The following is a 57,122-nucleotide window of genomic DNA, read 5'->3' as shown; positions in this document are numbered from 1 at the left end:
GACCAAAGCACAGCGGGTTCACACCGTTTTCGGTCTTGGTGACAGCCAGCGAGCCGTCCGCGTTCTTGACCAGCCATGCCCAGCCCGAGCCGAACTGACCGGCACCAGCGGCGCTGAATTGCGACTTGAATTCGTCAACCGAGCCGAAGCTTTCGGTCAGAGCCTTCTCCAGCTCGCCGGGCATTGCGTTGCTGCCGGGGCCCATCATCTCCCAGAACTGGTTGTGGTTCCACAATTGGCTGATGTTGTTGAAGATGCCGTTCTGGGCGACAGCGTTCGCGTCATAGGTGCCAACGATGATCTCTTCCAGCGTCTTGCCGTCCCACTCGGTCCCTGCGATCAGCTTGTTGCCGTTGTCGACATAGGCCTTGTGGTGCAGGTCGTGGTGATATTCCAATGTTTCCGCGGACATACCCTTGGCTGCCAGCGCGTCATGTGCATAAGGAAGATCAGGAAGTTCAAAAGCCATGTCGGCCCCCTGTTAAATGTAAGTTGCGGTTCCCAAGGTTAAATGCTTTGGCTACGCCGATAGGTCAAGGGCAGAGACAAGAAAACCCGGAGGTCCGCGATGCTGACGCAGGCGCGCAAGATGTTTTACCGCGCCCGCGGGTACTATGCGGGCAATCTGAACGGCGAGCGGTTCCGTCTGGACCCCTACCATTCGAAATTCTGGCGCAAGGCGTCCCAAGGCAATTGGGAGCCCGAGACCTTTGAGGTACTGGACAAATACCTGTCGCCCAACCGCGACTATCTGGATATCGGCGCATGGATTGGTCCCACTGTCCTCTATGCCGCACGCCGCGCCCGGCATGTCTGGTGTTTTGAACCCGACCCCGTCGCCTACCGTCATCTGGTCTGGAACCTGCATCTGAACGACATCCGAAACGTCTCGGCTTTCAGCATCGCCCTGTCGGATGGGTTCGGCGTGACGCGCATGGCGTCCGCCCATGGCGAGGCTGGCGATTCAACATCGTCCCTACTGCATGACGGCGGCCACGGAACAGATGCAATGACGATCGGCTGGGATCAATTCGCAACCGCCGTCGATCTGTCGGACGTTGCTTTGGTAAAAATGGATATCGAAGGTGCCGAATACCCGGTCCTGCCGTCTTTAACCCCGTGGTTACAGGCCACGAACCCCGCCCTGCTGCTGTCGACCCACGCGCCCTATCTCGACGCGGAAAACCGCGCACCCGCGATGAAACAACTGGCCGACACATTGGCCTTCTATGACCAGTGTCAGGATCCGTTCACCGGCGAAGCCGGGGCGTCGATCCTCACCGGAAACCGCGCCCTGAACCAGTTCCCCACTTTCCTGTTCAGCACAACACCCTGACCAGAGATCCGCTCTTCATCTGGCTAAAAATATCCTGGGGGTGAGGCCGCAAGGCCGAGGGGGCAAAGCCCCCTCACCCAGCTCTCAAGACCGAAACCAGGTTCAGTAAACGCCCACCTCACTGCCCGGTTGGGCGGCAACTTTCAGCAGCTTGAAAACGTAATCTGCGGCCGAGCGAAAACAAACCACGCGGAAGGTTTCGGCGTCGTCCATCCAGAACGCCCCTGCCACCTGCGCAAGACGTGAACGGCGGATCTGACCGGGTTGGAAGGCCTCGGCTGACAACTCAACCGGGGCCAGTTTACCCAACACTTCGCGCGCATTTGCGCCCGAAATGCTGAACACCGCCCGCGCATCCGAGACATTCACCGCCAGCGAATGCTTGCTGCCCAGTGCATTGGTCATCGCAGCCAGTTTTGTGTTCACCTGGGCATAAGGCACCAGCACCAGCAACTCATCCGGCGACATCCAGCAAACGCCAGTGTCCCCGTCGACGAACGCCTCGCGCTGGCCGGGTACTTTCTGTCCAGTGGCGTCCTTGACGGCCTTGACCAGCACCTTATCGGACAGATCGCCGCGCAGCGTTATCATCCCCTGGAGGCCGCATTCCGCGACCTTGGCGATGCCGTCATAGCTGGCGTGGTTCAATGCGCTGATGGGTTCAGACATTCTGCTTCTCCCCGTCTTTGTCGAAGAAGATCGGATCGACGATCTTGGCTTTATAGATTTTGCCGTCGGTTCCCGGAAACTCGACAATCTCGCCCATCCGGTCCGGGCCGAACTTGATCAGTCCCATCGCAATTCCTCGGTCCAGATTGGCCGAGTAATAGGTCGAGGTCACGCGTCCGATCATGTTGCGTTGACCGTTGGCATTGACGCCTTCGCCCACTGCGTAAGCACCGTCGGGAATGACAGAACCATCCACAGTCTCAAGCCCCACCAGTTTCCAACGCTCGGGATCGGCCATATGGGTCCGCGAATGGGCACGTTTTCCCAGATAGTCCTCTTTCTTTTTAGACAGCGCCCAGTGCAGCCCCAAATCTTGTGGAATAACGGTGCCGTCAGTTTCGTCCCCGATCATGATAAAGCCCTTCTCGGCGCGAAGGATGTGCAGACATTCGGTGCCATAAGGCATCACACCGAACTCTTTGCCTGCTTGCATCAACGCATCCCAGAACGCCTGCCCTTGGCTCGCAGGAACTGCGATCTCATAGGACAGCTCGCCCGAGAACGAGATGCGATAGGCACGGCAATCGAATTCGCCGATCTTCCCGTCACGCCACTCCATGAACGGCAGCGCCTCTTTGCTGAGGTCCATGCCGCCCAGCTTTTCCAACACCTTGCGGGCATTGGGGCCAACCACGGCGACCTGAGCGTATTGCTCGGTCACGTTGGCGACATAGACTTTCCAGTCCCACCATTCGGTCTGCAGCCATTCTTCCATGTGGCCATGGATACGCTCGGCCCCGCCGGTGGTGGTGTGGCACAGCCACGTGTCCTCGTCGATACGCGCGACAACACCGTCGTCGATCAAGAAGCCGTTCTCGGAACACATCAGGCCATAGCGGCATTTGCCGACCTTCAGCGTAGACATCATGTTGGTGTACATCATGTCCAGGAACTTGCCCGCGTCAGGACCTTTGACGATCAGCTTGCCCAGAGTCGAAGCATCCAGCAGGCCGAGGTTTTCACGGGTGTTCTTCACCTCGCGGTTCACGGCGTCATGCACAGATTCACCGGGACGGACATAGACATAGGTCCGGCGCCAATGGCCGACCGGCTCCCAATCGGCACCGTTTTTGTCGTGCCAGTTGTGCATCGGGGTTTGGCGGATCGGCTGGAATACCTCACCGCGTGCCTCGCCACCGATCGACGCCAGAGAGATAGGCGTATAGGGTGGGCGGAACGTGGTGGTGCCGACCTTCGGAATTTCCGAATCCAGCGCATCAGCAAGGATCGCCAAGCCGTTGATGTTGCTCAACTTACCTTGGTCGGTCGCCATGCCCAGTGTGGTATAACGCTTGGTGTGTTCAACGCTTTCGTAACCTTCGCGCGCCGCCAGTTGAACGTCGGATACTTTGACGTCGTTCTGGAAATCCAGCCACGACTTCATCCGCAGCCCGATCTCGGCGTTGGCAGGCATCAGCCAGACGGCGGCCATCGGAGCTTCGGCCGTAGTCTCACCCACCGGTGCCTTGGTGCGTTTCGCTGTGAAACCAGCCGCCTTGGCTGCTGCCTTGCCCGCCGCATCTGCGTCGGTCAGAACGTCGCCCAGCGCCAGCGGGCCGTTGGACGACCCCGCCGCCAGCACGAACCCTTCCCCATCGGCCCCTAGCGGGGGGCGCGACGGATCGGGGCGGAAATGCGCGTTAGCATCATCCCAGAACAGCTTGCCGCCGCAATGCGACCACATGTGCACGACCGGAGACCAGCCGCCCGACATGGCGACCGCGTCGCATTCAACCTCTTCGCGCGCGCCGCCGATGCCTTCCTGATTACAGATGGCAACTTTCTTGACACGCTTGCCGCCCTTGACCTTGGCAATCGCTTTGCCGGGGTCGACACGGATACCCAGTTCGCGCGCCTCATCCGCCAGCGGACCAGCCGTGTCGCGCGCATCGACCACGCGCAGCACGTCTACACCGGCCTTCTTCAAGGCGATGGCTGTGCGATAAGCGTCATCATTATTGGTGGCGACAATCACACGCTCACCCGGGGTCACGCCCCAGTTCACAACATAGTCGCGCATGGCCGAGGCCAACATGACACCCGGCACGTCGTTGCCCGCGAAGGACAGCGGACGCTCGATCGCGCCGGTGGCTGTCACGATCTGTTTCGCGCGGACGCGCCACAGGCGGTGGCGCGGACCTTGGGTGCCCGGCTTGTGGTCCGTCAGACGCTCATAGCCCAGCGCATACCCATGGTCGTAGACACCCGCACCCATGCAGCGGTTGCGCAGGATGACGTTGTCCATTGTTTCTAGTTCAGTAACCAATTGTTCCACGAACTTATCCACAGGCGCGCCATCAATGGTGCCGCCATCAACCGGAGCGCGGCCACCCCAATGGGCGGTCTGTTCAATCAGCAAGACCTTGGCTCCGGATTGAGCCGCGGCTTTGGCCGCCTGCAGACCGGCCACACCACCGCCGATCACTAGAACATCGGTGAAGTGATAGAAATGCTCATAGGTGTCCGCATCGCGGCTGTCCTTGTCGGGCGCTTTGCCCAATCCGGCAGACTGACGGATGAACGGCTCGTAGACGTGCTTCCAGAAGGGCTTGGGGTGGATGAACGTCTTGTAATAAAACCCGGCAGGCAAAAAGCGCGAAAGGTAGGTGTTGATCGACCCGATGTCGAACTCGAGGTTCGGCCAGTGGTTCTGCGACACGGATGTCAGACCGTTGAACAGCTCGGTCGTGGTGGCGCGCTGGTTCGGCTCGAACCGATTACCCTGCCCCAAACCGACCAGAGCGTTCGGTTCCTCGGCACCGCTGGCAACAACGCCGCGCGGACGGTGATATTTGAACGACCGGCCCATCATCATCTGATCATTTGCCAGCAGGGCCGAGGCAAGAGTATCGCCTTCATAGCCCTGCATCGAGGTGCCGTTGAAGGTGAATGTAACCTGTTTCGACCGGTCGATCAGCCGGCCTTGATTTGCGAGACGGGTGCTCATGTTGCGGACCTTTCGCAGGCGGAGTTATTGTTGGCTGGGCGGATCATTCGAACTCTCTCCAGGTCCAGCCGGGACGCTTGGCGGTGATGGCATCCTTGATCTCTTGCGGCGGTTCAGACACCTGCGCCGAATATGTGCCGAACACCTCAAGCGTGTTTGTGCAGCGCGCCGCGTGGAACCATTTGCCGCAGCCATTTGCATGGCGCCAGCGTTCCAAATGAACGCCCTTGGGGTTTTCACGCATGAACAGGTAGTCGTGGAAATCATCATCCGACGAGCCGGGGCCAAAGCGCTTTAGGTGCGCTTCGCCACCAGCCGCCAGTTCGGTTTCTTCGGCATCGACGCCGCAATAGGGGCAATTCAGGATCAGCATGTGTTCATCCTTTTGTCGGTCGGTCGGCACATGGGCCGACCTGTATTCTGTGTTGTGGTCACCTCGGACAATGCCCTTAGTGCGCCACCCCTGCGGCAACGCTTTCGTCGATAAAGCGGCCCTCTTTGAAACGATCCAGCGTGAAGGCTTCGGTCAGCGGCGAATGGCCCGTGGCCATCAGCTGAGCCATACCCCAGCCCGAGCCCGGAATGGCCTTGAAGCCGCCGGTGCCCCAGCCCGCGTTGATGAAGCAGCCTTGCAGAGGTGTCTTGGACAGGATTGGCGAGCGGTCGCCGGTCATGTCCACGATCCCGCCCCACTGGCGCAGCATCTTAAGGCGCGAGATCATCGGGAAAGTTTCGACCAACGCCCGCACGGTTTCCTCGATATGGTGGAACGAACCGCGCTGAGTGAAGTTATTATAGGCGTCGGTGCCGCCACCGATCACCATCTCACCCTTGTCGGATTGCGACATATAGCCGTGAACGGTGTTGGCCATCACGACCACATCCATGCAGGGTTTGATCGGCTCGGACACCAGCGCTTGCAGCGCCACGGCCTCAATCGGCAGACGGAAACCGGCCATCTCAGCCAGTTGACCGGAATGTCCCGCGACCACGATGCCCAGCTTTTCACAGTCGATCGCACCCTTGGTGGTGTCGACGCCAATAACGCGACCGTTGTCCTGACGTACGCCAGTGACTTCGCATTGCTGGATGATGTCCATGCCCATGGCCGAACACGCGCGGGCATAGCCCCAGGCCACCGCATCGTGACGCGCGGTGCCACCGCGTTCCTGCCACAGACCGCCCAGAACCGGATAACGCGGGCCGTCCAGATTGATGATCGGGACCAACTGTTTGACGCGCTCAGGCCCAATCCACTCAGTTTTTACGCCTTGCAGAGCATTTGCGTGCGCCGTGCGTTGATAACCGCGAATTTCGTGCTGAGTCTGCGCCAGCATGATCACGCCGCGTGGGCTGAACATAACGTTATAGTTCAGGTCCTGACTCAGGTCCTCATACAAGCCGCGCGCCTTTTCATACAGCGCCGCCGAAGGATCTTGCAGATAGTTCGACCGGATAATGGTTGTGTTCCGGCCTGTATTGCCACCGCCCAGCCAGCCCTTTTCGATCACGGCTACATTCTGGATGCCGTAGTTCTTGCCCAGGTAATACGCGGTAGCCAGACCATGACCACCAGCGCCAACGATAATGACGTCGTATTTCTTCTTGGGCTCGGGCGAACGCCACGCGCGTTCCCATCCGGTGTGATAGCGCAACGCTTCGCGCGCCACAGCAAAGGCTGAATAGTGTTTCATAAGCGAATCCATCCGGTTCGGTGATTGGCCAAAGATATGCCGTGTAACTACAATAGTCCCCTGCCACGCAACGCCGTAATATCGCACTATTGCGACATAGCCCCAATTATTGCGACATGAAGTCGGTTCGCGGCCATTTGTCCCTTTTTTCTGGCGGTGCAGAGGTCTAAGTCAGAGCAGCCATCTTGGAGATACAATGACCTTCTGGGCCCTTATAATTCTGACAGCTTTGCTGATCACGTTGTTTCTTGGCTACTCGATGCTGCGTGGACAAAAAACGCGCGAGCCGGCCGCGGCATACGACCTGCGCGTTTATCGCGAACAGCTTGCCAGCGTTGATCGCGATCTTGCCAGAGGAGTAATCGCTCAGGCCGATGCCGAACGCGTCCGCACGGAAATTTCGCGACGCATTTTGGCAGCCGACGCACAGATGCAGAAACAAACGACGCAAAGCGGCGCACCCCGCTGGGCCACGGGTGTTGCGATTGTCGTGGTGGCAGCCGTGCTGGTTGGCGGCGGCGCGTGGATGTATCGACAGACAGGGGCCGCCGGACTGCCAGACCAGCCCTTGGCGCAACGCATAGAAAGAGCCGAGGTTTTGCGCGCAGAACGTCCCCGCCAATCTGAGTTCGAAGCGGATTTGCCATCTGCACCCCGGCCACAGTTGGACGAAAGCTATGCCACCTTGTTGCAACAATTGCGCGACACCGTGGCGGAACGGCCCGATGACCTGCAGGGTCATGTTCTTTTGGCGCAGCACGAGTCGAATGCAGGTAACTTTTCTGCGGCCTACAAGGCGCAGGAGCGCGTCATTGAGCTGTCTGGTTCGACAGCGTCGGCAGACGCCTATTCACACCTGGCCGAAATGATGATTCTGGCCGCAAATGGATATGTCTCGCCCGAGGCGGAAGAGGCGCTGAGACAAGCCCTGTCCCGCGATCCCCGGCACGGCCCGGCGCAGTATTATTTGGGGCAAATGATGGCACAGCTAGGGCGTCCAGATATCGCTTACCGCATATGGGTGGACACCCTGCGGGATTCCCCAGCAGGGGCACCTTGGGCCGACGCCATTCGCGCGCAACTGGATGATCTCGCGTTTCGGGCAGGTGTCTTCAATCCTCCGGACATCCCTTCTGCTTCAACGCCTTCAGGCCCCAGTCAGGATGACATCGACGCCGCGGCAGAACTGTCCGCCGAAGAACGTCAGGAGATGATCCGCGGGATGATCAACCAATTGTCGGATCGACTGGCAACCGAGGGCGGCGCGCCCGAAGAATGGGCGCGATTGATCAATGCCCTCGGCGTAGTCGGAGATCGGGACCGCGCGGTAGCCATCTATGAAGAGTCTCTGTCCGTTTTCGCAGGTAACGAAGGCGCGCTGCAAACTCTTTCTGCTGCTGCTCAACGAGCCGGAATTTTGCAATGATCCACGACGCATTCGAAGACTTTGCTGCATCGCTGCCCCCCATGACCGCCCTGATGGGGCTTGATCTGGGGGAAAAGACCATCGGTGTCGCGGTGTCCGACCGAATGCGCGGTGTTGCCAGCCCGCTGGAAACCGTGCGGCGCAAGAAATTCACGCTGGATTCAGCCCGGCTTCTGGAACTCATCGCAGACCGCGAAATTGGTGGACTTTTGTTGGGGCTGCCCAAGAACATGGACGGTTCGGAAGGTCCGCGTTGCCAATCTACACGTGCATTTGCGCGAAACATGGCGCGTTTGACGGATATTCCCATCGGGTTCTGGGACGAACGCCTCAGCACAGTTGCGGCAGAAAAAGCACTGTTAGAGGCGGATACGACACGAAAACGTCGCGGACAGGTTATTGATCACGTCGCTGCTGGTTATATCTTGCAAGGAGCGCTGGACAGGCTGCGCTTTCTTTAGGATCGGAATACGCCAATGACGAACATGGTTTGGAAAAGGAATGAGGTCGAAAGCCCTTGTATCCAGATCTGCGTCGTGCACCCGACCGAGCGTATCTGTACCGGATGCTACCGCACCATCGACGAAATCTCGCGCTGGTCCAAAATGGACAGCTCGGAACGCGCCGAGATCATGGAGGCCCTGCCCTCCCGCAAGCCTCAACTTGCCAAACGCCGCGGCGGTCGCTCGGCCCGATTAAACAAATCCTGAAACTGCCCGCTTGGTCTGGCTGAGCCTGCGCTGCCGCGGGTCGGTCTGAACTTCGAGGGGGTAAAGTCAAGCGACGTATGTCGAGTGTGTGGCAACCCGAGGCAGCGCTCTTCAGCTTTGGTGTTTTCCCGCAGTGGTATCACGGCAAAACACCAGCAACATAGGCCGTTGTTGACTCATCAATCAACAAAAATAAGGACACAATACGTCTTACTGAACGTCAAAAGGCATCGCGGTTTGAACTGGTTGCCCCGTTACCCAGCCGACAGCCAGGATTTGGCGTTTTGATACTCTTCCGACGGGAAAAACTGCGTCCTTGCCCCCAGAATATGACTGGCGACTCTTTGCGCCAGATGCTGCCAGGCTTTGTCGCCAACAATAGCGGCCCGGTCGAGCATACCAACGTGCCCGCGCGCAAGACGGAAATGTGCCGCTAACGCGGTTAATCCCTGCCACCCGTCAAATTCCCGCAGGTCGATCAGCAAACGGAAACCGTCTTTGGCGCTGAGCAAACCGTCCAGGTTCGCCTCGGCCTTCTGATATTCCTCTGGATCCAGCTTGCCCAACAGACTGATCTGCACGCAGGGACCGCCCAAATCGGTCACGTGGATCGAGCCGAGCGACTCGCGCATCCAACGTCTGGCAGATTCGATCTCGGAAAGCTCGAACACCTGCATCGGGCACGGCATGATCGGGGCAGCAAACCGAACGCTCGTCTGCACCCAACCCTGATCGGCCACTACCGCAATACGGTCAAACCCGCGCCAATGGCTTAATCCCAGCTTGGTGTCCGACCAGGCGGCTCCGATGTCGTATCCCTTGAATTCCGGCTGAACCACGGCCATCAGACGAACCGTGTCATGCTCGGCCAAGGCTGCTTCGATAGCTGGAATAAGCGTGTCATTGTAATCGCTGCTGGTGACTTCGCCCGACAATTCAACTTCTATCGAGGCACCATCTGAATTCGTATGGATCGTCATCATCGAAAAACCTCCTAACCTGAACAATGGCCGGAGGTTACGGGGATTCTATCCAAGCGGCTACACCATCGGTGAATTCGGGGCGAAAATAGGCGATCATCCGTCCATCCGGGCCTGCCGAAGCACTGTCAGGCCATGGCGCCACGCCGTGCAGACAGTGACGGTGCAGCAGATAAGCCTCGCCCGGCTTGGCAGGCAGTTCGATACGGGGGCACATCTCGAACACCTCGCGGCGGGCGGCCTGATAGATGTCAGTGATATCGACTTCGTGCATTGTTTCTTTTGGCGTGTCTTGCAACGCCTTGGCGAACGCGGGCCCCAGAATTCTATGGCTGCCTTCCCACAGAACCATGGGCGACGCGTTATCACTGACCTCGGTCAGGGGAATGCCAAGAATCCAGGCATGTGGCTCATCCACACGCCGCCGACGATCGGGGCCCGTTGGACGCAACCCATCCACATGGGCGGCATCGCGATTCAACCTGTACCGACCAGCCGCGTCGCTTTCACCGCGCCGTGGGCGCGGGTAGCCGGGATAAACGACCGAAACCTGTCCCTTGTGCAGTGGCAAGTCGCCGTAATGTTCGCGGGTGAAATCCATGGCAGTCCCGGACAGATCCCCGGACTGATCGACCCTGCCCTTTTCGTCATTTTCCAGCGCATCCACACCGATGAACCACGTGCCTTCACAATCCAGCCACTCGGCATGGGCGGGGTCCGAAATCGCACCGCGCGCAGCGAGAAGGGCATGCGTCGCCCAATCCGCAAGGGCTGGATCAAAGGGGAATTTCACCCAACCCGATTGCCAAAAATCACTCACAGCCCCAGTGCTTTGCGCAGCATATTCAGGGCGACAAGTGTCAGGAACACAGCGAATACCCGTTTCAGAGGTTTCGGGTCCATCGCGTGCGCCAGTTTCACCCCCCAAGGAGCCGTGATCATCGTCATAGCGACTACAATCGCAAAGGCCACAAGATTGACCGCACCGATCGTCAGCGGGGGCCGATGCTCGGGCGCGATATCAAGAAACAGAAACCCAAGAACAGACGGAACCGCGATGATCACACCAAACCCGGCTGCCGTTGCCACGGCTCGGTGAATGGGCGTGTTGAACAGGCTCATCAGCGGAACGCCAAAACTGCCCCCACCGATCCCCATCAATACAGACAGAAACCCAACGCTGGGCGACAGAACGGCCCGGCGGACACCTTTGGGCATGGCATCGCCCAAACGCCACTCAGATTTACCCAACCCCAGATAGGCGCCAATGACCATCCCAAGAACACCGAACAAAGCCTGAAGCGCTTCGGTCCGCAGCGCGGACGCCACCATCACGCCAATAACGGCACCCACGGCGATCCCCGGCCCCCAGCCGCGCAGGATATCCCAGTCCACGGCACCTTTCTTGTTATGTGCCAGAACCGAGCGGATCGAGGTCACGATGATCGTCGCCAACGAGGTCGCCAGACACAATTGCATCAACTGCGGCCCACCATACCCGAGCGTTTGAAAAGCATAGAAAAAGGCCGGAACCAGAACGATGCCGCCCCCCACGCCAAGCAATCCGGCCAGCACACCGGCCAGCGCCCCGATCACAAGCAAAAGGCCCAACATCTGGGCCAGCAACATCGTCTCGGGCATTCTTCCCCCATACCGGCCTAATCGCCGTATCCTAGTTCACCACCGCCTCGGCCAAAGGCGCAACGCGCTCGAGCGCCTGCAACATAACCTCGGACCCAGCCCCCTCATGCACCGCGCCTTCGGACAAAGTTCGCCGCCAAGCCCGTGCGCCGGGACGCCCGGCGAACAGGCCCAGCATATGACGCGTGATTTGGTGCAAACGGCCACCTTCGGCAAGGTGCCGTTCAACATAGGGCACCATTTTTTGAACGACATCAACCGGATCAGCCACTTGGCCCGACCCAAAGATTAGATGATCTGCCCCGGCCAGAATCTCGGTAGGCTGGTGATACGCCGCCCGCCCGATCATAACCCCATCCAGCCCAGCATCCAGATGGGCCTGCGCTTGCTCCAGCGTGGCAATCCCACCGTTGATCGAGATGTGAAGCGCGTTGAAATCCGCCTTCATTCGGTGGACGAGATCATAGTCCAGCGGTGGAATATCCCTGTTTTCCTTAGGGCTAAGCCCCTGCAACCACGCCTTTCGCGCGTGGATCGTCACGCGTTTGCACCCTGCATCACGGATGGCGGTCAGAAATTCGGGCAGTACCTCTTCCGGGTTTTGTTCGTCGACCCCGATCCGACACTTGACGGTAACTTCGACATCAACCACTTCTTGCATCGCGGCCACGCATTCCGCAACGCGAGCCGGATCTTTCATCAGCACGGCACCGAACGTGCCGGACTGCACCCGATCCGAGGGGCAGCCGCAATTCAGGTTGATTTCATCATACCCGGCCTCAGCGCCCAAACGTGCGGCCTGTGCCAGTTCCTGAGGGTCAGACCCACCGAGTTGCAGCGCAACGGGATGCTCTTGTGGGTTGTAGTCCAATAAATGCAACGCCCCACCACGCACCAACGCGGGGGCGGTGACCATCTCTGTGTACAACAAGGTCTGGGAACTGAGCATCCGATGCAGGTAACGGCAATGCCGATCGGTCCAGTCCATCATCGGCGCAACCGACAGTCGCGCCGCGCGCCAAATCTCAGCTTGCGATGGCTTTTGGGTCTTTTTTACGTCCGACATCTTTCCCGACTTTCGTCACGAACCTGAACAAGACGATCCGTTTCCAAGATTGCCGTCTACCACTGTTTCGGGATCAAACGCCACACGGAATGACAACAGCCGGGTAAATGCTTAGCACACTCTCCGGCGGGGCCGCCGGTTGAGACATCGAAACTGTCAAACCCCGTAACGGCTAAGGATCATGTCAACGCTGCTGTTGATGGTGGCCTCCATCTCGTCCTTGTTCAGAACGTCACCGGAAAAAATAATCGGCCAAAACGCCTTGGCTTTGATGAGGCCGATAAACTCCTGCCCTGCGGCCTGAGGATCCTCGATCCGCAATTGCCCGTCATCTGCGGCGTCTTTCAGCATGGCGGCGAAAATCGCGGTCTTGTCCAGCTTGCCCTGTGCCGCGGCCGCCAAATCAGGGTTGCGCAAGGTTTCGCTGATCACCATCCGCGACATGGCCATGACCTCGGGCAACATCAGAATGCGCCCTTCGGCCCATGCCAGCTCAGTCAATTGCTCTCGGATGTCGCGGCCTTTCTGATAGCGAACATCCTGCACTCCGGCGAACCTGTTGGATAGCTCTAACACGATGGAGCGAAACAGGTTTTCCTTGCTTTCGAAGTACTTGTACAACGTGCGCTTAGAGACTTCGGCCCGCAGGGAAATACGATCCATGCTGGCCGCCGCAAATCCCTTGTCCTGAAACTCGGAAACCGCTGCTTCGATGATCTGAGCATGTTTGGCCGCATTCGGCGCGCTGACGTCATTCATATTTCATAGCTATAGTCCCATTGACAGATCGAGGTCAAACTCTACGTAAACTGGTGGGTTTACAGAGTAGAATTTGTCGCATACGGTAAACCCGCCAGTTTACCGACTCGGGTAACCAGCCCAACATGGAGAATCCCCCTCATGTCATTGACCTTGAAATTGAACGGCCAGACCCACACGGTCGACGCCGAACCCGGCACGCCCCTTCTGTGGGTGATCCGGGATGAGCTTAAGCTGACCGGAACCAAATTCGGCTGCGGCGTTGCGTCGTGCGGCGCCTGCACCGTGCATCTGAATGGCGAGCCTGTGCGTTCTTGCCAGACATATATCGAAGACGTCGAAGATGCCGAGATCACCACGATTGAAGCCGTGGGCGACGACAAGATCGGCGCGGCCGTCCAGCAGGCCTGGGTCGAGCTGGATGTGGTCCAGTGTGGCTATTGCCAGTCAGGTCAGGTGATGTCCGCAGTCGGGCTGCTGTCCGAGAACTCCAAGCCGTCGGTCGAAGAGATCGACGAATACATGTCCGGCAACGCCTGCCGTTGCGCCACCTATCAACGTATCCGCGCCGGAATCCAGCGCGCGTCCGAGATTCTGGAGGCCTGATCAATGACCATCAACACCTCACGCCGTGGATTTCTGAAAGGCGCCGCTGCGGCCGGTGCCGTGCTGCTGGTCGGCGCACGCCCCGATGGCGCGCTGGCGGCAGCCTCGTCCGAAACCACGCAGTTTAACCCGTTCGTAAAGATCGACGCCGATGGCACTGTAACCGCCATCGTCAAACACTTTGAAAAGGGTCAGGGCCCGGCCACCGGCCTGCCGACGCTGATCGCCGAGGAAATCGGCTTGACCATGGATCAGATCGAATACGAATTCGCGCCCTCTGATCCCAACGTCTATAACAACCTGCTGTTCGGTCCGTTCCAGGGCACAGGCGGATCGACCGCGATGGCGAATTCCTGGCTGCAATACCGTCAGGCCGGTGCCGCCGCGCGCGAGATGCTGATCAATGCCGCCGCCCAAAGTTGGGGCGTGGACGCATCGGGCATCGCCATCGAGGAAGGCATTGTAAAGGCCGGTGACAAATCCGCACCGATTGCAGAGTTCGTTGCTGCGGCGTCGCAGCTTGAGGCCCCTGCCGAGCCGCGCCTTAAAGATCCGTCCGAATTCCGCCTGATTGGCAACGAATCCGTGCGCCGTAAGGACTCGGCCATCAAGGGCAATGGTCAGGCCATGTATGCGATGGATGTGCATCTGCCCAACCAGATGGTCGCGATGATCAAGCGCCCCGAATCCAAGGGCGGTATCGCCAAAGGCTTTGACGACAACGCGTCAAAAGAGGTCAAAGGCTATATCAATGCCGCCATCTTGCCCAATCAAGCGGGTGTTGCGGTCTATGCCGAAGACACATGGGCTGCCATTCAAGCGCGCGATGCGCTTGAGGTCGAATGGGACATGTCAGGCGGTGAGACCCGCGACTCGGATCAGATCAAGGCCGAGATCATGGCCGCACTGGATTCTGAGCCCACGTACAACGTGAACAAGGCAGACGTGGCGGCGGTTTCGGCGGCCATCGACGGGGCGGATAAGGTGGTCGAAAAGACCTTCTACTTCCCGCTGCTGGCCCACGCCCCGATGGAGCCGTTGAACTGCACTATTGAACAAACCGCTGAGGGCGACATTGTCCTGCATGACGGTGCGCAGATGCCGACCGGTCCGCATATGGCCTACCAGCAAATCTTCCAATTGCCGCCTGAGAAAATCCACATCAAGACCATGCTGGCCGGGGGATCATTTGGCCGCCGTGCCACACCTGATGCGGATTATCAGGTCGAAGCGGCGCTGGCCTTTGTGGGCACCGACCGCTCGCGCCCGGTTAAACTGGTCTGGACACGCGAAGACGATATCCGCAGCGGATATTACCGCCCCGCTTTCGGTCACAAGGTCCGCGTGGGTTTGGATTCGGACGGCAACATCGTCGGATGGCAGCACCAGATCGCCGGGCAATCGGTGATCAAGGGCACTGCCTTCGAGGCGGCGCTGGTCCATGACGGTGTCGATCACAGCTCGGTCGAAGGTGTGGCCGATAGCCCGTATGCCATCCCCGGCATGGCGCTGGGCCTGACCGACACGCCCAAAGCAACCACTGTTCTGTGGTGGCGCTCGGTGGGGCACACCCATACGGCCTATACGATGGAGACCATGATGGACCTGGTCGCTGAGGCTGTGGGCCGTGACCCGATCGAGTTCCGTCTGGCCCACCTGTCCGACGACACCAACCCCGATCAGCGGCGCAAGGCGGCTGTTCTGAAACTGGCCGCTGAAAAAGCCGGTTGGGGCAACGCACCTGCTGGCCGATCGCAAGGGATCGCGGTGCATAAGTCCTTTGGGTCTTATGCGGCTGAGGTTGTTGAAATCTCGGGCGATGCGGAAAGTGGCATCAAGATCGAAAAGGTCACCTGCGCCGTCGATTGCGGCATTGCGGTGAACCCCGATGTGGTTAAGGCACAGATGGAAGGTGGCATCGGTTATGGCATCGGCCATGTCATGCGCGATCAGATCACGCTGACAAGCGGGGCAGTCGATCAATCCAACTTCCCGGATTACGAACCGCTGCGCATCGGCGACATCGCTGCCATCGACGTACACATCGTACCCTCGGCGGAGGCACCGACGGGTGTCGGTGAGCCCGGAACGCCTCCTTCGGCACCGGCGCTGGCCAATGCCATCCACGCGATGACGGGTACTCTTGTGGCCTCGCATCCGATGGCCGAAAACGGCATCAACTTCGTTTGACGCCAAACCCCGCGCCTTCTCCTCTCGGCGCGGGGTTAATTTGATCAAATTTCGTGACAAGACGCTTTGCGTCGACTACACCTCGGGAAACCAGAGTGATGGAGACCCCGATGGACCTGAGCGCCTTGCACAGTTTTCGCGTTGCAGCCTGTGACCTTAACGGTCAACTGCGGGGCAAACGCGTGCCTCCCTCTTACGCCGACAAGCTGGAAAAGGGTTCGGTTCGGATGCCGTTTTCGGCGCTAAACGTGGACCTGTGGGGTGCGGATATTGACGGTAGCCCGCTGGTTTTTGAGTCCGGTGATGCCGATGGCGTGCTGCTGCCGACCGAGCGCGACCCCGTTCCGATGCCATGGCTGGATGTAGACACCGCACTGGTACCCATGTGTCTGTATGATGACCACGGCACACCCTTTGCTGGGGATCCCCGTCACGCGCTGACCGCGGTACTGGACCGATACGCCCAGCGCGGGTGGTCGGTGATCGCGGCGACCGAGTTGGAGTTCACGCTGCTGGATTCGTCCGGCGCGCAACCGCAGCCGCCGCTGAACCCATTGACAGGGCGTAGGCTGGTGGATGAGGCGGTGCTGTCCATGGCCGAGATGGACGCGTTCGATGCGTTTTTCACCGACCTCTATGATGGTTGCGCCGCGATGGGCATCCCCGCCCAGACCGCCATATCCGAAAGCGGAATTGGCCAGTTCGAAATCAACCTGAACCATCAGGACGCAATGCGCTGCGCTGATGATACGTTGCTTTTCAAGGTGTTGACACGCGGGCTAGCGCGCAAACACGGGTTCACCGCGACGTTCATGTCCAAACCCTATGCTGACGATGCAGGCAATGGGATGCACGTGCATTTCTCGGTCGTCAATCAGGCCGGCCAGAACGTCTTTGACAATGGCGGCCCCGAGGGGACAGATACGTTGCGCCACGCCATCGCGGGATGTCTGGCGGCGATGCCCGGCAGCACATTGATCTTTGCGCCGCACGGCAATTCTTATACCCGACTTGTGCCCGGCGCCCACGCGCCCACTGGTGCAAGCTGGGCCTATGAGAACCGCACCGCCGCCCTGCGCATTCCCGGCGGCGCACCCGCTGCCCGCCGAATTGAGCATCGCGTCGCGGGTGGCGATATCAACCCCTACCTGATGCTGGCCGCCGTTTTGGGGGCAGCAATGAACGGGATCGATGATGCAACCGAGCCGCCAGCGCCGATCACCGGCAACGCCTACGACATTGACGGCCTGCCGCAACTGGCCAGCGATTGGGAGGCCGCCGTCGCCGTCTTTGAATCCGATCCACATGTCGCGCGCATCTTCCCTGCCGATCTGATCCGCTTTCTGGCGATGACCAAACGGCAGGAAATCCGCCGCTTTGCCGAGCGCCCGCCCGAGGACCACTGGCTGAGTTATGTCGAAGCCGTCTGACCCCTCTTGCCCGGCCCGGCGCGGTCGGCTAGAATAAATTTGATCAAATTTGGTGACCCATGAAAATCGGCATCCTTGTAACCGGCCACCCCCCCGATGAGCTGCGTTCAGAATTCGGCACATATGACGGCATGTTCCGTACCCTGCTGGGTGGCAACGGCTTTACGTTTGAAACCTTCAACGTGGTGGACGGGCAGTTCCCCGACAGCACCGATGCAGCCAATGGCTGGGTCATCACCGGCTCGCGTCATGGCGCGTACGAGGACCATGCGTGGATACCGCCGCTGGAAGAATTGATCCGCGCGATCCGCGACAAGGGCCAGCCACTGATCGGGGTCTGCTTTGGCCACCAGATCATTGCGCAAGCCTTGGGCGGCAAGGTTGAAAAGTTCACAGGTGGCTGGGCGGTAGGACGCACCGACTATGACCTGGATGGGCAGACCGTTACGCTGAACGCGTGGCATCAGGATCAGGTGGTTGCCCTGCCCGACGGCGCTCGCGTGACCGGCAACAACGACTTCTGCCAGAACGCCATGGTCGCTTATGGTGATTCAATTTGGACCGTTCAGGCCCACCCGGAATACGGCGACGGGTTTATCAAGGGTTTGATGGACACGCGTGGTAAAGGTCTTGTGCCAGATGAGTTAATGCAGGCCGCGACCAACCGCCTGCCCGCCAACGACGACAACCCCAAGATCGGGAAATTCATGGCGGAGTTTTTGAAGAAAGAGAGGGCCTGATGGCCGACTGGAAAGATCAACTACCGCAGGCAGCACAGTCCTATATCGAAGGTCAGCGTTTGGACGAGGTTGAATGCATCATCTCGGATTTGCCCGGTATTGCGCGGGGCAAAGCGGTGCCAGCCTCGAAATTCGCCAAGCAAACCTATTTCCACCTGCCCGACAGCATTTTCTACCAGACCATCACCGGCGACTGGGGTGAGGCCGCGGGCGAGGACGGCTTTATCGAGCGGGACATGATCCTGAAACCCGATTTCTCGACCGCATCGGCCGCGCCGTGGACTGGCGACTGGACGTTGCAAGTGATTCACGACGCCTATGACCGCGATGATAACCCGATCCCGTTCAGCCCGCGCAACGTGCTGAAACGCGTGGTGCAGATGTATCACGACAAGGGCTGGAAACCGGTCGTGGCGCCCGAGATGGAGTTCTTTCTGGTCGCCCCCAACGTGGACCCCGCGCAAGGCATCAAGCCAATGATGGGGCGTTCGGGCCGTCCGGCGGCGGCGCGTCAGGCATACTCGATGACTGCCGTGGACGAATTTGGCCCGGTGATCGACGACATCTATGATTTCGCCGAACACCAAGGGTTCGAGATTGACGGCATCACGCAGGAAGGCGGCGCTGGGCAGTTGGAAATCAACCTGCGCCACGGCAACCCGGTCAAGCTGGCGGATGAGGTATTTTACTTCAAACGCCTGATCCGCGAGGCCGCGCTGCGCCATAACTGCTTTGCCACGTTCATGGCGAAACCGATCGTGGATGAGCCGGGCTCGGCCATGCATATCCACCACTCGATCATCGACATGGAAACCGGGCAGAACATCTTTTCCGGCCCGCAAGGGGGTGAGACGGACGCGTTTTATCACTTCATCGCCGGGTTGCAGAACCACCTGCCCTCGGGGCTGGCGGTGATGGCGCCCTATGTGAATTCATACCGCCGTTACGTGAAAGACCATGCGGCTCCGATCAATCTGGAATGGGCGCGCGACAACCGTACCACCGGCATCCGCGTGCCGCTGTCCGGCCCCGAAGCGCGCCGGGTCGAAAACCGCATCGCCGGGATGGACTGCAACCCCTATCTGGGCATCGCCCTGTCTTTGGCCAGCGGCTATCTGGGACTGGTTCAACAGGAACGCCCACGCCGTCAGTTCTATGGCGACGCTTACGAAGGCGAAGGCGATATCCCGCAGGTCATGGGCAATGCGCTGGACCTGTTTGATGAGGCGACCGCCTTGCACAAGGTTCTGGGCCCCGAGTTTGCCCGCGTCTATGGCATCGTCAAACGCGCCGAGTATGAAGAATTCCTGCAGGTTATCTCTCCGTGGGAGCGTGAGCATCTGCTGCTGAATGTCTGAGGCATTGCGATGAACCTGCTCTATTCCAACGACCGCAAGGCCGAATACCCGGCCAGTTGGTACGCGGCCACGGCCAATCCGATCGACCGTTTTCCTGTTCTGGCGGGCGACGAAAAGGCGGATGTCTGCGTGGTCGGCGGCGGATACACGGGTTTGTCCGCTGCGCTGCATCTGGCCGAAGCCGGATTCCGCGTGACCCTGCTTGAGGCGCATCGCGTGGGCTTCGGCGCGTCGGGTCGCAATGGCGGTCAATTGGGCAGTGCACAGCGGATGGATCAGGAAGATCTTGAGCGACTGGTGGGCGATGACGACGCCGCCAAGCTGTGGGATCTGGCCGAAGACGCGAAGGCGCTGGTCAAATCCCTGATCGCCAAGCACCAGATCGACTGCGACCTGAAACCGGGCGTTGCCGTTCTGGGCCTCAGCACCGGCGAACAGCAGGAGCTGCACGACCACGCGGCGCATCTGTCCGACCGCTATGGCTATGACCAGATGGAGCTGCTGGACGAAGGCGCGGGTCATGGCCTATGCCCCTCGCCTGCCTATCGCGGAGGCTATCTGGATATGGGGGCCGCCCATCTGCACCCGCTGAACTATGCTTTGGGTCTGGCGCAAGCCGCAGCCAAAGCGGGCGTGCGGATTTATGAAAGCACCGAGGTGACGGGGATCGAGGAAACCGCACCCGCCGTCGTTCACGCCGCACAGGGCAAGGTCACCGCGGGTCACGTCATTCTGGCCTGCAACGGATACTTGGGCGGCCTGAGCGGCAAGGTCGCCGCGCGGGTCATGCCGATCAACAATTTCATCGCAGCGACTGAACCATTGGGCACTGACACCGCTCGTGTGCTGACGCGCGACGTCGCTGTGGCCGATACGAAATTCGTGGTGAACTACTTCCGCCTTAGCGCCGATAACCGGCTACTGTTTGGCGGCGGCGAGAGCTATGGTTATCGCTTCCCGTCCGACATCGCCGCCAAGGTGCGCAAACCGATGGTCGAGATTTTTCCGCATCTGCGCGATGTGAAGATCGACTATGCCTGGGGTGGTACGCTGGCGATCACCATGCGGCGGATGCCCTATCTGACGCGGGTTGCGCCCAATATCCTGTCAGCTTCGGGTTACTCTGGTCACGGCGTTGGAACTGCGACCCATGCAGGGCAATTGATGGCGCTGGCCATTCAAGGGCAGGCCGAAGGGTTCGACACGATGGCCCGCATCCCGACCCTACCCTTCCCAGGGGGCGCCGCCCTGCGCAGCCCCCTGCTGGTGCTGGCGATGACATGGTTTGCGCTGCGGGACCGGCTGGGCCTTTGATTTACGACAGATTGGTGAAATTTCGCCGTAAGGGCGAATGAAGACTTGGATTGACCGAGGATTAGCTTTATCTTTCCCAAAGATAGAATTCGGGAAAACCAAATATGACGCTTCCTCCAAACGTTCATGACGCCGAACCCATCCCCGTTGCCGCCCGCGAAGCCATCGACGCCTTGATGCAGTCGGGCGACCTGTTCCGCTATACCGCGCCGCAAGACGCGCCGGTTGCTTTGCTTGAGGCTGAATTCGCCGAGTTGCTAGGTACCAAATACGCGCTGGCGGTTTCGTCCTGCTCGGCTGCGCTGTTCCTGTCGCTCAAAGCCTTGGGCCTGCCGCGCGACGCACGTGTCCTGATCCCCGGCTTTACCTTTGCGGCTGTTCCGTCCTCGGTCGTTCACGCAGATTGCATTCCGGTACTGTGCGAAGTTGCCGACAATTACCGCATAGATATGGCAGACTTTGCCACCAAACTGGACGATGTTCAGGCTGTGATCATCAGCCATATGCGCGGACACACGTCCGACATGGACGCGATCATGGCGCTGTGTGACGCTCGCGACATTCCGGTAATCGAGGATGCAGCCCATTCGCTGGGCACCACGTGGCACGGGCGCAATATTGGCACGATCGGTAAGGTCGGCTGTTTCTCGTTCCAGTCCTACAAGATGATCAACGCGGGCGAAGGCGGCATTCTGATCACCGATGACGCGGATTTGGTGGCGCGCGCCGTCATCATGTCGGGCGCTTATGAGCATAACTGGAAAAAGCATAAAGGCCCGCACGGAGACAACTCGCCGGAGTTGGAGCAAGCCTTTGCGCGCTGGCAGAACAAGCTACCGCTTTATAATCTGCGGATGAGCAACCTCAGCGCCGCCGTGATCCGACCACAGATCCCTGAACTGGCGCGTCGCGTGCGCGACGGTCTGTCCAACCACGACTATGTCGCGGATCGCCTGAACACGTCGCCGAATATCGACGTGCCCGCCCCGCTGTCGCCCGAACGCCGGGCCCCGGACTCGATCCAGTTCAACTTGGTCGACCTCAGCGATGATGACATCCGCGCTTTTGCGGCGGCATCAGAGGCGCGCGGAGTCAAAGTCCAAGTTTTTGGTCTGAGCGAAGACAATGCCCGCGCCTTTTGGAACTGGCAATTCCTGCCTGAGCAGGTCGAATTGCCGCAAACCCGCGCAATGTTGATGAAGGCTTGCGACGTTCGCTTGCCTGTGCGCCTGACCCGCGAAGAATTGGACGTAATTGCCGATATTCTGCTGGCATCCGTCGGCGAGGTTACCGCACCAGCGATGGCCTTCGGCACCTGAACGACAGCCCATCACAAAAAAGCCCGCCAAAAGGCGGGCTTTATTCGTTTTGAAAGGCTGGATCAGTTCAGCTTGGACAATTTCTGCTGCAATTCGGCAAGCTGCTTTTTGATATCGTCCAAATCCTCTTTCGGCTCTGACTTACCCTCGTCTTCCTTGTCCGGACCGGACCAACCGCCGGACAAACCACCAGTCATCGCTTTAAGAAATGCCTGTTGCTGCGCCTGCATTGCCTCGAACCCCGGCATCTGAGACATGGGGTTCATTGCGCTCATGTTTTCCATCATTTTGCTTTGGCTTTCGCGCAGCATCTCGAACGAGCTTTGCAGGAACTGAGGCATCATACCCCCGCCCGGCAACATGTAACTGCGCACAAGATCATTCAGCACATTCACAGGCAGCACATTCTCGCCCCGGCTTTCATGTTCAGCAATGATTTGAAGCAGATATTGCCGTGTCAGATCATCCCCGGTTTTCAGGTCGATAATCTGCACTTCCCGCCCGTCACGAATAAACGCCGCGATATCCTCAAGCGTGACGTAATCGCTGGTCTCGGTGTTATACAGCCGACGACTGGCATATCGTTTGATTAGTAACGGTTTTTCCTGGTCTGCCACCGGTTTCCCTCCCCAAGGATGATGCGTTGCAGCAGAGGTTATGCGACTGCAGCACAAAAAGAAAGGGCAGGTCTTTCGACCTGCCCTGCGCGATTGCACCGGTTGGGAGGAATGGGTGCGCCTCGCGGCATTCATTTTATTACTTGGCAGCAGTTGCTTTCTTGGCAGCGGCTGTCACGTCGTTGGTTGCTTTCTTGACAGCAGCAGTTGCGTCTTCCGCAGCTTCTTTGCCGGCAGCCATCAGCAGCTCAACAGTTTCGGTCTGAACTTTTTTCGCGATTTCAGCGAAGGCCGCCAGGTTTTCTGCAGCAACTTCAGCCGACGCGCTTGCGAAATCAGTCGCAGCTTTTGCGTATTCAGCAGGTTCTGCTTTTGCTTTCGACATCTCGGTCAGTTTGGCCAGAGTGTCTTTGGTCCATTTGTTCGAGATTTCAGCCGACTTTTCAGCGGCGTCCAGCGCAACACCCGACAGCTTTTCGTTCAGGCTTGCGGTCGACTTGAAGGCACCTTCCAGAGCGGTGGTGTCAACAGGGAACGCGCCCATCATGTCTTTCAGGGTCGCGGTAAAGTCTTGAGTCTTTGCCATTGTCCTAATCCTTTTGCCGAACCGGGCCCACCCCGGTTTTCATCAGCTTGAGGACAATATGGTTGCTGCACCGCAGCATTGCAAGAAATTTATTGCTGCGTCGCAGCAAAAAATAAAAACTCACACAAAATCAATTCGTTGACTTAACCAAAACATACGTTCCGGGCGCGGGCGCCAGTGGCGGATGATCCGAATCGCCCGGTGTACGGGCCTGAACCTGTTTGCCTGACCGCTTTTTTAGCCAGGCCTCCCAGCGGGGCCACCACGATCCCTGATGGTACTCGGCCTCTTTCATCCAAGTCTCGGCATCCGCTTTAAAATTGGTGTTGGTGTAATGGCCATATTTCTTTTTGCTGGGCGGGTTCACGATCCCCGCGATATGGCCGGATTCTGACACAATGAACGTCTTTGACTTCGATCCCATCTGCTGCACGCCGCGATAGCAATCCTTCCATGCTGCAATGTGGTCCGTTTCGCAGGTGATGGCCATCAACGGAACGTCGACATCACGGACATGCAGTTTATGCCCCAGCAACTCGAACCCGTCGTTGACGAAGTCGTTGCTCTGGCACAAGCCGCGCAGATACTCCACAGCCATGCGACCGGGCAAATTCGCACCATCTCCGTTCCAGAACAGCAGGTCGAATGCGGGTGGTGTCTCGCCCATCATATAGCTGCGGATCGCAGGACCATAGATCAGATCATTCGAGCGCAGGAACGACATCGTTCGTCCAACCAGCCAGGCTTTCAGAATTCCATCCTTGGAAATCTGATCTTCGATTCCGTCCACGAAGTCGTTTTGCAAGAAGGGCGTGAACTCTCCTTGATCGCCGAAATCCGTGAGGGCGGTAAAAAACGTGGCCGACTTGATCGACTTGTCCCCCCGCTGCTTGAGAAGGGACAGGGTCAGGCTAAGCGTGGTTCCCGCGATACAGTAACCTACAGCGTTCACCTGCTTGACCTTGCAGATCGACTTGACCTGTTCGATCGCGGTCAGGAACCCTTCTTCGACGTAATCCCCCATACCAATATCAGCGTGGGATTCATTTGCATTCACCCAGCTTACGACAAACAAGGTATATCCCTGCTCGGTCACCCATTTGATCAGACTGTTCTGCGCCTTGAGATCCAGAATGTAGAACTTGTTGATCCAGGGCGGGAACAGAACAAGCGGCGTTTCGCAAACTGTCTCGGTTGCAGGCTTGTATTGGATCAATTCCATTAGCCGGTTGCGATACACAACCTCACCCGGCGTTGTGGCGATGTTGCCACCCACTTCAAAGGCGCTCTCATCCGCCAGCCTGACAACCATTTCACCATCATTGGCTTCAAGATCGGCAACCAGGTTTTCCAGCCCCTTGATCAGCGATTGCCCCTCGGTTTCGACCGCCTTCTCCAAAGCGTCCGGATTGGTTGCCAGAAAATTGGTCGGAGACATCATGTCGATGATCTGTTGCGAGAAGTACCGCAGGCGCTTTTTGTCCTTGTCGTCCATATCTTCAACCGACGCGACGGCCTGTGTGATGACCTCGGCATTGGTTTGATACTGCTGGCGGATAAAGCGGAAATAGGGATTTACTTCCCACATAGGATTGCTGAAGCGCTTGTCTTTAGGGGCGGTATCGCTGTCATCAACTTCGCCCGTCGTCATGGCCTTCTGCGCTTCAGCAAAGTTTAGAACGGATTTTCCCCAGAATTCGATCTGATGTTCCATCAGCTTGGCGGGATTTTGCCATGCCTCGGAAAAATACGCTGTTGCTGCTCGTGCAAAAAGCTCTTGATTCGGACCGTCCAGCGCGGGGTTGTGGCCCTTTTTTCCGGCCATCACTTCCACCAGACGCTTGGAAAGCTCTTCGACTTTGTTCATATTTTCTTTAAGCCGTTCAAGGTGTTCCTCGGTTAGCTCCGGACTCTGGTCTTGACTTGTTGTCATTTTAACAATTCCCCCCTAACCTCGCTGCTATGCAGAATAACGTCGCAAATGCCATGGGCAAAGCGGCGAATGGTCCGAACTTTCAGACTGATACCCAGGAGACCCATTTTATGCGCTACATGATGACCTACGACTTGATGGAAACCATGCGCAACACCAACCAGTGGATGGGTGCAACCGCCAGTGCGATGGCCTCTTACCCACTGTTTTCGATGGTTCCCAATCCAGTGTTCAGCATGATGGCGGCCTGGGGCGAGGTGACAGAACGCACCTTTCAGCGCATGATTGCCAAACCCGACTGGGGCATTCGCACCTATACCTGCGAGGACGGCCGGGACCATATTGTCGATATCGTCCCCGTGTTGGAGCGTCCGTTCGGCGACCTGATCCACGTCCGCGTGAACGGGCGCGAAGAACAAGCGCGCAAGGTTCTGGTGGTCGCTCCCATGTCCGGCCACTATGCAACGCTGCTGCGCTCGACAGTCAAAAGCCTGTTGGTCAATTGCGAAGTCTACGTCACCGACTGGCATAATGCGCGCGATATCCCCGTGTCCGAAGGAAAGTTCGATGTAGAGGACTATACCCTCTATCTTGTCGATTTCATGAAAGAACTGGGATCAGAGACGCATGTTGTTGCAGTTTGCCAACCCGCCCCGCTGACATTGGCCGCAACCGCGTATCTGGCCGAGGTAGAGCCCAAAGCGCAGCCCAGTACGCTGACGCTGATCGGCGGACCTGTTGACCCGGACGCAACACCCACTGACGTAACCGATTTTGGCCGCCGCGTGACAATGGGCCAGCTGGAAGAGACCATGATTCAACGCGTCGGCTTCAAGTACAAAGGCGTTGGTCGCATGGTTTATCCCGGCCTGCTGCAACTGGCGTCATTCATGTCCATGAACGCGGATCGCCATTCCAAGGCGTTTTCGGACCAGATTCAGCGCGTCATGCGCGGTGAGGCGTCGGATCATGACGCACATAACCGGTTCTATGACGAGTATCTGGCGGTGATGGACATGACCGCGGAATTCTATCTGTCGACGGTCGAACGTGTCTTTAAAAACCGCGAAATTGCGCGGAACGAGTTTGTCGTTGCAGGCCACAAGGTTGATATCGGGAAAATCACCGACGTCGCCGTGAAAACAGTCGAGGGGGCAAATGACGATATCTCTGCCCCCGGTCAATGTATCGCGGCGCTTGACCTGTGCACCGGGCTGCCAGATTCGAAAAAGGCAAGCCATGTTGAACCCGGCGCGGGACATTACGGTATCTTTGCTGGCCGCAGTTGGCGCGACAACATCCGCCCGCTGGTCATCGACTTCATGAACGCCAACACGCGTAAACCGCGCCGTCGGGCGGCGAACAAGAACAAAGTCGCCTGATCACCATGCCAAATTCCACGGCGAAAGATTTCGCTTTTTCCTGCAATTGTGGCGCGCTTCGCGGCGCGATCACCGCTGCGGGGGCGAAATCTGCAACGCATACTGTGTGTTTCTGCCATGACTGCCGCGCCGCTCAGCTGTATTTCGGACAACCCGACCCTGCCCCCGGCCCTGTCGAGGTGCTGCAGATGCTGCCAGAAGAAATCAGGATCGACGGCGGGGCCGAACACTTGGCGCTGATGCAACTCAGCCCCAAGGGTATGCTGCGCTGGTACGCAAGTTGCTGTAACGCGCCACTTGCAGTGACGACCCGAACGCCGAAATTCCCCTTTGCGGGGTTCATCGTGAAACGAATTGCAGACCCAAGCGGTTTGGGTCCCATCACGACCCGAGGGTTTGTTCCGCAACCCGACGGCAAACAATCCCATGAAAAGCTGGGGCCAGCTGTCAAAGGATTGATTTCGCGCGTGCTCAAGTCGCGGATTTCCGGAAGTTGGAAGAACTCCGTCTTCTTCGACCCCAATACCAGACAGCCCGTGGCAACGCCTGTAATCCTTAGCCAATCTGAACGGGCAGCGTTTTACAAATAGGGCAGCCGAACCGGGGTGTTCAGCCAGGATTCAAGTGCCGTGTTCACGGCTGCAGGTGCCTCGAGCGGGGGCAGATGCCCAGCTTCGTCAATGACTTTCAACTCGGCATTTGGGATCATTTCCGCCATGAACGCATGCCGACGCACGGGCGTAAGCTGATCGTGCGCCCCGCATAAAACCAGAGTTGGTACATTGATATGCCTCAGCGCGCCTTGCTGATCAGGACGCCGTTGCAGGGCGCGCATCTGGCGTTCGAAGACGTCCGCCCCCATTTCCCTTGCCATCGCCATGACTTCTTTCAAGACGGGAACGCGCCCCAGACCCGGTGCCAAAGTCTCGGAACCAATCAACCTGTTCATGACATCCTCAAGCCGCCCCGACCTTGCGCCTACGATAAGCTCTTCCCGGTCCGCAGCGATCTGAGGTGTATCGGCCTGCGCGTCTGTCGACATCAGGCACAAGCGGGACACGCGCTGAGGTGCACGCCGAACGATCTCCAACGCGACAACGCCGCCCATGCTGAACCCACCCAGGGCAAAACGATGCGGTAGTTGGTCCAGCAAGCCAGAGGCGATCTCTTCGACGCGGTCACCCGTCGTCACCGGGGCAACCGTCACCGCGCGCTGGTAAGACAGGTAGAGTATCTGAGCTCCGAACAACCGCGCGTCGCACATGAACCCGGGCAGAAAAACCAACGGTTCGATCACGCAGGGCCTCCTTAAATCCGACCACCTTGGCGTTACTTTTCCGCAGGATGTGAGGTTTTTCTAATGTCGGCAAGAAAAAACTCAGGGATAGTCTATTCCCCGGAACTTCGGAAAATCCGCATAACGCGCCTTCCGGGTGCTTAGCTTTTCAGTCGGCTTGGCACCTGCGCGCAACAAGGTGCCGCGCGGCACGATATAGCTGTCGATCCGGCGAAGGGGTATCGGCCTCCAGACCAGATTGAACGCGCGCAGCTTGGGGAAAAACCAGATTTCGGAGTAATCCAGATGGTCATGCATCCACCACGCAAGATCGCGCCAGTCGCGTCCGGTTTCGTATTGATCCGCAAACCATGGAATCACGACCGAGGCCCCGGCGATCCTCTCATCCCCTTCCCCACGATCCCAGATATGGCATTCCAGAGGATTGTCATTTCGGGCACAGTTCAGACGGTTTTCATTTCCGAACCGGTTCAAGGAAGGTGAGCGATAACCAGACCGCACCCCGACCCGGCCAAAGGTTTCCTCCAGCGGATCCAGAAGGGTTGAGCACAGGGCACGACCCGTCTGGATCGCCAAATCGGGATTGTCGGGAATGTTCTGTATTTCGTGAAAGTTGCCAATCTCGGAATACAGAAAATCGCGCATAAAAAAATGACGAGACAGACGCACCCTGCCAAGGGTTTCAAGGCTCCACATGCTGGCTGGTTTACGCATCACCCCCCCCTGCGTTACCTGATCCCCAATGTTTCTAGCCAGTTCAAGATACCAGCTACAGTCGCATCCGTTTGCCCTGGTGACATCAGCCTCCCGGCGACAACATGCGAGGCGGGGTCATCTCCGGGGCCCATTGTCACCAATTCTGTTGTCGACGGCGCGCCCCACGCCGCCGCAACCTCGTGCGTGATATCTGGCCGTACAACCTGATCATCATCTGAATACCAAAACAACGCCGGGACCTTTGCGCCAGAGAAATCAAGCCTATTCACCACATCCACCAACACCGTCATTGGCACGACCGCTTCCCAAGGATAGGTTGTTGACCAATACAGGTTCTTCTCTGGGTCCGGGCCAGAGACGTCCCGTGTCTCTCCCATCAGAACAGGCAGCCAATCCCGCGCCCAAGGTAATCCGGGTATCCAGGCACCGGGCGTGTTCACTCCGAAATTGGGCGAGACAAAGACAATACCCGCCAGATCCCGGCTCAGGTCTTCGTCAACGGCAGCGGCTGCTGCCAGTGTCCCGCCTGTCGATGTCGAAATCACGACCACCTGATCGCCCACCGCACGCGCCGCAGCCAGCCCCTCGGCCAGATCCTGCATCCAGCCCGAGGCCGTTCCATCCGCCATTGCCTCGCTGCTACGCCCGTGCCCCTGCAGCCGCGTATAGACCAGATTTGCCCCCAGCGCGTCAGCGACCATATCGGGCACCGGGCGAATTTCCTCGGATGACGCGGAGAATCCGTGCAGATAGAGAACAGAAACCGGAGTTCTGCGCTCTTTGAAACCGTCCTGCCAGATCACGCGTTTCTCAACACCAGGGACGATATCGTCAAACGCCGACTCGACGCTTTCGAAATAGACTTGGACGCCCTCGCCAAATTTCCGAGGATCAAACTGAGGATGAAGGTCTACGTCTTCGCGTGGGCCAAACCAGTAAATTAGGCCCCCAATAGCGATAAGAGCCAAACACAGACGACCTATTAGCCGCATCATGACGCATTCATCACATCTATGACGGCCTGCTCGATCAGCCCAAGACACGGCCCGTCCGAAAACCGGTGATCCGCATCTTTGACAAGCAGCAACCTCATGTCGGGTCCAGACGCATGTTCTAGCAGTCTGACCGCAGTTGCCGTTGAAACCGCAGTATCCTCGGTGCCCTGCAAAAAGCGCACCGGAAATGGCAGCTCCAACGGGCTACGCAGTACAAGTCGGGCACGGCCATCTTCGATCATCCGTTTCGTAATGATGTAGGGCTCCATATAGTCCGACGGCAGCTCAACACGCCCCACCTCCTCCAGCGCCTGTTTCTGAGCATCCGTGAACGAGGCCCAGTATCCATCCTCGGTAAAATCCGGCGCGGCCGCGATCGTGACCAAGCCTGCAATCCGATCCGGCATCATCTTGGCCAGCAACAAGGCCTGCCATCCGCCCATCGAAGACCCAACGACAATCAAAGGCCCCTCAGTTAACTCGGCAACCGCAGCCGCTGTATCCTCATGCCAATCCCCGATGCACCCCTCTTCGAAAGCGCCCCCGCTTTCACCGTGCCCGGAATAGTCGAACCGCAAAAACGCCTGCCCGCGCTCCTTCGCCCAGGCCTCAAGATGCACCGCCTTGGTGCCTTCCATGTCAGACTTGAGACCGCCCAGAAAAACCACCGTCGGCCCCGCCCCCTCGCTTTTGTGATACGCCAACCGCCGCCCCTGCGCGGTGTCCAGAAATTCAGCCACAGCCATAAAACCCTCTTTGCTTTGCCCACATCATGCACGTCCCAACCCCAACCGCAATTCCCCGATCCGCCCTTCATCTGGCTAAAAATATCCCGGGGTGCCGCCATTGGTGCGCCATTGGTTCAAACGCCAATGGCGGCGGGGCAGCGCCCCTCGCTCCCGCCCTTGACACACGCCCCCCCAACCTGCCAAAGCAGCCAAACGCAAATAACCCGCAACCGGGCGTTCTCATACCCCGCGCTAGCGAACCCCCTGCAAATTCATGGAAAAATACTTAAAAAACAGGCGTTTGCTTGTATCACCAAACCGTTTCACTGCCCCTGTCAGACCCATTCAACCCGCGTGGATATCATGCCACAACAGTGATGCATCAGTGACGAAGGGCTGGTAGCGGTGCGATGGCGTTGCTAAATCCAAGGTGTCGGGGGATGCGCCAACACCCGCCCGACTGACACGACCGAACTGCATAAGGACACGGCCATGACAAAGAACACATCTGACTTTCTGACCTCAGTTGCAAGTCTCGTGGATCAGGACGACCGCGACCCCCGCGAGGTTGTTGCTGACCTGATGCAGGCTGCACTCGACACGGGCATCCGCAAGGAACTGCGCGCCAGTGTTGCGTTTGCCCTCGAACAGGCGAACGGAACCGCTGCCAAGGAATTGACTGATCTGGCCTGCCGCCGCCTGAAACCCGGTCGGCGTCTCTCGGACCCGCAATATGCGGGCCTTACGCTTGTAGCCACCACGCGGGGCAAGCGTTGGATTTACCGCACCCAGAAAGGCAAGCGGCAGCGACAAATCACCCTCGGGCACTACCCCGCCATGAGCCTTGCCGAGGCACGAGAGGCGTGGGCGCAGCCCGTCACCAAGGTCGCCGACAAGCGGTCTGAAACGACGCTGGACGAACTGACCGAGGCTTACATCACAGCCATGCAGACGCGCGGCACAAAGTCGTGGCGGCGGTCAGAGAACATCCTCACCAAGAGCGTTCTGCCCAACCATGGCGGCATGCGCCTCGGCGCGCTGGACGTGGAGGCCCTGAACGCGACGTTTATCCACCTGATAGATGACAAGCCCGGTGCGGCGCACAACATCCGCATGGCGATGGCAAGCATGTTCAAGTGGGCCAGCGAGAAGAAAATGATGCCCGCAGGCGTACCGGTCCCGCAGTTGGATAAGACCCCGAAATCACAGATCAAGGACTACCGCCCGTCCATGTCCGAACTGCGCACGATGGTCCGGGGCCTTGACGAACTGCAAGACATCGACCGGGACATCATGCGCCTGCAACTGCTGACGGGCACCCGCATCAGCGAGGCGCTGGGCGCTGAGTGGTCGGAGATTGACCTTGAACATGGACGCTGGACCATTCCCGCCCAGCGCATGAAAGCCAAGAAAGAACATCTGGTCATGCTCTCGGCGCAGGCGGTCGAGTTGCTGCGCAACCAACCCACGCGAGAGGGTCGTGTGTTCGGTCGTCGTGGCCGCAAGACTGTCTCGTTGAATTGGGCGCGGCAGCGCGACGAGTTGAGCCTGCCCACCGACTACACCAGCCACGCCAACCGTAAGGCGCTGCTTAGTTGGGTTGCCGAAAACGGTGGCGGCAAGGACATCCGCGACCGCCTGTCCGCACATAGCCCTGACACCAGCGAGGCGGACGCGCATTATCAGCTATCCGAGTTGAACCAGCCCGCCGCCGAATGGTGGCAGAAATGGGCGGACTTCCTCGACGGGCTCACCGCTGAGAGCGTGGTGCAGTTGTCGGAGGGACGGGCATGACCAACCCGAAACCCAACCCGTTCGCCGACGCCCAGCGCGTCGATACCTCGGCCACGATCATGCGCCGCCTGAAAGTGAGCCGCGAAGAAGCCGAGCGGCTGGCGGCGCTGCCACCGGGTAAAGTGAGTGCGCTGGACTTCATCAAATTGCGCCTGCTGAACCTAGACGGACCTGACCCCCGAGAGGATCACATAGAGGCAGAATCGGCTTACACGGCAGTGCAAAGTGTCCTGAGCGAGCGCAACAGCGCGCGCGGTAAGAACGCCCGCCCCGGTCGTCGTCCTCACCATGACGAGGTGATTAGGCGAGCGATGGCGATAGTTGAACGCAGCCCAAACATGGCAGGTTCGGCGAAACACCTCGCGGAACGGGTTTATGATGAGATGTCGTTAGAACGGACTGCGGATGAGGTGGCGAAACTACCTTCCGAGGGCAGCATAGCCCGCTGGATACGAGCGGAATTCAAGAAAAATGGACCGCTAAAAAGATAGTTTGCGCGTAACTGAGTTACGAATTCGTCCATCTGGAACACCCCCTGTTAGCCGAGTGTCACGACCAAATTAATGGAGTGACACATGGCTAGAGAGCCTGACCTGACTATCGCCGAGGCATGCACTGAGATGAACGTCTCGCGTAATGCGGTCGGCAAGCTGATAGCGTCCGGGCAATTGTCTACTTACTTCGTAGGCAAGCAAGAGCGCATCACTCGAACCTCACTAGATGAGTACAAGGCGAACAACGCCTACGTGCCCGACCCTGCCCTTTTGGCTAAGGTGGCAGGAGACGCAGCATGAGCGCCCCGGTCCCTACCCCAAATCAATCCTCGGACCTGTCCGTCAAGGAAACCTGTCGCGAGTTGCAGGTGTCGTCCTCGACCGTCTGGCGCTGGCTCAGTAGCGGCGAGTTGACCGGCTACTCGAACGGGCGCGTCACGCGCATCGACCGCGCCAGCATCGACGCCTTCAAGGAACGGAACCGCATCCAGCCAAAGGAGCGAGACGATGCCGCGTGATCTGGACCTGGCGCTCCTGAACCAGCGAGCGTGAGGGAAATAAGTGCTGTTTCGGAGGGGCATCAGTGACGCGAACAGTGACCGCCTCTGCCCGAGCCGCCGAAACACTCAGGAAAACGATGAATTGCCCGCAACACAAGCTTCTGTGGGCACAAGATGAAGGAAAACGGTGAAATGGCGCGTAATTGGAGCACCCCGCCGCTCAGCTACACGCGGATTGAACTGACCAACCCCGAGACGGTTGGCAAGCACTACCGCTGGGGCGCTGACGACGAACTGGTCAAGGAAACCGTTGGTTGGCTCAACGCGGGGCGGGCTTTCGTGGACCAGGCCATCGACATGGCGGATTTCGCCACGGTGCTGAACACGGAGCTACGCGCTGGGCAGGACGTGCTGACCTACGGCGTCCCAACAGTCGACATGCCCGACGATGGTGTACCGCTGGTCACTAAGGGGCGGGTGACACCCGACACCATCGCCCGCAGCGAAAACTATTTCGCCTGGCCCAAGGGTCCAGCCATCCTTGCCGCCGACTACGACCCACGATCCGACCACGCCGCGCTGAGCCGTGACGAGTTGTGGCGACAGGTTGTGACCGCTGCGCCGGGATATGCCGACCATGACGTATTGTGGGGCTGCTCATCGTCCTCCTTCATCTTTGACGCCGATTTCGGTGACGAGGTGGTCGGACTGAAAGGACAACGCGTTTACATGGGCGTTGAGGATGGCACGGACATACCCCGCGCCGCCGCTGTTCTGCTCAAGCGCCTCTGGCTGAACGGGTTCGGCTACATCCTCATCTCAGCCAGTGGCACGCAACTGATCCGCGCCACGCTTGATCCGTGCATGTACCAGCCCTCACGACTGGACTACGCCAGTGGGGCCGTATGTGGCGAGGGTTTGGAGCAACGCCGCCCTGACGCCTTCCTGATCAGCGAAGGTTTGGCCCTAGCCGATACGCGACGGGTTTTTCCTGACCTGACATCCGATGAGGAGCGTGAATATGCGGAGCGTGTTGCGCGCGAAATGGCGCGGACGCGGAATGCCGCACTCGCCCAGCGCGGGGCCTGGGCAGACGAACGGCTTGAGGTGGAGGCGCGCACGGCGCTGGGCGTCGCGGCCACGCCACGGGCCATCGCCGCGCACGTGACCGACGCCACGCAGCGCGGACGGCGCAAGGAACTGCTGGATATGCTTGAGACGGAACACACGGTCCTTGAGTCGGATTTCGTGCTGCACCTGTCCAACGGGCAACTCGTGACCGTAGGCGACGTCCTGATGCACCCCAGCGCCTACGAAAAAGCCAAGACCCGCGACCCGCTGGAACCCGATTACCGGGGCGGTGCCATCACCGGAATGATCTTTGCGTATGCCCGACGCCTCACGTCCCACGCACACGGGAAAATGCGCAAGTACATCCTTGGCACTGACGCGGAATACCGGGACGTGTTCGCCCGCCGTTTCGACGCGCTCAGAACACTCCCGAGACGCGAACAAGACACTCGCGAGGCGCGAATTGCCCGCATGATGGAGACCAGACTGAAATGAACACCAACGACATCAAAAGACACCTCGCGGAAATCGCTGAGATGGACTGGCTCGAACATGACAACGCGCTCGACTCGCTACTCGATGAGTGCGCAAACGCGGGCGTTTCCATGACCAAGAGAAACCTCGAAAGGTCACTCAAGCGGATGATTAAGCATCGAGACGCAGACGAACGGCAGGACGCCGCACAACAGGCGACAGACATTCTCAACGAAGAATTCTTCGTGTTGATCATCGGCAGCAAATTCCGCGTCGGCCATTGGGTTGAACAGCCGATGCGGCTCAAGAAGAACGCGACCGGCGACATGAAAACGCGCAAGGTTCTTTCGCTGCTCACCAAGACAGATTTCTTGGCTCTGGTCGAAAACATCACCGTTGCGACCCCCGAGGGTTTGGTGCCTGCCGGTCCACTTTGGATGGCATCACCCGACCGACGCCAGTACAGGGGCACGGTCATGAGGCCCACGGGCGAGGTTCCTGACGGCTTCCTGAACCTGTGGATGGGCTGGGGTGTCGAGCCGAAAGAGGGGCCGTGCGACCTAATCCTCGACCACATCCGCGACGTGATCTGCAATGGCGACGACGCGCTGAACGAATACACCCTGAACTTCATCGCCGCCAAAATCCAAGACCCGGCGCGCGTGATGGGCGTTATGCCCGCCTTTCTCGGTGGTCAGGGCACGGGCAAGGGCATCATCTTTGACGACCTGTTGGCACAGCGCATTTTCAACCAACACGCCGTGGTGATCGAGGAAAGCGGTCACCTGCTTGGAAAGTTCAATAAGCACCTTATGAGCGCCTGTTACGTGTTCGCCGATGAGTGCTTCTTTGTCGGCGACAAGAAGGCCAATCAGAAAATGAAACGGCGCATCACGGCCAAGACGATGCTGCTTGAGGCCAAGGGTCTCGACGGCGAGACCACACCCTCATATCTGGGCATCATCGCCGCCACGAACGAAAGTCACGCCGTCCACGTGGAGCATGATGACCGTCGCGTTGTGGTTGGTCGGACTAGCGATGGCCGCAAGCGCGACTATGACTATTTTGAACACCTCTCAGATCATATTGAAGGCGACGGCGCGGCACACTTCCTGCAAAAGATGCTGAACCGTGACGTTTCGGACTGGAACCCGGAACGCGACCGCCCCCTGACAGCGGAAACCATCAGCCAGAAAGAACGGTCTCTCAAAGGCGTCCACAGATGGTGGATGGAAGTCGTCCACAGCGGAGAATTCCCCGTAGAAGGGTACGCTTTTGAGGGCGGATTTGGCGGTAAGGTCCCCGATTGGCAGAAGGAACCAATCCGAATTTCTCGGAAAAAGGTCCGAGACGCCTACCAGAAGTGGGCCCTGAGCCACGCCGGTGAGCGGTACTCGGACCACGGCTTCAAGGCGTTCTGGAACGCCTTGGCAGAGATAGCGGACTTTGGAGAGCCGGAAGGTTCGAACAGCGACCAAAAGAGCATTTTTTCGGAATTACCAAAACAAATCATAAAGTTAAATGCATTTTTGGGCCTTCCTAACGAGTTTTGAGAGGAAGGAACGGAAGGAATGAATATATATAATCATTTAATACGCGAGAGCGCGCTCCCTCCCGAACTGTATGACAGGGAGGTGTATATACATACAGACGCACCGCGCACGCCATAAATATAAAAAATACCCATTCCTTCCTCACTTTCCTTCCTCTCGGGTCTTTTGACATGAACCGGCACGAGCGCAGGAAGCGCGCCGCACAGGCCCGCAAGCCCGGTGTCGTCACCATTGAGGCGACGCCCCTCATATTCGAATTTCTGGATGGTAATCCCGACGCCGTGGAGGTCGCCACACGGGTGTTCGGTAGCCTCGGCAGGGATATCCATGCCTGTGCGGCCTGTGACATCCGCTGGCACTACGACCTGCAACCTGTTCTCCTAATCCGCATTCGAGAAGGTAAGCGCCGTGACCGGACATATGTCGGGGCAGACTACCACGAGTGTATCCAGCGACATGGCGTAAAGTGCTACTGCGCCGCTGACGTAATGAGAATACGCGCGACATGGCTTGCGTCATCCAACCCGCGAAACCCAAAACCAACGGCGATCGAGGTGCGCAAAGAGATCAACCTAGTACCAGCATGCAGTGAGGCTTCGTCGATCGAACGGTAGGCGTCGGGGTGGGTTTTGTCAGGCCAGGCAAAATCCCGAAAATACCCCCCCCACCCCGACAAAAACACGGGGGCCAGTGGAACTGGGCCTCCCCACATCGCTTCACCCTTCAAAATTTTTTTTTTCGATTTTTACGTATTGCGTTCTGCCCAAAAATTCTTCGATTTTTCCCGAATACACGACCGCAGACAGCGGCAAGCTAATCGCTCAAGCTACCGGAAGAGCGGCTGCTTTGGGCTCGATGCGGTCATTTGCAAAGTACTCGTGAGCGTCTGCTGTGCGGACGAAGCCGCCGGGCTGCATAGCCTGCTTGATTTTGTTTTCTCAGATTGGAAGGCCTGCTCTTAGCCATCCATCCCTCCATTGCTCCGAGCATTCGGGAACCCTGAAAATGGGGAGTCTCGTTTGTTCTTTAATGTCTAGATCCGGACGAAGCTCCTTCAGTTCAGATACCGCAGCCCTCGCTGACTCTAGGTCTCCGTTTTGAGCCAAGGATGCGATGAGCATGAGATGCGTAATCACGAATTTCGCCCTAATGGCCAAGGCGTTTCGATTGGCCTCAACGGCTTCAGCATAGCGGCCAAGTTGGAAAAATGCGGAGGCCTGCCCAACATAGGCTGCGTGCCGCATCGGATCTTTCGGACTGAGATTGATTGAGTGTGTCGCGTGTTCCAGGGCTTCTTCGGGTCTGTCGAGAAAACTCAGATTGATGCTAGCGAGCATGTGAACGGTCGCAGCGTTTGGATTTTCGGCCAATGCTTGTTTGAAAACTGCGCGAGCTCGCGGCAAGTCTTGTGCAAGCATAGAGATCGAGTGTGCGGCGTAGGCCAACGCAATTCCATCTGCGCGATCGCTCAACAATACACGTTCTGCTGCAGCAACAGCTGCCTTCGGCCCTTCGTCAATCGGTTTCAGTCCCTGCACCATTCTTTGGATATGCAACCACGCAAGTAATCCAGCTGCCGACGAATAATCAGGATCGCGCTCCAACGCCAGACGCGTAAGGCGAATGGCCTCACGGTTGTCTTCGTCCGTCAGCAGGTGAAAATGTGACTGGGCCCGAAGATAAAGTTCATAAGCGTCGAGATTTTCTGTCGGTTTCGCCCGAGCGCGAACTGTCTCGGCATGGCGAACGGACGGTTCGATCGCCGTAACAACTTCCTGCGTGACCTGATCTTGAAGGTCAAAAACATCGTCCAGCATCCCATCGAAACGATCGGCCCAAAGATGACTGCCATTCTCTGCATCAATTAGCTGTCCTGTTATCCGTAGACGCTGGCCTGCGCGCCTTACCGAACCCTCAAGCACATACCTCACGCCGAGCGCCTGCCCAACTTCGCGAATGTCGGTGCTCTTACCTTTAAAAGTAAAAGATGAGTTTCGCGCTACGACCATCAACCAACGAAAACGAGACAACTCTGTTATGATGTCCTCGGTAATTCCATCAGCGAAAAACTCTTGTTCCGGGTCGCCTGACATATTGTCAAACGGCAGCACGGCAATACCGGGTTTCTCAGATTTGACAGTTGCACTTGTAGCCGTCGAACCGACAGGCCACTGCCACACGCCAACTGGGCGTGCAATGTTCTTCAACTCAGTCTTCCGACCGCCAGAGAACAAGGCGGCGGCTTTCCGGTCTAGGCTGTTGTGTGCTGCGTCTGAAAGCAATATCTGCCCCGGTTCCGCTAATGCCTCGAGACGGGCAGCTATGTTGATACCGTCACCGAATATGTCATCGCCTTCCGAAACTACTTCCCCTGTATGTATGCCGATGCGGACTTGAATCTCCTGTGGTCGGTCAGCCGTCTGAACAGCAATCGCGCATTCTGTCGCAGCCGATGCGGAGCGAAACTCAGCAATCCAGCCGTCACCCATGCTTTTGATCAATCGCCCTTCATGAATAGCCAAAGCGGGCATGAGATGATCCTCACGGAAAGCCTTAAGCGCTTTGAGTGTTCCGTCACTATCCTGATCCATCAACGCCGAGTATCCAGCGACATCAGCCGCCAGCACAGCCGCAAGCCTCTTTTCCATGTTTCTCTCCCCGCTTGTTGGAAGCTAGCCTGCAGAGAGAGCACTGTCAGCCCGGTATTTAGAGCAAAGTGGTCCCATCAAGAAAGCGCGATCGCTTTGGGCTCTCAACAGACACGGGAGCCCGTGCAGCATGTGTGATCACAAGGCGCCCTGCCCTTCGAGGACGACCAAAAGCGGCCGTTTGACCTTGACCTCTGTCGCCGCGGTGCAGCCCGTCAAAGGAGATACTCGTTGCATGAGTGAGGCTGGAAGAGGGACGGAGGTCCGAAGAGCGCACAAAGCTGCCGTTCGCCGCTGCGCGGCGCTGGGACGTAGCCTGAATATCCGGTTCGCGGACAAGGTGGCCGTTGGTTCTATATATAAAACGGCCATTCTTGGGTTTAGAGTACGCGGATTTCGTAAAGCGGGCAGGATTATGTGTCTTCTCTTCCGTAAGCACAATATCTCAATTGGCACCCTTATTGGATGCTGAGGAGGCCGCTACCAATCGAATTTCCATCATATCTTTAGGTCCAGGCGCGGCTTCCAAAAAGGGCGGAAGAGTTCAATCTTGGGGCATCGGTTCATCACGACTTTAAGGCCCGCCGCTTCGGCGAGTTGCGCTGCTTTGTCGTCGTACACACCGATTTGACCCCAAAGAACTTTTGCCCCGATTGCGATAGCCTTCTCGGCAAAGGCATACAACTCTTCCTTTGGACGAAAAACGTCTACCATATCAACACGTTTGTCGATCTCTTCCAGCGAGTGGTAGACCTTGAGCCCTCTAATTTCCGAAACATTCGGGTTAGGATTCACCGGTAGAATATCATAGCCGATTTCACTCAGCTGTCGCAGAACGCCATAGCTGAATTTCGTTTTGTCCGCGCTAGCCCCCACCATTGCAATGGTTTTAACCGACTGCAGGATGTCGGCGAGGTATTTGGGGTCGTAATCGTAGATGCGGTCGATATCTGCTTCGGGCATCGGTTAACCTTCCTTCGGCGTCGCAATGTCAGCCTTGAGTTCGTGGGGTTTTAGAGGGTCGAGAAACGGATTGCGGTACAGATTGTCATGGCTCTCGACCCCGATCTCAAGCGTGATGTCGGATGTCGGACGTGCCACGCAAAGGATCACATAGCCGTTCGCTATTTGCCGATTATTCAGCGCAACCTGTCGGCGTTGATCGATCGCACCACTCTGTAGTTTTGCCGCGCAGGTAATGCAGCCGCCATACTTGCACCCAAAAGGCAAGTCCACGCCCTGTTCTCTCAGCGTTTCCAGAAGTGGACGCCGCGCATCCACACAGTATTGCGCGCCATCTCTGTTCGCGATCGTCACGGTATACACAGTCATAGCCAGATGTCGCTTGTGCAATCACCGCCCGGATACCGGCTCTCGTGACAGCGCGATGGCCCATTCGGTTCTTTGCCAAAGTCCACAATGAAATCCTCGTTGATCTTCATGCCACCGTTTTCAGGGTCGCAATCGATCATCACCATAACCCCGCCCTTTTCGCGGATCTCGGGATAGAACTGGTTATCCCAAGTCGAGAACAGCGAAGTCGTGACATAAAGCCTTCGTCCGTCGAGAGAGAGCTGGAACATTTGCGGACCACCCGCGACCTCGACCCCATTAACTATCGGAGCTCTACCCAAAAGACCTCCCATAAACACTTGGCCGGTTAGCTTGGGATTATGCGGGTCGGTGATGTCATACTGGCGCATATCTCCATGCAGCCAATTGTTCAGGTACAAGTATTTGTCGTCCATCGAGATCAGGATCGCCGACATTACCCCCGGCAACGGGATCGGCCATTCGGGGTGCATCTCGTTTTCCACGTCGATGATCTTTTCCCACTGCCACTTTTTAGCATCGTCTTGCCACCAATGGATCACATTGGTCGAAAGAGCTGCGCCACAGAACCCATGCGTGCTTTCGGGGTCATGGTGGAACTTGACTTCCAGTGGCAACAGCCCGTCTTCACCCAAATAGAAACTTTCGACCGGTTCGCGCTTTTCGAAATTCCAAAAATGCAGCTCCCGCCCATATTTTAGATGGCCCACTTCTTCCAGATCGAAGCCCGGCATGAAGGTATTGGGCGCAGCCCATTCGGAACTGACCATCACGTTGTGGCGTGGTTGGTACCAGAAGTCATAGCCGAATTTGATATCGCCCATCGAGGTTTCCCAGCGACCGACGATGTTGAACTCTTTGTCGAGATGCAGATAGCCTCCAGGAGCCTCACCCTTGGCATTTCCAAGGAAGGAAATGATAATTTCCGAGCCCAAACAATGCACCGTATGCGGGCCCGATAAATCTGCCTTGGCCTTGATTTCGGCCCCGTCGATGACCTTATGCAACCGCGGCGCACGCGGGTCAGTGGCTGTATCAACGATGTGAAGGTTGTTAGAGCGTACGCCCGGCAGGATCAGGTATTTGCGGGACATCGAGCCGTCGTCGTGACAGGACGAACAGGCGTTCCACCCCATGTGGTGAAGCTCGTCCCCAATCCCCGGCATTTCCAGCCTATGGATTACCTGAGAATAGGTCGGGCTGTCAGGGTCGACATCCACTGTAGCAAGGTAATCAGGTTTCTGGATCCCTGTCCCGGTGTAGATGGCGATCGTGTAGAGTAGCTTTTCTCGGGGGGCTTTGATGGCTTCTTGCGGACTCTTGAAGCCCGGTCCACAGCATTGTCCATCCATCGTATGCTCCTCCCTTGATTCTCCAAATTGTATCGTATATCGAAAAATCAATTATCATAAAGTGAGAAAAATGCATCTCGAACGATTAGCGCTGGTTTTGGAAATCGTGGGTCAAAAAGGACGTGCGTCCGTAGCGGATATATGTGCTCAGTCCGATATACCTAAACCGACGGCCTACAGGCTGGTTCAAGACCTTGTTTCGTCCGGCCTCCTTGAATCACCAACCCGCGGAGAGTTCGCGATTGGGAATAGGCTAAAGCGTATCACGTTGAGCGATCACTCTGATCCCGCTCTTTTGCAAGTGATTGCGCCTGTCCTATCTGGCGCCGCGAATGACTATGGCGCTGCATTTTTCTTGTCTCGGCTACGGGGCCATTGGGTCGAGATTATTCATGTGGAGACACCGCAGACGGGCGTGTCTTTTCTTCATCCAGGTATGGGCAAACGACCAATGCACGCGTGCTCTTGCGCCAAGGCAATCGCCGCCGTTTCGCCTGAACTGCTGTCTCAAGACCGATTGGATGGGCAGCTAAAGCAGTACACAGATCGCACGATTACAGACCCCAAGGATCTGGCCGCGGAACTCGATGTCATTCGAGCCAAAGGGTATGCCGAATGTGTTGAAGAGCTCGAGCGCGGAATCAGTTCTGTCGCTACAACGCTGACCAAGACAGGTGTTGGTGCGACGCTTTCAATCGGCGCTACGGCGTCTCTTCGGGTGTTTACACCTTCCAAGCGAGAAAAGATTGGCCATACACTTACCACAATGTCACACGAACTTGCTCGCGCGCTAGGATGGGGTGAAGCAGATGAAGAAAGGATATCCGCTTAGGTTCATGGGTATCGCAGTGCTTTAGGTTTATACCATCCAGCAGGACAGGTGTGTTTTGCGACCTTCGCCGCTTTCAGGTCAATGAGGGAGACAAATATGGACGATGCAATGTTTGGTGGGTTCTTCGTGATCAACGTAAAACCTGAGTATCGGCAACCCTTTTTGGACGCCAGCATCTTCCAAGCGCAAAATGTTGTCAGTGAAGAACCCGAAGTTTTCCAGTTTCATATTATGGTGGATGAAACAAACCCAAATCGTTTCTATTTCTACGAAGTGTTCCGGAACGAAGCCGCAGTCCAGGATCATTGGGAATCTGAAACCTTCAATAACTGGTTAAACACTGTCCGAAAGATGCTGGATGGAGAGATCGAACTTGTTGCTAGGATGCGCTCGCTTTTTCCGACGCCAAAAGGTTTCGAGGCGCAAAAAGCAAGCCTGCTACTATGGTAAAATTGACCGACGTTTGAAACTACCACCGGTACGAGAAAATTATGAGATTTGGTGCTTGTCCGCTTTGGGCTCAGAGCGGTCGTTCGCTGCGCTCCGTCTCAATGACCGCTCTGCGGACAAAGCAGTCGCTTGGCGACTGCGGTGCTTCTCTGGAGCTCTGCGTCGCGGCAACAGAGGGTTTCACTCAATGTCGCATTCGGTCAACGGGAATTTCGAGGTGCTGCATGGGCTTTTTCTCGGGTTCCAGTAACAACTGCAAAACGGCTTTGGCTAGAAACCGGCCAGCGTCACTGACATCCTCGAACTCGACGACAATATTCTCACGAAACATTTTCAGGACGGGGATTACTTCTTTGGAATACACGTCGATATCCTCGCCGAGCTTGCGCCCCATCTGTTCAATCGCAACGATTGCCGCAATCGCTGTTTTAGACGACGAACTGACGATTGCGTCAACTTCCGACGAGTTCTGTAGCCTGTGTTTTATCCAGTGCCGGAGCTGGTCTGAGGACTGATCGCTGTCAACGTTTTGAGCGATGCGGTAACTCAAGCCTAACCTGCTGCAGGCTTCTTCCAGCCCGCGCTTCATATCTTGCGAATAGTTCTGATTTAGCGGTGGCAGGATCGCATGGATGTTTTCCCGACCTCTTGCAGCCAAACGATTGATCGCCACACGCATGAAAGCGCTGTTGTCATAGTCGTAGTAGGCGTGCCGCTCGCACCATTTTGTCCGTCCATGCGTTGCAAAAGGGAAGTTGTGCTTAAGCAGGTATTCGACGCGCCGGTCTTCGGGTTCGGTCATGTTGAAGATGACGGCATCAGCAGAGCGTGTCTTGACGATATACTCGATGGGCCGCAGCGAATCTTCGTCGGGGAACCAAGGCAGCACGTTGAGATGAAACCTTGTGCCACGCAGTTCCTGCGCAATCGAACTGGTCAATCTTGAAGTGTTGTTGATGACGTCGCCCTCGGCGGGAACAACAAGTGAAATAACATTTGTACGTCCGGTTCTTAGACGCACTCCAGCGCGGTTCGGAACGTAGCCGATGGCATCCGCAACGTGGCGAACAAGCTGTTTTGTCTCTTGTCCTATGTCCGGTGCATCGCCCAACGCGCGCGAAACTGTGGCCACCGCTAAGCCACTGATGCGCGAAATGGTTTTCTGCGTCGGTCGCTCTCCCGGCAGAACTTGAGAGACCAACTCTTCAGTACTTAATTGCCTGACTTCGGCCACCGTTTTCTTCATCGACCCTCTCCGTTCACCAATAGTTGGCAACTTGCGCAAGATGTGTACTTCCATCGCGACCGGCTTCGGCAGTACTCAGATGGATTTATAGCGAGTCAAAAAAAATGCTTGCAAGGCATTTCTGTAACGATATAGATTTTTACTATAACGTTATAGTAAGGGAGGATGACATGAAGCGGATAAAATATCTGCTCTCGGCAACAGCGCTTGTTGTGGCGACAAGCGCGTCGGCAACTGAATTGGAAGTGATGCATTGGTGGACGTCGGGCGGTGAGGCCGAGGCGGTCAAGGAAATCGCGAACGCGTTCAACGCAACAGGCAACACCTGGGTCGATGCAGCCATCGCGGGCGGCGACAACGCAAGGCCGGTCATGATAAGCCGTATTGTTGGCGGAGATCCGATGGGCGCGTTTCAGTTCAATCATGGCAGGCAGGCTGAAGAGCTGATCGAAGCGGGCCTGCTCCGTGACATCACCGACATTGCCGAAGCAGAAGGCTGGACGGATCTGGTAAACCCGCCTTCTCTACTGGCTTCCTGCACTGTTGATGGCCGCATCTACTGCGCGCCTGTCAACATTCACTCCTGGCAGTGGCTCTGGGTCAGCCACAAGGCATACGAAGATGCAGGTGTTCCTATCCCGACAAATTGGACTGAATTCGTAGGCTCGGCCTCCGCGCTCGAAGCCGCGGGCAAGATCCCCATGGCCATGGGTCAGCAGGGCTGGCAGCAGGCCGGTGCGTTCAGTGTTCTGATCGCAAGCCTCTTGCCAAGTGAAGTTTATAACAGCGTATACGGTGACAAGAATACGGATGTTGCTGGTGGTGCCGAAGTCGCCAGCGTCTTCAAAGCTGCTGCCGATGCGCGGTCAATGGCCGCCAACTCAACGGTTCAGAATTGGAACGACGCGACTGCGCTGGTCATCAAAGGCGAAGCCGGTGGCCAGATCATGGGGGATTGGGCGCAGGGTGAAATGGCAGTCGCAAACGTTACCGCTGGCGAGGATTACAGTTGCCTTCCTGGGCTGGGCATGAATCCGCGTCTTTCAACAGGCGGAGATGCATTCTACTTCCCTGTTCTCTCGGACGAAGCCCAGATCGCCGCGCAAACCGAGCTGGCTAAACTGATGCTCGATCCCGAAACGCAAGTGGCCTTCAACCTCAAGAAGGGGTCGCTCCCTGTGCGCGGTGACGTAAACCTGGACGCGGCCAATGACTGCATGGCGAAAGGCCTCGATTTGCTCAAGGCGGGCGCGCTGTTGCCCGACGTGAACCAGTTGATCACGCCAGACACCAACGATCAGCTGAAAACGCTGTTCACAGAGTTCTTTGCGGATGCGTCGATGACACCCGAAGATGCGCAGAAAGAATTCGTCAAGATCATCGGTCGGGCTGAATAAATACTGACAGTGGATTGCGGGCTCACTTGCCCGCAATCCGACACCAACAGTTGAAGGGAGGGGGAGCAGATGGCTTCGCAACGCCCAAACCAACTGTTCCGCAACCTGAACGCAAAAATAGCCTCGATCCCCATGATCGTTACCGCTCTGTTTGTGTTCGTTGGTGGGACAGCCTGGACAGTGGTTTACAGCTTCACCAGTTCGGGATTGCTGCCGCGGCTGAATTGGGTTGGCCTTGATCAATACGACCGCCTCTGGGGTACGAAAAAGTGGCTGGTTGCGATCGAGAATCTTGCAATTTATGGCTTTTGTATGCTCGCTCTGGTGTTCGTGATCGGGTTCATCCTCGCGGCGCTGATCGATCAGAAAATACGTTTTGAAAACACCATCCGCACCGTCATCCTTTACCCCTATGCCCTGAGTTTTGTCGTCACAGGGTTGGTTTGGCAATGGATACTGAACCCTGAATTCGGCATCGAAGCCATCGTCAGGGGAATGGGGTGGCAAAGCTTCGAATTCGACCCGCTTTACAACCCGGAAATCGCCATATTCGGTGTCCTGATTGCCGGGCTCTGGCAAGGCAGCGGGCTGGTTATGGTCCTCATGCTCGCTGGATTGCGCGGGATAGATCAGGATGTCTGGAAAGCCGCACGCGTGGACGGCATTCCCGCATGGAAAACTTATCTGTTCATCGTCATTCCCATGATGCGCCCGGTGTTTATAACGACATTGGTTCTGACAGTAACCGGCATCGTCAAGCTATATGACTTGATCGTCGCGCAAACCAGCGGCGGCCCCGGTATCGCCACCGAAGTTCCCGCCAAATACGTCTACGACATGATGTTTGGCGCCAGCAACCTTGGTCAGGGCTTCGCTGCCTCGACCATGATGCTGCTCACAGTGGCCCTTGTCGTCATCCCTTGGGCCATCCTCGAGTTCGGAGGAGGGAAGAAACATGGTTGATGTCATGTCTACGACGCTCGAGGGGCCGCAGGGGCCCAAACCCACCAAGATGCTTTCGCGGAGAAACATCTTTCTCTATGGTACCTTGCTCGTCGCTGCACTCTACTACGCGCTGCCCCTCTACATCATGGTCGTCACGTCACTGAAGGGAATGCCGGAAATACGCGTCGGGAACATTTTTGCCCCGCCGCTCGAAGTCACATTCGAGCCCTGGGTCAAGGCTTGGTCCGAAGCCTGTACGGGCTTGAATTGTGAAGGCTTGAAGGTCGGCTTCTGGAATTCAGTCAGAATAACGATCCCTTCAGTCCTAATTTCGATCGTCGTCGCATCGGTGAACGGGTATGCCTTGGCGAACTGGCGTTTCAAAGGTGCAAACGCATTCTTCACCATCCTGATATTTGGCGCCTTCATTCCCTATCAGGTGATGCTCTATCCGATCGTCATCATGTTGCGAGAAGTCGGTCTTTATGGATCACTCACCGGGTTGGTCATTGTCCACACGATCTTTGGCATGCCCATTCTGACCCTGCTGTTCCGCAACTACTTTACCTCGTTGCCGGAAGAGTTGTTCAAAGCCGCTCGCGTCGATGGTGCTGGGTTCTGGCGCATCTACTTTCGCATCATGCTGCCGATGTCTGTGCCCATTTTCACCGTCGCCGTGATCCTGCAGGTCACAGGCATCTGGAATGACTTCCTGTTTGGCGTAGTCTACACCGGCCCGGATACTTACCCGATGACGGTACAACTCAATAACATCGTCAATTCCACGCAAGGCGTGAAGGAATACAACGTCAATATGGCCGCGACCATAATTACAGGCCTTGTTCCGCTGACCATCTATTTTGTCTCCGGCAAACTCTTCGTCCGCGGTATCGCGGCCGGCGCTGTCAAAGGGTAAACCCTCATGAGCAACTCAGTTGAAATCAAAAATCTTGATCTGGCGTTCGGTTCGGTCAAAGTGCTGCAAAACCTCAATCTGGAAATCGGCAAAGGCGAGTTTCTAGTGCTTCTCGGCTCGTCCGGTTGCGGAAAATCCACGCTGTTAAACTGTATCGCCGGCCTGCTTGACGTGACCGCAGGTCAGCTCTTTATCAACGACGAGAACGTGACATGGGCGGAACCTTCCGAGCGCGGTATCGGCATGGTTTTTCAATCCTATGCGCTCTATCCTCAAATGACGGTCGAGGGAAACCTGTCATTTGGTCTGAAAAACGCCAAGCTGCCTAAAGCCGAAATAGCAGCCCGCATCAAACGTGCAGCAGAGATCCTGCAAATCGAATCCTTGCTTAAACGCAAACCGGCCGCTCTGTCGGGAGGCCAGCGTCAAAGAGTTGCCATAGGGCGCGCATTGGTGCGGGACGTCGACGTTTTTTTGTTCGATGAGCCGCTGTCGAATCTGGATGCCAAATTGCGCGCGGACCTGCGTGTCGAGATCAAGCGTTTGCACCAGAACCTTGGAAATACGATGATCTACGTAACCCACGACCAAATCGAAGCCATGACGCTTGCGGATCGTATTGCGATTATGCGCGGCGGTCAGATCATGCAACTGGCATCACCGGAAGAAATCTATGGTCGCCCTGTAAACAAATACGTGGCTGACTTCATTGGATCACCGTCAATGAACTTTCTGGAAGGCCACGTCAAAGACGGCGCTTTTGAAACGGGCAACCTTTCGATCCCACTATCGGGGTACGAATTCTCCGCTGGCCCGGCGACAGGTCCTGCGACTTTGGGGATCCGTCCCGAACACGTCATCACCGGCGAACTGGTCGGCAAAGCCCCTTTCCAGACAGATGTTTCGGTCAGCCTTATCGAGCCTACAGGATCAGATACACTCGTCGACTGCGAAATTGCCGGTAGCCCGTTCCGCGTCCGTATGGATGGGCAGGCCAAGATCGCGGTGGGCGAAAAACTGCAGCTCGGGCTCGATCTATCAAAGGCCTCGCTCTTCGACACCAAATCCGAACTGCGGCTGTGAGCCAAAAGCGTCCGCCATCATTGAAACAGTCAGACAATCAAAGGATTGAGTTATGCCTGCCATCTCCTATCAGCTTTATTCTTCGCGCAACTGGGACGTGGAGGAAACCTTTGCCATGCTCGCGGATCTGGGGATCAATGAGGTCGAAGGTTTCGGTCCATACTTTGATGATGTTGAAAAGACAAAATCCCTGCTCGACGCCTATGGCCTGACCATGCCGACGGCACATTTTGCCTTGGATTTGGTCGAAACCGACCCTGATCGTGTGATCGACGTTGCAAAAAAAATCGGCATTCAAACAATTGTCATCCCGTTTGTGGCACCCGAAAATCGTCCATCCTCGGCGCAGGGGTGGAAGGAATTTGGCGAGCGTCTTGTTTCTGCTAGCAAACCTGTCTTGAACGCAGGTCTTGGCTTTGCCTGGCACAACCACGACTTCGAAATGGTGCCCGTCGACGGTCAGACACCTCTAGATCTGATTGCCGCGGCCTCAGAGGATATCCAGATCGAACTTGATCTCGCTTGGGTAAAATTCAGCGGCGAGGACCCAGTCCAATGGATTGAAAAATACTCAGGACGGCTGGTCGCAGTGCACGTGAAGGACATCGCTCCGGTAGGAGAAAACGCGGACGAAGACGGCTGGGCAGATGTTGGCTATGGCACGATGGACTGGCCTGCGATCAAGCGGGCGATGGATGCTGCTCTCGTGCGACGTTACGTGATCGAGCACGATAATCCCAATGATCACAAGCGGATGGCTCAACGGTCACTCGCAACTGTTCAATCATTCTGAGGAAGAACGCGATGCAGGTATATGGTGTCGGAATAATCGGGTGCGGCAACATCTCGACCGCCTATCTGAATCTTGCGCCTTTGTTCAACTATATTGAAATCCGGGCAGTCGCGGACCTGAACATGGAAACCGCGCAGGACCGGGCTCAAGAGTTCGGCGTCCGCGCGGATACGGTCGAAGGTCTGCTGGCAGCCGACGATATCGACATCATCCTCAATCTCACGATTCCAGCCGCGCATTTCAGTGTCACAACGTCGATCCTCGAAAATGGCAAGCACGCCTATTCGGAAAAACCGTTTGTATTGACCCTTGAGGAAGCTGAAACACTGCGGAAAATGGCGCAAGAACGAAATCTGCGGATCGGATCAGCGCCGGACACTTTCCTGGGCGGTGCCCATCAGGCGGCCCGTGCGGCAATCGACAGCGGCGAGGTGGGCGAGATCATCGGCGGCACATGCCATGTCATGTCGCATGGAATGGAGTCCTGGCACCCGAACCCGGACTTCTTTTTTCAACCAGGCGGCGGCCCAATCCTCGACCTCGGCCCTTACTACATCTCCAATCTTGTGCAGTTGATTGGCCCGGTTAAAGCCGTGACGGCCATGGCTTCGGCAAGCTTTGCTGAACGCGAGATCGGCAATGGACCACGATTGGGTGAAATGGTTCCGGTCGAGATCCCAACAAACGTTCACGCGCTCCTGGAGTTCGAAAACGGCGCTTTGATCACATTTGGGGCAAGTTGGGACGTCTGGGCGCATCGCCACGACAATATGGAGTTATACGGCACCAGCGGCTCTTTGTTCATTCCGGACCCAAATTTTTTTGGTGGCGAGGTGTTGATGTCAATGGCGCAGGGCGAAATCACACAAGTACCAGACAACAATCATCCATTTTCTGTAGCAAATGGTTCGGATGGATCCGGGGTGCACCGTGCCAACTATCGTTGCGCAGGCCTCGCGGAAATGGCTCAGGCTATTCAGGAAAACCGTCCACACCGGTGCAGCCTTGAGATGGCGACCCATGTTGTTGAAGTCATGACCAGCATTTTGGCCTCAGCGCAGGATCGCGGCTGGGCATCCATGACAACGACCTGCGACCAACCATCTTGGCTTGGCCCCGAACAAGCAGTCCAACTAATGCGGTGAAAACCACAATTTGCGCGATAGACGCAAAGTCAGCAGCTTCCCGCGCGCCGACCATCAGGTGCTAGTCCCTACGATTGTGGAAGCTTTCCGCTGAGTGTTGATTTACTTGTTTGGCCCTTTGTCCGTAGTGCGCTTCTCGCGACACTTTGAACGGGCTGCTTCGGGCTCAAAGCGGTCATACGCTGCACTTGTCATGAATGACTGCTATGCGGACAAAGCGGACTTTACGGGGATGTCGTATCTAACGCACGTGACCTAAAGGCTGGTGGAACGGGTTGGTCGGCTTGGCAAGCTCTGGAGCGGCAAGCTACGTTACCCTTTGAATTGCAGGAACTTTCTACAATAGCTCGTGTTCTCTAAAACCAAGCTTCTACGGTTGATTTTTTGACTCAACTCTTTGACTCAGTCATTCTTCTCCAGGGGGGGAACGCGATATGAATGGCGCTGACCAGAAAAGCCAAGCAGACAGGTACGAAGAAGGTATAGCGCTTCTGGATGTTGGTGTCGGCATATTCGATGACGCACTCCGACTGGTTTACTGCAACCCCGCATTTCGCGAGATGCGACGCTACCCACAAGAGCTCTGCCGCCGTGGTGTTAGTCTAGAAGATTTGCTGCATTTCAACGCCGAACGCGGAGATTTTGGCGCGGGCAAAACTGATCGGCTAGTGGCCGATCGAATGAATGAGATTGGTGCCTCTGGTGAGCGCGCGCTCGAGCATGAGATGGCAGACGGGCAGATTCTAGCGATCAGCTATCGCAGAACGGCCTCTGGAGGAACGATGGTCACCTATCAGGACCGCACCGCCGAACGAAAAGCAGAAAGAGCATTGCGAGAAAGTGAGGAGCGCTACGCGCTTGTTTCAGACGCTGCGGAAGAGGCAATCTACGATTGGCACATTACCGACGACCAGTTTTATGCGTCCCCACGACTTGAGACTTTCCTAGGGCTTGAGACCGGTCCTAGGGGAGAGAGAACGTGGGTATGGCAAGACATTATTCATCCCGACGATTTGCCCTCTTACTTGTCAGCGTTGGAGGCGCATATATCCGGCAAGAAGAAACGATGGGAATGTGAGTACCGACTCAAAGTAGCCAGCGGAAAGTGGCGCTGGGTATCGGATCACGGCACCTCGATTCGCGATACTAACGGCTACGCGACGCGTATGGTGGCCGCAATTCGGGACATTACACCCAAGATTGAACGGGATGCAGCCCTTGCCGCAAGTGAGGAAAGATACCAGTTGGTCACTCAAGCTACCAGCGATGGAATTTATGATTGGGACGTGACCAACGATGTTCTGTTTGTCTCTGCTGACCTGAACGATCTACTCAGTTTGGACGAGGCCAATTCGTCTTCGACACGATGGGCCGAGCAGATCCATCCGGATGATTACGACGCTTATGTCAAGGCAATCGTTAACCATTTCAAGGGCGGGACTGATGCCGTTGAATGTGACTACCGGCAGAGGGCGCGTGATGGCGGTTACCGTTGGGTTCACGACCGAGGCGTTGGTGTGCGAAACGCCGAAGGCCGGGTCGTTCGGCTTGTCGGTGCCGTGCGCGACATAACTGAAATCCGGGATGCACGGGAACGAATTGCCCGAATTGAAGGTCGGCTACTCGGAGCAATTGAAACGATCGCCGATGGTTTGCTTTTGGTGGGACCTGAAAATCGCGTCGAGTTATTCAACGACCGCTACGTCCAGATCTTCAGCGACGCCGCTGGCGGCGCCGATTTGAGCAACCTAATTTATGAGGGCCGCGAATTCTTCGACATGATCCGCAACGGCTATGAGCTTGGGATGTTTACCGAACATCCAGACGGCGTTGACGGTTGGATCGCTGCCCGCCGCGTCGCTTGGGAGAAGCCAAAGGCGAACTGGGAACTAGAGTTGGGCAACGGTGTGTGGATCATGCTCAACGAACGTCGCCTGCCTGATGGTGGCCGCATCATGGTTTACAACGACATAACCGAGTTCAAACGCAGGGAGGCAGATGCGCAGGCCGCACGGCAGCGGTTTGAGGACGCAATTGAAGCGATATCGTCTGGTTTTGCATTGTGGGATGCCGAGGATCGGCTAGTTGTATGTAATGAGCGCTACCGCACCTACATGAGCGAACTCGCCGACAAGGTCGTACCCGGCGTGAAATTCGAAGAGATCATCGGTGCCGGCATCAAGCGCGGCCTATTTCCACTTTCCGAAGGAGAAGTAGAAGGGTATCTTGAGAGAATTGCCGAAAAACGCAAGAAAGCCTCGGGCGAACCACGCGAACAGCTAGTCGCCGGGTACTGGCTGCAGATTACGGATCATCGCACTTCGGATGGTGGCATCGTCTCGATCTATACCGACATTACCGAACTGAAGACCAAACAGCTGGAGATCGAACAACAATCAGCGATCCTCGAGTTAACAATGGAGAACATGGGCCAGGGGATTACGCTGGTGGATAAAGAGCTGCGCACAATTGCGTTGAATTCGAAATTCCTCGACCTCATGGAGTTTCCTCGCGAACGCTTTCGCCCCGGATTCACAATGGAAGAGGCATTTCGGTTCAATGCTGAACGAGGGGAATATGGGCCGGGCGACATTGATACCCAAGTGCGCGAGCGGGTGGAACTGGCCGCAAAATTCTTACCGCACAAATTTGAGCGTATTCGTCCTGATGGTACGGTGATTGAGATTATCGGCAACCCTATCCAAGGTGGCGGCCTAGTTGCAACTTACACTGACATTACGGACCGCAAACTCGCTGACGAAGCACTGAAAGCGGCACTGGCAGAATTTAACGCGGTCATCGATCACGTCGACTATGGAATTCTGTTCATGGGACCGGATTTACGTGCGCGTATAATAAATCGGGCATTTGCACGAATTTGGAACATCGATCAGAAATTCATCGACCAGCGACCAACTATGCAGGAGCTGATAGAGTACAACAAGGGCACAGGAGTCTATGATGTCGCGCCGAAGGACTGGGATGACTGGCTGTCCATGCGGGTCGAGGCAATACGGGCAGGAAACATGCCACCGGGCGAGTTGTGTCGGGCTGATGGCATGACTTTGAGTTTCCAATGCGTGGACCTGCCGGATGGCGGTCGCATGCTGACCTATTTCGATATCACCGAACTAAAACGGCGTGAGGCGGAGATTTCCAACGCGCGTGATGCGGCTGAACAAGCCCTCAACGATCTGCGGCAAGCCCAAGAACGGCTCATCCAGTCCGAGAAGATGGCCAGCCTAGGCCAACTTACTGCCGGCATTGCCCACGAGATCAAGAACCCGCTGAATTTCGTCAATAACTTTGCCAAATTGTCTGGTGAGTTGTTGGAAGAATTACACGAGATATTAGAACACCCGATCGCGGCTCTGGAGGAAGAGGATCGCGAGGAAGCTAAGGACCTATGGCAGACAGTACGCGGCAACTTAGGCAAGATAAACCAACACGGTCAACGTGCTGACAGCATCGTTAAAAACATGCTTCTGCATTCCCGTGAGGGGCCAAGCGAGTTGCAACGTGTTGCACTAAACTCGATCGCAGAAGAAGCGCTGAACCTTGCCTATCACGGTGCTCGGGCGGAGGATTCCAGTTTCAATGTCGAAATACGAGCCGACATTGATCCCGACGTTGGCCAAATCGATTGCTATCCGCAGGATTTGATGCGTGTTTTTCTTAATCTCATCAGCAACGGCATGTATGCGGCCAACAAACGTAAAGACGCGGAAGAAGATGACTTTTCACCGACGATCTGGCTATCGACGCGAGCCAATGGTGACCGCGTCAACGTCACTATTCGCGATAATGGTACGGGCATTCCAGAAGAAATGAGGGAGAAAATTTTTCTACCGTTTTACACCACAAAACCCGCGGGTGAAGGCACAGGGCTCGGCCTTTCGTTGAGCTATGATACCATCGTCAAGCAGCATGGTGGAACTTTGACTGTGGACAGTAAGCCAGGGGATCACACAATTTTTGTCGTTTCGGTCCCGGTCCATTCTCAGGGGGACCTAGCATGACAGGACAAATTCTGATGGTAGATGACGAACCCGACGCACAGGACCTGATTCGACAAAATTTTCGGCGGGAGATACGAAGAGGAGTCTACAGTTTTGGGTTTGCCGGGTCTGGCGAGTCCGCCTTGGACGCAATAAGTCATTCGAAAGAAGAAGTAATGTTGGTGCTTTCGGACATCAACATGCCCGGCATGTCAGGAATCGAGCTTTTGCAGGAACTGCGCGCTCGCTGGCCTGAATTACCGGTTATGATGATCACCGCCTATGGTGATGCAGCGACCGAGGCGAAAGTCCGGGAACTGGGAGCGGAACAGTTCCTGACCAAGCCCGTCGATTTTGTTGAACTGAAAGAGCGGCTCTCACGATTTGTCGGAGATGCGACGTGACGCCGCCACGCATTCTTGTTGTCGATGACGAGCCCGACCTTGAAGCGTTGATTTCGCAAAAGTTTCGGCGTCGCGTACGCAAAGGGGAACTCGATCTATTGTTTGCTCATGACGGCAAACACGCCCTCGAAGTTCTCGAAGAGAACCCTAAAATAGATATCGTCCTTTCCGACATAAACATGCCCAGGATGGATGGCCTCACTTTGCTTGAGCGGTTGAGCGAGATGGAAACTGATCTGCAAACTGTTATGGTTTCGGCCTACGGCGACATGAACAATATCCGCGCGGCTATGAACCGCGGGGCTTTCGATTTCGTGACCAAACCGATCGAGTTCGAAGATCTCGACCGGACCATTGCCAAGACGCTGGAACACCTTGAGTTGCTCCGCCAATTGCGCACGGCCCGTGATAATGCCGAGCAAGCGAGATTGACGCTGTCACGGTATTTCTCTCCTACGGTGGTTGAGACGTTGTCGCGTGATCCAGAGGCAATAGAGGCCAAGGGCGAGCGCCGCGTAGCAACCTTTCTATTTACTGATCTGGCCGATTTCACTCAGCTGGTAGAAAGCTCGGATTCCGACCTGATCGTCGAAATTCTCAACGAATACCTAGATGGCATGACCCGAACAATCTTTTCGCACGGCGGAACAGTCATGAAAATCATAGGCGACGCCATCCAAGTAATATTCGGTGCGCCAGTTGACGACCCGGAACATGCCGCGCACGCGGTGGCCTGCGCCTTGGCGCTCGACGAATTTGCCCAAGGTTTTCAGAAGAAACTACTGGATCGCGGCATCGCGTTGGGAGACACGCGCATAGGTGTGAACAGCGGCGGTGCGATCATTGGCAATTTCGGCGGCAAGAGCTATTTCGACTATACAGCGTATGGCGATGCTGTGAACACTGCGGCAAGGCTGGAACAGGCTAACAAGACGATAGGGACGCGCATCTGCACTTCGGAAAGTGTTGCCAAGGGGATCGACAACTTCTCTGGCCGCCCAATTGGAAGACTCTTGTTGAAAGGCAAAACGCAAGCGGTGACCTGCTATGAACCCTTGTCAGAGGCGCTTGTCGACAGCGATCAAGTGAGAGATTACAAGGCGGCGTATGAGCTGCTAGAGGCGAGTGACCCCAAAGCGCGCCAATCCTTTGCGGCGCTTTTGGTCGAGTGCGAAGACGACCCCTTGATCTTGTTTCACCTTGGTCGATTGCTGGCCGGCGAAACTGGTGTAGACATTGAAGCAGTGGGTTGATCGCCAACCTGTCCCAACGTCATTACCGCTAAACAACCATGATAAGGCTGCCCAACACTCGCCGCGAGCCGGTCGACCCCGACCCAACAATAACAAAAGGGTTGCCTATATCGGCGGCAAGAACTGCGATTATGCGACGTTTCATAGACGAGCAATACCACACAGCTTACTAACCAGCGCATGTCCACTTCGGGCTCTTAACAGTCTTTCGCTGCGGAGCTTCGCGCACAATTCTAATTAACGACAACATTGGGCTCGAAGTGGTCATTCGCAGAATTTTCGTGAGCGTCTGTTTTGCGGACAAAGCTGCCGATAAGTCAGTTTGTTGGGATGTATGAAAACGGCCCAAAGCGGACCTTCACGCGTCGGGCAGTGAAGGTCCGAATTAGCGACAATAAACTCGGTCTGGTGCAAGATGCCGCCAGTGAGGGGCTGCCTTTTGAGCTCACCCAACGCAACTTAAACCTACGGTCATGAGTCGAATATCAGAAACACATAGGTCATGAAGGCGGCCAGATGCACGACACCCTGAAGCGCGTTGGTGCGGGTTCCGACAAAGGTCAGGATGCTGATCCCTATTGTCAGAGCCAGGAGTACGATTTCCGCGCCGCCGAGCCCAAGTTCGATGGGAAGCCCAACAAAATGTGCCGCGATCAGCACAGCGGGCACTGTTAGGCCAATGGTTGCCAAAGCCGACCCCAGACAGATATTCACGGCCCGTTGCAGTTTGTTGGCCCGCGCAGCGTCCAGCGCGGCGAGGGCTTCGGGTGTCAGGATCATGGCGGCAACCAGAAAGCCACCCAACGCGACGGGTGCGCCAAATTCCAGCAATTTGAAATCGACAAACAGCGCCAGTTTTTTGGACATCAAAACCAGGGGCAGCATCGTGTCTGACGTCAGCGCCAATGGGACATTTTAGGTCGATTTGATAAGAGAGGGTTT

Annotated in this window: 54 protein-coding genes (1 of these 54 running past the window's edge); 31 read left to right on the top strand and 23 right to left on the bottom strand. The window is 56.9% G+C overall.

The features are described from left to right. On the bottom strand, window positions 1–469 hold the 5' portion of the coding sequence (locus GOV88_RS11815; protein WP_171122120.1) for a superoxide dismutase. Its footprint begins 131 nt before the window's first position; the window shows 469 of its 600 coding nt (coding positions 1–469); the start codon lies at window positions 467–469; its stop codon lies off the left edge, out of view. A 99-nt stretch (window positions 470–568) separates the two neighbouring features. Here GOV88_RS11815 and GOV88_RS11810 point away from each other — a divergent pair, with 99 nt between their 5' ends. Continuing rightward, entirely contained in the window at window positions 569–1,336 is a 768-nt protein-coding gene (locus GOV88_RS11810) for an FkbM family methyltransferase (protein ID WP_171240562.1), read from the top strand. Window positions 1,337–1,438: 102 nt separating this feature from the next. On the opposite strand, the gene GOV88_RS11805 is transcribed toward GOV88_RS11810, so the two are convergent. From GOV88_RS11805 to GOV88_RS11790, 4 genes are all read right to left on the bottom strand, one after another. Next, window positions 1,439–2,005 (bottom strand): sarcosine oxidase subunit gamma, encoded by a 567-nt coding sequence (locus GOV88_RS11805; RefSeq protein WP_171240561.1) that lies wholly within the window; start codon window positions 2,003–2,005, stop codon window positions 1,439–1,441. Further along, window positions 1,998–5,012, bottom strand: coding sequence for a sarcosine oxidase subunit alpha family protein (locus GOV88_RS11800; RefSeq protein ID WP_171240560.1), 3,015 nt, complete (start codon window positions 5,010–5,012; stop codon window positions 1,998–2,000). Before GOV88_RS11800 ends, GOV88_RS11805 begins: the two co-directional genes overlap by 8 nt. Before the next feature lie 43 nt (window positions 5,013–5,055). Next, window positions 5,056–5,385: a sarcosine oxidase subunit delta gene (locus GOV88_RS11795; RefSeq protein WP_171122116.1), complete on the bottom strand. Its 330-nt coding sequence runs from the start codon at window positions 5,383–5,385 to the stop codon at window positions 5,056–5,058. A gap of 76 nt (window positions 5,386–5,461) precedes the next feature. Then, window positions 5,462–6,706, bottom strand: a complete 1,245-nt coding sequence (locus tag GOV88_RS11790) for a sarcosine oxidase subunit beta family protein (RefSeq protein WP_171240559.1) — start codon at window positions 6,704–6,706, stop codon at window positions 5,462–5,464. Window positions 6,707–6,902: 196 nt separating this feature from the next. On the opposite strand from GOV88_RS11790, the gene ccmI reads away from it, so the two are divergent. From ccmI to GOV88_RS11775, 3 genes are read left to right on the top strand one after another with little or no spacing between them, the layout of a single operon-like run. Further along, on the top strand, window positions 6,903–8,132 hold the full coding sequence (gene ccmI, locus GOV88_RS11785; protein WP_171240558.1) for a c-type cytochrome biogenesis protein CcmI: 1,230 nt from the start codon (window positions 6,903–6,905) through the stop codon (window positions 8,130–8,132). After that, window positions 8,129–8,593, top strand: coding sequence for a Holliday junction resolvase RuvX (ruvX, locus tag GOV88_RS11780; RefSeq protein ID WP_171122113.1), 465 nt, complete (start codon window positions 8,129–8,131; stop codon window positions 8,591–8,593). The genes ccmI and ruvX overlap by 4 nt, the downstream gene beginning before the upstream one ends. A gap of 15 nt (window positions 8,594–8,608) precedes the next feature. Then, window positions 8,609–8,842: a DUF1289 domain-containing protein gene (locus GOV88_RS11775; protein ID WP_171126486.1), complete on the top strand. Its 234-nt coding sequence runs from the start codon at window positions 8,609–8,611 to the stop codon at window positions 8,840–8,842. A 254-nt stretch (window positions 8,843–9,096) separates the two neighbouring features. Here the strand turns inward: GOV88_RS11775 and GOV88_RS11770 are convergent, their stop codons facing one another. The 5 genes from GOV88_RS11770 to GOV88_RS11750 all read right to left on the bottom strand — a co-directional run bounded on the left by GOV88_RS11770 (window position 9,097) and on the right by GOV88_RS11750 (window position 13,288). After that, window positions 9,097–9,825, bottom strand: a complete 729-nt coding sequence (locus GOV88_RS11770; protein WP_171240557.1) for an STAS/SEC14 domain-containing protein — start codon at window positions 9,823–9,825, stop codon at window positions 9,097–9,099. Between the two features lie 34 nt (window positions 9,826–9,859). Next, window positions 9,860–10,642, bottom strand: a complete 783-nt coding sequence (locus GOV88_RS11765; protein ID WP_171240556.1) for a hypothetical protein — start codon at window positions 10,640–10,642, stop codon at window positions 9,860–9,862. Then, complete coding sequence (locus tag GOV88_RS11760) at window positions 10,639–11,463, bottom strand: sulfite exporter TauE/SafE family protein (RefSeq protein ID WP_171122109.1); 825 nt, start codon at window positions 11,461–11,463, stop codon at window positions 10,639–10,641. Before GOV88_RS11760 ends, GOV88_RS11765 begins: the two co-directional genes overlap by 4 nt. Before the next feature lie 31 nt (window positions 11,464–11,494). Continuing rightward, window positions 11,495–12,529: a tRNA dihydrouridine(20/20a) synthase DusA gene (gene dusA / locus GOV88_RS11755; protein ID WP_171240555.1), complete on the bottom strand. Its 1,035-nt coding sequence runs from the start codon at window positions 12,527–12,529 to the stop codon at window positions 11,495–11,497. A 156-nt stretch (window positions 12,530–12,685) separates the two neighbouring features. Next, window positions 12,686–13,288 (bottom strand): TetR/AcrR family transcriptional regulator, encoded by a 603-nt coding sequence (locus GOV88_RS11750; RefSeq protein WP_171240554.1) that lies wholly within the window; start codon window positions 13,286–13,288, stop codon window positions 12,686–12,688. A 141-nt stretch (window positions 13,289–13,429) separates the two neighbouring features. Here GOV88_RS11750 and GOV88_RS11745 point away from each other — a divergent pair, with 141 nt between their 5' ends. The 7 genes from GOV88_RS11745 to GOV88_RS11715 all read left to right on the top strand — a co-directional run bounded on the left by GOV88_RS11745 (window position 13,430) and on the right by GOV88_RS11715 (window position 22,245). Further along, the gene (locus GOV88_RS11745; protein ID WP_171122106.1) at window positions 13,430–13,894 is read left to right on the top strand and encodes a (2Fe-2S)-binding protein; all 465 of its coding nucleotides are present in this window, start codon (window positions 13,430–13,432) and stop codon (window positions 13,892–13,894) included. A 3-nt stretch (window positions 13,895–13,897) separates the two neighbouring features. Next, window positions 13,898–16,084: a xanthine dehydrogenase family protein molybdopterin-binding subunit gene (locus GOV88_RS11740; RefSeq protein WP_171240553.1), complete on the top strand. Its 2,187-nt coding sequence runs from the start codon at window positions 13,898–13,900 to the stop codon at window positions 16,082–16,084. A 110-nt stretch (window positions 16,085–16,194) separates the two neighbouring features. Next, window positions 16,195–17,514 (top strand): glutamine synthetase family protein, encoded by a 1,320-nt coding sequence (locus GOV88_RS11735; RefSeq protein ID WP_171122350.1) that lies wholly within the window; start codon window positions 16,195–16,197, stop codon window positions 17,512–17,514. A 59-nt stretch (window positions 17,515–17,573) separates the two neighbouring features. Then, window positions 17,574–18,254: a type 1 glutamine amidotransferase gene (locus tag GOV88_RS11730; protein ID WP_171122104.1), complete on the top strand. Its 681-nt coding sequence runs from the start codon at window positions 17,574–17,576 to the stop codon at window positions 18,252–18,254. After that, window positions 18,254–19,612, top strand: coding sequence for a glutamine synthetase family protein (locus tag GOV88_RS11725; protein WP_171240552.1), 1,359 nt, complete (start codon window positions 18,254–18,256; stop codon window positions 19,610–19,612). The genes GOV88_RS11730 and GOV88_RS11725 overlap by 1 nt, the downstream gene beginning before the upstream one ends. A 9-nt stretch (window positions 19,613–19,621) precedes the next feature. Continuing rightward, window positions 19,622–20,926 carry an FAD-binding oxidoreductase gene (locus tag GOV88_RS11720; RefSeq protein ID WP_171240551.1) on the top strand — a complete coding sequence of 435 codons (1,305 nt, stop codon included), beginning with the start codon at window positions 19,622–19,624 and terminating at the stop codon, window positions 20,924–20,926. Between the two features lie 104 nt (window positions 20,927–21,030). Continuing rightward, the gene (locus GOV88_RS11715; protein ID WP_171122101.1) at window positions 21,031–22,245 is read left to right on the top strand and encodes a DegT/DnrJ/EryC1/StrS aminotransferase family protein; all 1,215 of its coding nucleotides are present in this window, start codon (window positions 21,031–21,033) and stop codon (window positions 22,243–22,245) included. 62 nt (window positions 22,246–22,307) lie between these two features. Here GOV88_RS11715 and phaR read toward each other — a convergent pair whose 3' ends face one another. The 3 genes from phaR to GOV88_RS11700 form a co-directional block, all read right to left on the bottom strand. Further along, window positions 22,308–22,862: a polyhydroxyalkanoate synthesis repressor PhaR gene (gene phaR / locus GOV88_RS11710; RefSeq protein ID WP_171122100.1), complete on the bottom strand. Its 555-nt coding sequence runs from the start codon at window positions 22,860–22,862 to the stop codon at window positions 22,308–22,310. A gap of 139 nt (window positions 22,863–23,001) precedes the next feature. Next, complete coding sequence (locus GOV88_RS11705; protein WP_171122099.1) at window positions 23,002–23,448, bottom strand: phasin family protein; 447 nt, start codon at window positions 23,446–23,448, stop codon at window positions 23,002–23,004. Between the two features lie 130 nt (window positions 23,449–23,578). Beyond that, window positions 23,579–25,381: an alpha/beta hydrolase gene (locus GOV88_RS11700; RefSeq protein WP_171240550.1), complete on the bottom strand. Its 1,803-nt coding sequence runs from the start codon at window positions 25,379–25,381 to the stop codon at window positions 23,579–23,581. 110 nt (window positions 25,382–25,491) lie between these two features. Here GOV88_RS11700 and phaZ point away from each other — a divergent pair, with 110 nt between their 5' ends. Beyond that, window positions 25,492–26,763: a polyhydroxyalkanoate depolymerase gene (phaZ, locus tag GOV88_RS11695; RefSeq protein WP_171240549.1), complete on the top strand. Its 1,272-nt coding sequence runs from the start codon at window positions 25,492–25,494 to the stop codon at window positions 26,761–26,763. Between the two features lie 5 nt (window positions 26,764–26,768). Further along, window positions 26,769–27,353, top strand: coding sequence for a DUF6151 family protein (locus tag GOV88_RS11690; RefSeq protein ID WP_171240548.1), 585 nt, complete (start codon window positions 26,769–26,771; stop codon window positions 27,351–27,353). Here GOV88_RS11690 and GOV88_RS11685 read toward each other — a convergent pair. The 4 genes from GOV88_RS11685 to GOV88_RS11670 form a co-directional block, all read right to left on the bottom strand. Next, window positions 27,344–28,060 carry an alpha/beta fold hydrolase gene (locus GOV88_RS11685; protein ID WP_171240547.1) on the bottom strand — a complete coding sequence of 239 codons (717 nt, stop codon included), beginning with the start codon at window positions 28,058–28,060 and terminating at the stop codon, window positions 27,344–27,346. The genes GOV88_RS11690 and GOV88_RS11685 overlap by 10 nt on opposite strands. Before the next feature lie 81 nt (window positions 28,061–28,141). Next, complete coding sequence (locus GOV88_RS11680) at window positions 28,142–28,756, bottom strand: hypothetical protein (protein WP_171240646.1); 615 nt, start codon at window positions 28,754–28,756, stop codon at window positions 28,142–28,144. Window positions 28,757–28,788: 32 nt separating this feature from the next. After that, window positions 28,789–29,772 carry a carboxylesterase gene (locus GOV88_RS11675; protein WP_171240546.1) on the bottom strand — a complete coding sequence of 328 codons (984 nt, stop codon included), beginning with the start codon at window positions 29,770–29,772 and terminating at the stop codon, window positions 28,789–28,791. Continuing rightward, window positions 29,769–30,518 carry a carboxylesterase gene (locus tag GOV88_RS11670; protein WP_171240545.1) on the bottom strand — a complete coding sequence of 250 codons (750 nt, stop codon included), beginning with the start codon at window positions 30,516–30,518 and terminating at the stop codon, window positions 29,769–29,771. Before GOV88_RS11670 ends, GOV88_RS11675 begins: the two co-directional genes overlap by 4 nt. A 474-nt stretch (window positions 30,519–30,992) precedes the next feature. Between GOV88_RS11670 and GOV88_RS11665 the strand changes: the two genes are divergently transcribed. The 7 genes from GOV88_RS11665 to GOV88_RS11635 all read left to right on the top strand — a co-directional run bounded on the left by GOV88_RS11665 (window position 30,993) and on the right by GOV88_RS11635 (window position 37,000). Beyond that, window positions 30,993–32,294: a tyrosine-type recombinase/integrase gene (locus GOV88_RS11665; RefSeq protein WP_171240544.1), complete on the top strand. Its 1,302-nt coding sequence runs from the start codon at window positions 30,993–30,995 to the stop codon at window positions 32,292–32,294. Beyond that, entirely contained in the window at window positions 32,291–32,785 is a 495-nt protein-coding gene (locus GOV88_RS11660) for a hypothetical protein (RefSeq protein WP_171177352.1), read from the top strand. Before GOV88_RS11665 ends, GOV88_RS11660 begins: the two co-directional genes overlap by 4 nt. An 84-nt stretch (window positions 32,786–32,869) precedes the next feature. Beyond that, window positions 32,870–33,088 (top strand): helix-turn-helix domain-containing protein, encoded by a 219-nt coding sequence (locus GOV88_RS11655; protein WP_170602299.1) that lies wholly within the window; start codon window positions 32,870–32,872, stop codon window positions 33,086–33,088. Next, a complete protein-coding gene (locus tag GOV88_RS11650) occupies window positions 33,085–33,306 on the top strand; it encodes a helix-turn-helix domain-containing protein (RefSeq protein WP_171177354.1) in 222 nt (73 codons plus the stop codon). Before GOV88_RS11655 ends, GOV88_RS11650 begins: the two co-directional genes overlap by 4 nt. A 174-nt stretch (window positions 33,307–33,480) precedes the next feature. Then, entirely contained in the window at window positions 33,481–34,854 is a 1,374-nt protein-coding gene (locus GOV88_RS11645) for a hypothetical protein (RefSeq protein ID WP_171240543.1), read from the top strand. Further along, window positions 34,851–36,386: a primase-helicase family protein gene (locus tag GOV88_RS11640; RefSeq protein ID WP_171240542.1), complete on the top strand. Its 1,536-nt coding sequence runs from the start codon at window positions 34,851–34,853 to the stop codon at window positions 36,384–36,386. The genes GOV88_RS11645 and GOV88_RS11640 overlap by 4 nt, the downstream gene beginning before the upstream one ends. A gap of 170 nt (window positions 36,387–36,556) precedes the next feature. Continuing rightward, window positions 36,557–37,000 (top strand): hypothetical protein, encoded by a 444-nt coding sequence (locus tag GOV88_RS11635; protein ID WP_171240541.1) that lies wholly within the window; start codon window positions 36,557–36,559, stop codon window positions 36,998–37,000. A 324-nt stretch (window positions 37,001–37,324) separates the two neighbouring features. Here the strand turns inward: GOV88_RS11635 and GOV88_RS11630 are convergent, their stop codons facing one another. The 4 genes from GOV88_RS11630 to GOV88_RS11615 form a co-directional block, all read right to left on the bottom strand. Then, window positions 37,325–39,034 (bottom strand): adenylate/guanylate cyclase domain-containing protein, encoded by a 1,710-nt coding sequence (locus tag GOV88_RS11630; RefSeq protein WP_170621101.1) that lies wholly within the window; start codon window positions 39,032–39,034, stop codon window positions 37,325–37,327. A 498-nt stretch (window positions 39,035–39,532) separates the two neighbouring features. After that, entirely contained in the window at window positions 39,533–39,997 is a 465-nt protein-coding gene (locus GOV88_RS11625) for a CoA-binding protein (protein WP_170389882.1), read from the bottom strand. Between the two features lie 3 nt (window positions 39,998–40,000). Next, window positions 40,001–40,366 (bottom strand): 2Fe-2S iron-sulfur cluster-binding protein, encoded by a 366-nt coding sequence (locus GOV88_RS11620; RefSeq protein ID WP_170412916.1) that lies wholly within the window; start codon window positions 40,364–40,366, stop codon window positions 40,001–40,003. Next, window positions 40,363–41,718 carry a selenium-binding family protein gene (locus GOV88_RS11615; protein ID WP_171240540.1) on the bottom strand — a complete coding sequence of 452 codons (1,356 nt, stop codon included), beginning with the start codon at window positions 41,716–41,718 and terminating at the stop codon, window positions 40,363–40,365. Before GOV88_RS11615 ends, GOV88_RS11620 begins: the two co-directional genes overlap by 4 nt. 70 nt (window positions 41,719–41,788) lie before the next feature. On the opposite strand from GOV88_RS11615, the gene GOV88_RS11610 reads away from it, so the two are divergent. Further along, the gene (locus GOV88_RS11610; protein WP_170621102.1) at window positions 41,789–42,550 is read left to right on the top strand and encodes an IclR family transcriptional regulator; all 762 of its coding nucleotides are present in this window, start codon (window positions 41,789–41,791) and stop codon (window positions 42,548–42,550) included. A 96-nt stretch (window positions 42,551–42,646) separates the two neighbouring features. Further along, window positions 42,647–43,000 (top strand): putative quinol monooxygenase, encoded by a 354-nt coding sequence (locus tag GOV88_RS11605; protein ID WP_010437910.1) that lies wholly within the window; start codon window positions 42,647–42,649, stop codon window positions 42,998–43,000. 184 nt (window positions 43,001–43,184) lie between these two features. Here GOV88_RS11605 and GOV88_RS11600 read toward each other — a convergent pair whose 3' ends face one another. Then, entirely contained in the window at window positions 43,185–44,246 is a 1,062-nt protein-coding gene (locus tag GOV88_RS11600) for a LacI family transcriptional regulator (RefSeq protein ID WP_170387231.1), read from the bottom strand. 170 nt (window positions 44,247–44,416) lie between these two features. On the opposite strand from GOV88_RS11600, the gene GOV88_RS11595 reads away from it, so the two are divergent. The 9 genes from GOV88_RS11595 to GOV88_RS11555 all read left to right on the top strand — a co-directional run bounded on the left by GOV88_RS11595 (window position 44,417) and on the right by GOV88_RS11555 (window position 56,180). Continuing rightward, window positions 44,417–45,643, top strand: coding sequence for an ABC transporter substrate-binding protein (locus tag GOV88_RS11595; RefSeq protein ID WP_170387233.1), 1,227 nt, complete (start codon window positions 44,417–44,419; stop codon window positions 45,641–45,643). A gap of 69 nt (window positions 45,644–45,712) precedes the next feature. Then, window positions 45,713–46,606: a carbohydrate ABC transporter permease gene (locus tag GOV88_RS11590; protein ID WP_170387234.1), complete on the top strand. Its 894-nt coding sequence runs from the start codon at window positions 45,713–45,715 to the stop codon at window positions 46,604–46,606. Next, entirely contained in the window at window positions 46,599–47,504 is a 906-nt protein-coding gene (locus tag GOV88_RS11585; RefSeq protein ID WP_170387236.1) for a carbohydrate ABC transporter permease, read from the top strand. The genes GOV88_RS11590 and GOV88_RS11585 overlap by 8 nt, the downstream gene beginning before the upstream one ends. A 6-nt stretch (window positions 47,505–47,510) precedes the next feature. Then, window positions 47,511–48,587 carry an ABC transporter ATP-binding protein gene (locus GOV88_RS11580; RefSeq protein WP_171240539.1) on the top strand — a complete coding sequence of 359 codons (1,077 nt, stop codon included), beginning with the start codon at window positions 47,511–47,513 and terminating at the stop codon, window positions 48,585–48,587. Between the two features lie 52 nt (window positions 48,588–48,639). Beyond that, window positions 48,640–49,380, top strand: coding sequence for a sugar phosphate isomerase/epimerase (locus GOV88_RS11575; RefSeq protein ID WP_170387240.1), 741 nt, complete (start codon window positions 48,640–48,642; stop codon window positions 49,378–49,380). 11 nt (window positions 49,381–49,391) lie between these two features. Further along, window positions 49,392–50,525, top strand: coding sequence for a Gfo/Idh/MocA family protein (locus tag GOV88_RS11570; RefSeq protein ID WP_171240538.1), 1,134 nt, complete (start codon window positions 49,392–49,394; stop codon window positions 50,523–50,525). Between the two features lie 434 nt (window positions 50,526–50,959). Beyond that, window positions 50,960–54,544 carry a PAS-domain containing protein gene (locus GOV88_RS11565; protein ID WP_171240537.1) on the top strand — a complete coding sequence of 1,195 codons (3,585 nt, stop codon included), beginning with the start codon at window positions 50,960–50,962 and terminating at the stop codon, window positions 54,542–54,544. Further along, window positions 54,541–54,927, top strand: coding sequence for a response regulator (locus tag GOV88_RS11560; protein ID WP_171100742.1), 387 nt, complete (start codon window positions 54,541–54,543; stop codon window positions 54,925–54,927). Before GOV88_RS11565 ends, GOV88_RS11560 begins: the two co-directional genes overlap by 4 nt. Next, window positions 54,924–56,180, top strand: a complete 1,257-nt coding sequence (locus tag GOV88_RS11555; RefSeq protein WP_171240536.1) for a response regulator — start codon at window positions 54,924–54,926, stop codon at window positions 56,178–56,180. Before GOV88_RS11560 ends, GOV88_RS11555 begins: the two co-directional genes overlap by 4 nt. Window positions 56,181–56,651: 471 nt before the next feature. On the opposite strand, the gene GOV88_RS11550 is transcribed toward GOV88_RS11555, so the two are convergent. Continuing rightward, window positions 56,652–57,065, bottom strand: a complete 414-nt coding sequence (locus GOV88_RS11550) for a hypothetical protein (protein WP_217358920.1) — start codon at window positions 57,063–57,065, stop codon at window positions 56,652–56,654. Window positions 57,066–57,122: the final 57 nt, after the last annotated feature.

The organism is Ruegeria sp. HKCCA5491, assembly GCF_013034565.1.
GTDB lineage: Bacteria > Pseudomonadota > Alphaproteobacteria > Rhodobacterales > Rhodobacteraceae > Ruegeria.
Note: the sequence above shows the minus strand (reverse complement) of the source record. Positions and strands in the feature narration are given on the sequence as shown.

Bases quoted from the DNA above. Each gene is read 5' to 3' on its own strand.
- GOV88_RS11810 (WP_171240562.1), top strand. From the start codon at position 569: ATGCTGACGCAGGCGCGCAAGATGTTTTACCGCGCCCGCGGGTACTAT.
- GOV88_RS11805 (WP_171240561.1), bottom strand. From the start codon at position 2,005: ATGTCTGAACCCATCAGCGCATTGAACCACGCCAGCTATGACGGCATC.
- GOV88_RS11800 (WP_171240560.1), bottom strand. From the start codon at position 5,012: ATGAGCACCCGTCTCGCAAATCAAGGCCGGCTGATCGACCGGTCGAAA.
- GOV88_RS11795 (WP_171122116.1), bottom strand. From the start codon at position 5,385: ATGCTGATCCTGAATTGCCCCTATTGCGGCGTCGATGCCGAAGAAACC.
- GOV88_RS11790 (WP_171240559.1), bottom strand. From the start codon at position 6,706: ATGAAACACTATTCAGCCTTTGCTGTGGCGCGCGAAGCGTTGCGCTAT.
- ccmI (WP_171240558.1), top strand. From the start codon at position 6,903: ATGACCTTCTGGGCCCTTATAATTCTGACAGCTTTGCTGATCACGTTG.
- ruvX (WP_171122113.1), top strand. From the start codon at position 8,129: ATGATCCACGACGCATTCGAAGACTTTGCTGCATCGCTGCCCCCCATG.
- GOV88_RS11775 (WP_171126486.1), top strand. From the start codon at position 8,609: ATGACGAACATGGTTTGGAAAAGGAATGAGGTCGAAAGCCCTTGTATC.
- GOV88_RS11770 (WP_171240557.1), bottom strand. From the start codon at position 9,825: ATGATGACGATCCATACGAATTCAGATGGTGCCTCGATAGAAGTTGAA.
- GOV88_RS11760 (WP_171122109.1), bottom strand. From the start codon at position 11,463: ATGCCCGAGACGATGTTGCTGGCCCAGATGTTGGGCCTTTTGCTTGTG.
- dusA (WP_171240555.1), bottom strand. From the start codon at position 12,529: ATGTCGGACGTAAAAAAGACCCAAAAGCCATCGCAAGCTGAGATTTGG.
- GOV88_RS11750 (WP_171240554.1), bottom strand. From the start codon at position 13,288: ATGAATGACGTCAGCGCGCCGAATGCGGCCAAACATGCTCAGATCATC.
- GOV88_RS11745 (WP_171122106.1), top strand. From the start codon at position 13,430: ATGTCATTGACCTTGAAATTGAACGGCCAGACCCACACGGTCGACGCC.
- GOV88_RS11740 (WP_171240553.1), top strand. From the start codon at position 13,898: ATGACCATCAACACCTCACGCCGTGGATTTCTGAAAGGCGCCGCTGCG.
- GOV88_RS11735 (WP_171122350.1), top strand. From the start codon at position 16,195: ATGGACCTGAGCGCCTTGCACAGTTTTCGCGTTGCAGCCTGTGACCTT.
- GOV88_RS11730 (WP_171122104.1), top strand. From the start codon at position 17,574: ATGAAAATCGGCATCCTTGTAACCGGCCACCCCCCCGATGAGCTGCGT.
- GOV88_RS11725 (WP_171240552.1), top strand. From the start codon at position 18,254: ATGGCCGACTGGAAAGATCAACTACCGCAGGCAGCACAGTCCTATATC.
- GOV88_RS11720 (WP_171240551.1), top strand. From the start codon at position 19,622: ATGAACCTGCTCTATTCCAACGACCGCAAGGCCGAATACCCGGCCAGT.
- GOV88_RS11715 (WP_171122101.1), top strand. From the start codon at position 21,031: ATGACGCTTCCTCCAAACGTTCATGACGCCGAACCCATCCCCGTTGCC.
- GOV88_RS11705 (WP_171122099.1), bottom strand. From the start codon at position 23,448: ATGGCAAAGACTCAAGACTTTACCGCGACCCTGAAAGACATGATGGGC.
- GOV88_RS11700 (WP_171240550.1), bottom strand. From the start codon at position 25,381: ATGACAACAAGTCAAGACCAGAGTCCGGAGCTAACCGAGGAACACCTT.
- phaZ (WP_171240549.1), top strand. From the start codon at position 25,492: ATGCGCTACATGATGACCTACGACTTGATGGAAACCATGCGCAACACC.
- GOV88_RS11690 (WP_171240548.1), top strand. From the start codon at position 26,769: ATGCCAAATTCCACGGCGAAAGATTTCGCTTTTTCCTGCAATTGTGGC.
- GOV88_RS11680 (WP_171240646.1), bottom strand. From the start codon at position 28,756: ATGTGGAGCCTTGAAACCCTTGGCAGGGTGCGTCTGTCTCGTCATTTT.
- GOV88_RS11675 (WP_171240546.1), bottom strand. From the start codon at position 29,772: ATGATGCGGCTAATAGGTCGTCTGTGTTTGGCTCTTATCGCTATTGGG.
- GOV88_RS11670 (WP_171240545.1), bottom strand. From the start codon at position 30,518: ATGGCTGTGGCTGAATTTCTGGACACCGCGCAGGGGCGGCGGTTGGCG.
- GOV88_RS11665 (WP_171240544.1), top strand. From the start codon at position 30,993: ATGACAAAGAACACATCTGACTTTCTGACCTCAGTTGCAAGTCTCGTG.
- GOV88_RS11660 (WP_171177352.1), top strand. From the start codon at position 32,291: ATGACCAACCCGAAACCCAACCCGTTCGCCGACGCCCAGCGCGTCGAT.
- GOV88_RS11655 (WP_170602299.1), top strand. From the start codon at position 32,870: ATGGCTAGAGAGCCTGACCTGACTATCGCCGAGGCATGCACTGAGATG.
- GOV88_RS11650 (WP_171177354.1), top strand. From the start codon at position 33,085: ATGAGCGCCCCGGTCCCTACCCCAAATCAATCCTCGGACCTGTCCGTC.
- GOV88_RS11645 (WP_171240543.1), top strand. From the start codon at position 33,481: ATGGCGCGTAATTGGAGCACCCCGCCGCTCAGCTACACGCGGATTGAA.
- GOV88_RS11640 (WP_171240542.1), top strand. From the start codon at position 34,851: ATGAACACCAACGACATCAAAAGACACCTCGCGGAAATCGCTGAGATG.
- GOV88_RS11635 (WP_171240541.1), top strand. From the start codon at position 36,557: ATGAACCGGCACGAGCGCAGGAAGCGCGCCGCACAGGCCCGCAAGCCC.
- GOV88_RS11630 (WP_170621101.1), bottom strand. From the start codon at position 39,034: ATGGAAAAGAGGCTTGCGGCTGTGCTGGCGGCTGATGTCGCTGGATAC.
- GOV88_RS11625 (WP_170389882.1), bottom strand. From the start codon at position 39,997: ATGCCCGAAGCAGATATCGACCGCATCTACGATTACGACCCCAAATAC.
- GOV88_RS11620 (WP_170412916.1), bottom strand. From the start codon at position 40,366: ATGACTGTGTATACCGTGACGATCGCGAACAGAGATGGCGCGCAATAC.
- GOV88_RS11615 (WP_171240540.1), bottom strand. From the start codon at position 41,718: ATGGATGGACAATGCTGTGGACCGGGCTTCAAGAGTCCGCAAGAAGCC.
- GOV88_RS11610 (WP_170621102.1), top strand. From the start codon at position 41,789: ATGCATCTCGAACGATTAGCGCTGGTTTTGGAAATCGTGGGTCAAAAA.
- GOV88_RS11605 (WP_010437910.1), top strand. From the start codon at position 42,647: ATGGACGATGCAATGTTTGGTGGGTTCTTCGTGATCAACGTAAAACCT.
- GOV88_RS11600 (WP_170387231.1), bottom strand. From the start codon at position 44,246: ATGAAGAAAACGGTGGCCGAAGTCAGGCAATTAAGTACTGAAGAGTTG.
- GOV88_RS11595 (WP_170387233.1), top strand. From the start codon at position 44,417: ATGAAGCGGATAAAATATCTGCTCTCGGCAACAGCGCTTGTTGTGGCG.
- GOV88_RS11590 (WP_170387234.1), top strand. From the start codon at position 45,713: ATGGCTTCGCAACGCCCAAACCAACTGTTCCGCAACCTGAACGCAAAA.
- GOV88_RS11585 (WP_170387236.1), top strand. From the start codon at position 46,599: ATGGTTGATGTCATGTCTACGACGCTCGAGGGGCCGCAGGGGCCCAAA.
- GOV88_RS11580 (WP_171240539.1), top strand. From the start codon at position 47,511: ATGAGCAACTCAGTTGAAATCAAAAATCTTGATCTGGCGTTCGGTTCG.
- GOV88_RS11575 (WP_170387240.1), top strand. From the start codon at position 48,640: ATGCCTGCCATCTCCTATCAGCTTTATTCTTCGCGCAACTGGGACGTG.
- GOV88_RS11570 (WP_171240538.1), top strand. From the start codon at position 49,392: ATGCAGGTATATGGTGTCGGAATAATCGGGTGCGGCAACATCTCGACC.
- GOV88_RS11565 (WP_171240537.1), top strand. From the start codon at position 50,960: ATGAATGGCGCTGACCAGAAAAGCCAAGCAGACAGGTACGAAGAAGGT.
- GOV88_RS11560 (WP_171100742.1), top strand. From the start codon at position 54,541: ATGACAGGACAAATTCTGATGGTAGATGACGAACCCGACGCACAGGAC.
- GOV88_RS11550 (WP_217358920.1), bottom strand. From the start codon at position 57,065: ATGCTGCCCCTGGTTTTGATGTCCAAAAAACTGGCGCTGTTTGTCGAT.